At 41.8% G+C, this 57,671-nt stretch carries 47 protein-coding genes, 1 tRNA gene and 1 pseudogene (2 of these 49 cut by a window edge); 24 read left to right on the top strand and 25 right to left on the bottom strand.

What is annotated here, in order from left to right:
• On the top strand, positions 1–861 hold the 3' portion of the coding sequence (locus GTQ34_RS01400; protein WP_166521970.1) for an LETM1-related biofilm-associated protein. The gene continues 330 nt to the left of window position 1, outside the view; 861 of the gene's 1,191 nt are visible here — the last part of the coding sequence; the start codon falls outside the window, past its left edge; its stop codon occupies positions 859–861.
• A gap of 90 nt (positions 862–951) precedes the next feature.
• Here GTQ34_RS01400 and GTQ34_RS01395 read toward each other — a convergent pair whose 3' ends face one another.
• The 7 genes from GTQ34_RS01395 to GTQ34_RS01365 form a co-directional block, all read right to left on the bottom strand.
• Entirely contained in the window at positions 952–1,707 is a 756-nt protein-coding gene (locus tag GTQ34_RS01395; protein WP_166521969.1) for a LytR/AlgR family response regulator transcription factor, read from the bottom strand.
• Between the two features lie 14 nt (positions 1,708–1,721).
• Positions 1,722–2,063, bottom strand: a complete 342-nt coding sequence (locus GTQ34_RS01390) for a 2TM domain-containing protein (RefSeq protein WP_166521968.1) — start codon at positions 2,061–2,063, stop codon at positions 1,722–1,724.
• 2 nt (positions 2,064–2,065) lie between these two features.
• Entirely contained in the window at positions 2,066–2,380 is a 315-nt protein-coding gene (locus GTQ34_RS01385; RefSeq protein ID WP_235914941.1) for a 2TM domain-containing protein, read from the bottom strand.
• Complete coding sequence (locus tag GTQ34_RS01380) at positions 2,371–2,673, bottom strand: 2TM domain-containing protein (RefSeq protein ID WP_166521967.1); 303 nt, start codon at positions 2,671–2,673, stop codon at positions 2,371–2,373. The genes GTQ34_RS01385 and GTQ34_RS01380 overlap by 10 nt, the downstream gene beginning before the upstream one ends.
• 40 nt (positions 2,674–2,713) lie before the next feature.
• Positions 2,714–2,992 (bottom strand): 2TM domain-containing protein, encoded by a 279-nt coding sequence (locus tag GTQ34_RS01375; RefSeq protein WP_166521966.1) that lies wholly within the window; start codon positions 2,990–2,992, stop codon positions 2,714–2,716.
• Positions 2,993–3,162: 170 nt separating this feature from the next.
• The gene (locus GTQ34_RS01370) at positions 3,163–4,509 is read right to left on the bottom strand and encodes a 2TM domain-containing protein (protein ID WP_166521965.1); all 1,347 of its coding nucleotides are present in this window, start codon (positions 4,507–4,509) and stop codon (positions 3,163–3,165) included.
• Positions 4,502–5,125, bottom strand: coding sequence for a tetratricopeptide repeat protein (locus GTQ34_RS01365; protein WP_166521964.1), 624 nt, complete (start codon positions 5,123–5,125; stop codon positions 4,502–4,504). The genes GTQ34_RS01370 and GTQ34_RS01365 overlap by 8 nt, the downstream gene beginning before the upstream one ends.
• A 570-nt stretch (positions 5,126–5,695) precedes the next feature.
• Between GTQ34_RS01365 and GTQ34_RS01360 the strand changes: the two genes are divergently transcribed.
• Positions 5,696–6,211, top strand: coding sequence for a nuclear transport factor 2 family protein (locus GTQ34_RS01360; RefSeq protein ID WP_166521963.1), 516 nt, complete (start codon positions 5,696–5,698; stop codon positions 6,209–6,211).
• Positions 6,212–6,335: 124 nt separating this feature from the next.
• Positions 6,336–6,947 (top strand): FMN-binding negative transcriptional regulator, encoded by a 612-nt coding sequence (locus GTQ34_RS01355; RefSeq protein ID WP_166521962.1) that lies wholly within the window; start codon positions 6,336–6,338, stop codon positions 6,945–6,947.
• Positions 6,948–6,958: 11 nt separating this feature from the next.
• On the opposite strand, the gene GTQ34_RS01350 is transcribed toward GTQ34_RS01355, so the two are convergent.
• A complete protein-coding gene (locus GTQ34_RS01350) occupies positions 6,959–8,734 on the bottom strand; it encodes a PorP/SprF family type IX secretion system membrane protein (protein ID WP_166521961.1) in 1,776 nt (591 codons plus the stop codon).
• A 304-nt stretch (positions 8,735–9,038) separates the two neighbouring features.
• On the opposite strand from GTQ34_RS01350, the gene GTQ34_RS01345 reads away from it, so the two are divergent.
• Entirely contained in the window at positions 9,039–9,518 is a 480-nt protein-coding gene (locus GTQ34_RS01345; protein WP_166521960.1) for a GNAT family N-acetyltransferase, read from the top strand.
• A gap of 186 nt (positions 9,519–9,704) precedes the next feature.
• Entirely contained in the window at positions 9,705–10,127 is a 423-nt protein-coding gene (locus GTQ34_RS01340; protein ID WP_166521959.1) for a DoxX family protein, read from the top strand.
• A gap of 2 nt (positions 10,128–10,129) precedes the next feature.
• Here the strand turns inward: GTQ34_RS01340 and GTQ34_RS01335 are convergent, their stop codons facing one another.
• A complete protein-coding gene (locus GTQ34_RS01335) occupies positions 10,130–12,289 on the bottom strand; it encodes a TonB-dependent receptor (RefSeq protein WP_166521958.1) in 2,160 nt (719 codons plus the stop codon).
• Between the two features lie 210 nt (positions 12,290–12,499).
• Here GTQ34_RS01335 and GTQ34_RS01330 point away from each other — a divergent pair, with 210 nt between their 5' ends.
• Both GTQ34_RS01330 and GTQ34_RS01325 read left to right on the top strand, forming a co-directional pair.
• Positions 12,500–12,919: a DUF2141 domain-containing protein gene (locus GTQ34_RS01330; RefSeq protein WP_166521957.1), complete on the top strand. Its 420-nt coding sequence runs from the start codon at positions 12,500–12,502 to the stop codon at positions 12,917–12,919.
• A 133-nt stretch (positions 12,920–13,052) separates the two neighbouring features.
• Positions 13,053–13,994 carry a hydrogen peroxide-inducible genes activator gene (locus tag GTQ34_RS01325; RefSeq protein ID WP_166521956.1) on the top strand — a complete coding sequence of 314 codons (942 nt, stop codon included), beginning with the start codon at positions 13,053–13,055 and terminating at the stop codon, positions 13,992–13,994.
• A 46-nt stretch (positions 13,995–14,040) separates the two neighbouring features.
• Here the strand turns inward: GTQ34_RS01325 and GTQ34_RS01320 are convergent, their stop codons facing one another.
• On the bottom strand, positions 14,041–14,238 hold the full coding sequence (locus tag GTQ34_RS01320; protein WP_166521955.1) for a hypothetical protein: 198 nt from the start codon (positions 14,236–14,238) through the stop codon (positions 14,041–14,043).
• 117 nt (positions 14,239–14,355) lie between these two features.
• Between GTQ34_RS01320 and GTQ34_RS01315 the strand changes: the two genes are divergently transcribed.
• Positions 14,356–15,636: a D-alanyl-D-alanine carboxypeptidase gene (locus GTQ34_RS01315; protein WP_166521954.1), complete on the top strand. Its 1,281-nt coding sequence runs from the start codon at positions 14,356–14,358 to the stop codon at positions 15,634–15,636.
• Here GTQ34_RS01315 and nudK read toward each other — a convergent pair.
• The 3 genes from nudK to GTQ34_RS01300 form a co-directional block, all read right to left on the bottom strand.
• Complete coding sequence (gene nudK, locus GTQ34_RS01310; RefSeq protein ID WP_166521953.1) at positions 15,630–16,217, bottom strand: GDP-mannose pyrophosphatase NudK; 588 nt, start codon at positions 16,215–16,217, stop codon at positions 15,630–15,632. The genes GTQ34_RS01315 and nudK overlap by 7 nt on opposite strands.
• A 9-nt stretch (positions 16,218–16,226) precedes the next feature.
• Positions 16,227–16,880 carry a DUF2461 domain-containing protein gene (locus tag GTQ34_RS01305; RefSeq protein WP_166521952.1) on the bottom strand — a complete coding sequence of 218 codons (654 nt, stop codon included), beginning with the start codon at positions 16,878–16,880 and terminating at the stop codon, positions 16,227–16,229.
• Positions 16,881–16,948: 68 nt separating this feature from the next.
• Entirely contained in the window at positions 16,949–17,755 is an 807-nt protein-coding gene (locus tag GTQ34_RS01300; RefSeq protein ID WP_166521951.1) for a TIGR00266 family protein, read from the bottom strand.
• Positions 17,756–17,900: 145 nt separating this feature from the next.
• Here GTQ34_RS01300 and GTQ34_RS01295 point away from each other — a divergent pair, with 145 nt between their 5' ends.
• The 3 genes from GTQ34_RS01295 (at position 17,901) to GTQ34_RS01285 (ending at position 21,353) form a co-directional block, all read left to right on the top strand.
• Positions 17,901–18,392: a hypothetical protein gene (locus tag GTQ34_RS01295; RefSeq protein ID WP_208103806.1), complete on the top strand. Its 492-nt coding sequence runs from the start codon at positions 17,901–17,903 to the stop codon at positions 18,390–18,392.
• Positions 18,393–18,637: 245 nt separating this feature from the next.
• Positions 18,638–20,746: a PAS domain-containing protein gene (locus GTQ34_RS01290; RefSeq protein WP_166521950.1), complete on the top strand. Its 2,109-nt coding sequence runs from the start codon at positions 18,638–18,640 to the stop codon at positions 20,744–20,746.
• A gap of 214 nt (positions 20,747–20,960) precedes the next feature.
• Positions 20,961–21,353, top strand: a complete 393-nt coding sequence (locus GTQ34_RS01285; RefSeq protein ID WP_166521949.1) for a response regulator — start codon at positions 20,961–20,963, stop codon at positions 21,351–21,353.
• Positions 21,354–22,019: 666 nt separating this feature from the next.
• Here the strand turns inward: GTQ34_RS01285 and GTQ34_RS01280 are convergent.
• On the bottom strand, positions 22,020–22,349 hold the full coding sequence (locus GTQ34_RS01280; protein ID WP_166521948.1) for a YegP family protein: 330 nt from the start codon (positions 22,347–22,349) through the stop codon (positions 22,020–22,022).
• Positions 22,350–22,422: 73 nt separating this feature from the next.
• On the bottom strand, positions 22,423–22,878 hold the full coding sequence (locus GTQ34_RS01275; protein WP_166521947.1) for a DUF4442 domain-containing protein: 456 nt from the start codon (positions 22,876–22,878) through the stop codon (positions 22,423–22,425).
• A 167-nt stretch (positions 22,879–23,045) separates the two neighbouring features.
• Here GTQ34_RS01275 and GTQ34_RS01270 point away from each other — a divergent pair, with 167 nt between their 5' ends.
• The 5 genes from GTQ34_RS01270 (at position 23,046) to GTQ34_RS01250 (ending at position 27,205) form a co-directional block, all read left to right on the top strand.
• A complete protein-coding gene (locus GTQ34_RS01270) occupies positions 23,046–23,528 on the top strand; it encodes a DUF4870 domain-containing protein (protein ID WP_166521946.1) in 483 nt (160 codons plus the stop codon).
• A gap of 150 nt (positions 23,529–23,678) precedes the next feature.
• A complete protein-coding gene (locus GTQ34_RS01265; RefSeq protein WP_166521945.1) occupies positions 23,679–24,008 on the top strand; it encodes a PadR family transcriptional regulator in 330 nt (109 codons plus the stop codon).
• A 12-nt stretch (positions 24,009–24,020) separates the two neighbouring features.
• A complete protein-coding gene (locus GTQ34_RS01260) occupies positions 24,021–25,760 on the top strand; it encodes a PspC domain-containing protein (protein WP_166521944.1) in 1,740 nt (579 codons plus the stop codon).
• An 86-nt stretch (positions 25,761–25,846) separates the two neighbouring features.
• Entirely contained in the window at positions 25,847–26,569 is a 723-nt protein-coding gene (locus GTQ34_RS01255) for a head GIN domain-containing protein (protein ID WP_166521943.1), read from the top strand.
• A gap of 186 nt (positions 26,570–26,755) precedes the next feature.
• Positions 26,756–27,205: a hypothetical protein gene (locus GTQ34_RS01250; protein WP_166521942.1), complete on the top strand. Its 450-nt coding sequence runs from the start codon at positions 26,756–26,758 to the stop codon at positions 27,203–27,205.
• A 70-nt stretch (positions 27,206–27,275) separates the two neighbouring features.
• Here the strand turns inward: GTQ34_RS01250 and trxB are convergent, their stop codons facing one another.
• Both trxB and GTQ34_RS01240 read right to left on the bottom strand, forming a co-directional pair.
• Positions 27,276–28,247 (bottom strand): thioredoxin-disulfide reductase, encoded by a 972-nt coding sequence (trxB, locus tag GTQ34_RS01245; protein WP_166521941.1) that lies wholly within the window; start codon positions 28,245–28,247, stop codon positions 27,276–27,278.
• Between the two features lie 735 nt (positions 28,248–28,982).
• Positions 28,983–29,273: a hypothetical protein gene (locus GTQ34_RS01240; RefSeq protein ID WP_166521940.1), complete on the bottom strand. Its 291-nt coding sequence runs from the start codon at positions 29,271–29,273 to the stop codon at positions 28,983–28,985.
• Between the two features lie 306 nt (positions 29,274–29,579).
• On the opposite strand from GTQ34_RS01240, the gene GTQ34_RS01235 reads away from it, so the two are divergent.
• Both GTQ34_RS01235 and GTQ34_RS01230 read left to right on the top strand, forming a co-directional pair.
• Positions 29,580–30,716 (top strand): PQQ-dependent sugar dehydrogenase, encoded by a 1,137-nt coding sequence (locus GTQ34_RS01235; protein ID WP_166521939.1) that lies wholly within the window; start codon positions 29,580–29,582, stop codon positions 30,714–30,716.
• 76 nt (positions 30,717–30,792) lie between these two features.
• Positions 30,793–32,076, top strand: coding sequence for an amidohydrolase family protein (locus GTQ34_RS01230; RefSeq protein ID WP_166521938.1), 1,284 nt, complete (start codon positions 30,793–30,795; stop codon positions 32,074–32,076).
• Positions 32,077–32,467: 391 nt separating this feature from the next.
• Here the strand turns inward: GTQ34_RS01230 and GTQ34_RS01225 are convergent, their stop codons facing one another.
• Positions 32,468–33,250, bottom strand: a complete 783-nt coding sequence (locus GTQ34_RS01225; protein WP_235914940.1) for a sterol desaturase family protein — start codon at positions 33,248–33,250, stop codon at positions 32,468–32,470.
• Between the two features lie 121 nt (positions 33,251–33,371).
• Between GTQ34_RS01225 and GTQ34_RS01220 the strand changes: the two genes are divergently transcribed.
• Positions 33,372–33,998, top strand: coding sequence for a TetR/AcrR family transcriptional regulator (locus GTQ34_RS01220; protein ID WP_166521937.1), 627 nt, complete (start codon positions 33,372–33,374; stop codon positions 33,996–33,998).
• Positions 33,999–34,450: 452 nt separating this feature from the next.
• On the opposite strand, the gene GTQ34_RS01215 is transcribed toward GTQ34_RS01220, so the two are convergent.
• Genes GTQ34_RS01215 through GTQ34_RS01200 form a run of 4 tightly spaced genes read right to left on the bottom strand, consistent with a single transcriptional unit; the run spans position 34,451 to position 40,821 of the window.
• Positions 34,451–36,235 carry a hypothetical protein gene (locus tag GTQ34_RS01215; RefSeq protein ID WP_166521936.1) on the bottom strand — a complete coding sequence of 595 codons (1,785 nt, stop codon included), beginning with the start codon at positions 36,233–36,235 and terminating at the stop codon, positions 34,451–34,453.
• 17 nt (positions 36,236–36,252) lie between these two features.
• Entirely contained in the window at positions 36,253–37,416 is a 1,164-nt protein-coding gene (locus GTQ34_RS01210; RefSeq protein WP_166521935.1) for a DUF4249 domain-containing protein, read from the bottom strand.
• A gap of 5 nt (positions 37,417–37,421) precedes the next feature.
• Positions 37,422–40,193, bottom strand: a complete 2,772-nt coding sequence (locus GTQ34_RS01205) for a TonB-dependent receptor (protein WP_166521934.1) — start codon at positions 40,191–40,193, stop codon at positions 37,422–37,424.
• A 4-nt stretch (positions 40,194–40,197) separates the two neighbouring features.
• Positions 40,198–40,821, bottom strand: a complete 624-nt coding sequence (locus GTQ34_RS01200; RefSeq protein WP_166521933.1) for a hypothetical protein — start codon at positions 40,819–40,821, stop codon at positions 40,198–40,200.
• A gap of 438 nt (positions 40,822–41,259) precedes the next feature.
• Between GTQ34_RS01200 and GTQ34_RS01195 the strand changes: the two genes are divergently transcribed.
• The 4 genes and pseudogenes from GTQ34_RS01195 to GTQ34_RS01180 all read left to right on the top strand — a co-directional run bounded on the left by GTQ34_RS01195 (position 41,260) and on the right by GTQ34_RS01180 (position 46,229).
• Positions 41,260–41,463, top strand: a complete 204-nt coding sequence (locus GTQ34_RS01195) for a hypothetical protein (RefSeq protein ID WP_166521932.1) — start codon at positions 41,260–41,262, stop codon at positions 41,461–41,463.
• 243 nt (positions 41,464–41,706) lie between these two features.
• Complete coding sequence (locus GTQ34_RS01190; RefSeq protein WP_166521931.1) at positions 41,707–43,188, top strand: vitamin K epoxide reductase family protein; 1,482 nt, start codon at positions 41,707–41,709, stop codon at positions 43,186–43,188.
• Between the two features lie 66 nt (positions 43,189–43,254).
• Positions 43,255–45,447, top strand: a pseudogene (locus GTQ34_RS01185) (peptidase domain-containing ABC transporter).
• Between the two features lie 11 nt (positions 45,448–45,458).
• On the top strand, positions 45,459–46,229 hold the full coding sequence (locus tag GTQ34_RS01180) for a hypothetical protein (RefSeq protein ID WP_166521930.1): 771 nt from the start codon (positions 45,459–45,461) through the stop codon (positions 46,227–46,229).
• A 578-nt stretch (positions 46,230–46,807) separates the two neighbouring features.
• On the opposite strand, the gene GTQ34_RS01175 is transcribed toward GTQ34_RS01180, so the two are convergent.
• The 3 genes from GTQ34_RS01175 to GTQ34_RS01165 all read right to left on the bottom strand — a co-directional run bounded on the left by GTQ34_RS01175 (position 46,808) and on the right by GTQ34_RS01165 (position 56,928).
• Positions 46,808–48,070: a site-specific integrase gene (locus tag GTQ34_RS01175; protein WP_166521929.1), complete on the bottom strand. Its 1,263-nt coding sequence runs from the start codon at positions 48,068–48,070 to the stop codon at positions 46,808–46,810.
• A gap of 216 nt (positions 48,071–48,286) precedes the next feature.
• Positions 48,287–48,360: transfer RNA gene (locus tag GTQ34_RS01170), tRNA-Pro, on the bottom strand.
• 249 nt (positions 48,361–48,609) lie between these two features.
• A complete protein-coding gene (locus GTQ34_RS01165) occupies positions 48,610–56,928 on the bottom strand; it encodes a T9SS type B sorting domain-containing protein (RefSeq protein WP_166521928.1) in 8,319 nt (2,772 codons plus the stop codon).
• A gap of 144 nt (positions 56,929–57,072) precedes the next feature.
• On the opposite strand from GTQ34_RS01165, the gene GTQ34_RS01160 reads away from it, so the two are divergent.
• Positions 57,073–57,671 carry the 5' portion of a PQQ-dependent sugar dehydrogenase gene (locus GTQ34_RS01160; RefSeq protein WP_166521927.1) on the top strand. Its footprint extends 520 nt past the window's final position, so only the first 599 of its 1,119 coding nucleotides appear in the window; the start codon lies at positions 57,073–57,075; its stop codon lies off the right edge, out of view.

The following is a 57,671-nucleotide window of genomic DNA, read 5'->3' as shown; positions in this document are numbered from 1 at the left end:
GGTACGCATACGGCATCACAGCTGGAGAAATTGATAGATTCAAGAATTTATTTGGGTGGCAATGCCTTTAGCCGAGCTTTTGGAAACAGCCTTACCAACTCGTTATTGTTTGTTGATATCTTGATCTTCCAGCATTATCTGAACAATCCTGGAAAAACCATGCAGCATGCCCAATTACTGGAGTATGCTACCATGAATATTGTCTACAAAGCCCTAAGTTCAAAAAAAACACATGAAACCGATGAGAAACTCATCCAACTTTTAGATGCCTCGCTGACCTATGTGAACTTGAATGAAAACGAATTTAATGGCTCTTACACCGAGTTGCTAAGGAAGAACTTCACCAAGTATGAGAAAGATTACTTTTTGGATATGGCCTGTTTGACGATTTGGGAAGATAAATCATTGGACCGTACCGAAACCGATTACATTTTAGGACTTGGAAAAGACTTGGAAAAATCCAAAAAAGAAGTAAAATCAGCTGTAAGTTTTATTCAAGATTTTTTTGAAAAAAATGCCCCGAGGGTATCCTACTTAAACGATAAAAATTTAGCGCTTCAGTTCTACGAAGGCATGTCCAAAAGTGTAAGTAAATTGATTCTGAGAAACAGCAAAAGACTCAAAAAAGAGCTCGCAGAAAGTCGTGAATTGGTTGCACTTTTATCCAAGTCCACGGTAAAGGATTTGGATCCGGAAGAAAGGAAAAAAGTACAAAAACAATTGATTGATGTTTTTAAGAGCATCCCTTCCTTGGCCATTTTTATGCTACCAGGTGGAGCCGTTTTGCTGCCCATTTTTATCAAACTAATCCCCAAATTACTTCCTTCTGCTTTTGATGAAAACCGCGTAGAGGATTCTTAAAAATTTTAGCCCGAAAAATCAGCTATAAGGAAAATTTATAGTTATTTTTTAAACTAATCAATAAATTGATTTCCAGATTTTTGATTAATTTTATTCCAACCATAACTTAAAGTCTCTTACGCGTTCTCTGCTCACAATTATTTCTTGCTCATCAAACCGATTTAGATTTATTTTTAACCGAGAATTGGTGTAAGCTACTATGTCCTTTATATGGTTCAAGTTCACATAAAACTTTCTACTGACCCTAAAGAACGTTTCTGGGGACAACTCCTCTTCCAATTGCTCAAGGGTGGTATCCAACAAATAATTTCTACCGTCGGAAGTGGCCGCATAGGTTCCTTTGTTTTCACTATAAAAACTTTCCACATCATCGGCATTTAAAATTTTTAGATGCTGACCCACCTTCACCGTAAAACGTTTTTTGTATTCCCGTTCCAAAGGATTCACCAAAAGCTTTTTTATGTCTTCAAAATCGATGGAAATTTGTTGCGATCCCAACTTAAGATTTCGGTATTTTTTGACGGCTCTTTCCAGCTCTTCATCATCAATGGGTTTTAGCAAATAATCGATGCTGTTCAACTTGAAGGCCTGCAATGCATATTCATCAAAAGCAGTGGTGAAAATAACGGCACTTTGCACCTCTACCATATCAAAAATTTCAAAAGAAAGCCCATCTGACAATTGAATGTCCAGAAAAATGAGATCGGGATGTGGATTGTTCTGAAACCATTCAATGGATTCATCGACGGAATGGAGCATTATGGATACTTGTACATTCAGTTGCTCCAGCAACCTGTTCAGTCTTCTTGCTGCTGGTTTTTCGTCTTCTATGATAATTACGTTCATTTTTGTCCCTTTAACTACCTGTAACGCTTTAACTCTTCCTCTTCCTCCTTTGCCATATATTTTTTAATCTGTCTTTCTTCCCACCTTCTTGTCAAAGGCCTACTGTAAACCCAAATTCCGTGACCAATAAGGAAGACTCCCCAAATTAAAGGGGTGGATATGATTTTTCGATCTGTCCAATGTACTTCGTGGAATTCAATACCGTTACCCCAATCCCTTAGGCTTTCAAACAAATGCAATTTAAGGACAACTAGTGCGATATTGACCACAATGTAAATCATAATATGAGAGTAGAATTTCTTTAACTGGCCCACTCTCTTCCTTGCCCGCTCCAGTCTGATGATTTCGTTTTCCATTCTTATTTGAACTTATCCATTTTCTTTTTGTCCTCATCGATATACTTTTGAATCTGCCGCTCTTCCCATTTTTTGCCAAACAAGGGATTAAATCCAAATGTTTTGGAGGCATGGAGCGCCAACCCAATTCCCCAGCCGAACAAGGTGACGAAATGGGGCCATTGCCAAAAACGGTCAGTGTTGAGATAGATATTGACTAAAACAAATGCATTTATGACTATATATATTGAAAGATGCACGTAGAACCCCTTTATTTCATCGACACGTTTTTTGGCCCGCTCCAGTTTGTTTTGCTCCACACCCATAATCATCTCCATTTTTTTGTTTCATCTTCATCGTTCATTAGCTCTTTGATTTTACGTTCTTCCCAGCCTTTGCCAAAAAATGGATTTAAGTTAAAAGTTCCTATGGCATGAAAAAACACGCCAATTCCCCAACCAAATGCGGCCCATAAAAACCACATGTAACTAAATCCATTGGTAAGATAATTGATCAAGGCCAATACGGATATAACCAAAATGTACGACCACAAATTGGCATAGAATTTTTTTAGTTCGTCCACGCGTTCTTTGGCCCTTATGTATTTGCTCTCTTTGTTGTTGTTTTCCATAATGTTGGTTTTATTGATGCTTCTTAAAGATAAGGCTTCATTAGAATTCTTCCTTGTCCATGAATTGTTGGATCTTGCGCTTTTCCCAATTGCTCCCTAAGAAATAATCGGTTCCGTAGACGTGTAGCCAGTGTCCTATCAGTCCCACACCCCATCCTAAGGCTGGAAAAATCACCCAAAAGTAATCTGTGGTCATGTAATTGATAAAAGTTAAAAAAGAAATCACAATAACATAGACCGTTAAGTGGATATGAAAGGATTTAATGCATTCCACTTTCTGCTTTGCTTTTTTGTATTTGTAATCCGTTATGTTTTCCATGTTCGATTTTTTTGATTGATGTGTACTTGATTCGTCGTTCATGAATCAAACTTAAAAATATCGTTCAAGGGGATGAAAAAAGGATTCGCGAACTGTTGCTTTTTGGGGATGAATTGAATGAGAATTTCAGAAATGAGTAATTCATCGATACCATTGAGGACTTGGCGTTTTTAAAAATCGTCCTCGTCCATCAACTCCTGAATCTTCCTTTCCTCCCATCGTTTCCCCCATAGTGGGTTGTAACCAAAAGCTTCCATTCCATGTGCCAATACACCGAACCCCCATCCCAAGGTTGGAAAAAACGCCCATAGGAAATCGGTAGTCCTAAAATTGAGCCACCACAAAAAAGGAATAACAATGCAATACGAGATCAAATTGCTGTAAAAATCTTTTATTCCCTTCACCCTCTCTTTAGCTTTTAGATACCTTTTTTCCTCTATATAGTTTTCTTGCGTTTCGGTTACAGATATTTGTTTGGTCAGCATGGGCAGGGCTACACTAAATTCACTTACGGTCTTGTTGATGACCACTTCCCTATCCGTCAAAATATTGTACCGCTGCCTAATATTCTGAAGCCCCACCCCACTGCTCTTTTTCACCACTTGTTTTTCTTGTAGGTTGTTACGGACCACCAACATTCCTTCCTGCTCGTAAACTTGTATATGCAAAGGTTTGGAAGCGGTGACAATGTTGTGCTTTACGGCATTTTCCAGAAGCAACTGTAAAGAAAGGGGGACAATTTTGGCCTCGGGATTGGAACAATTTTCAGGAATCTCAAAAACAATGCTATCCTCAAATCGCATTTTTAGCAATCGTACATAGGTCCTGGCAAAATTGAGTTCCTCATCTACTGTTACCAAATCCTTATTTTTCTGTTCCAAAACATAGCGATACACCTTGGATAGGGATGTCGTGAATTTTTGGGCCTGTTCGGGTTCTTCTTCTATCAAACTTGTGAGCACATTAAGGCTGTTGAACAGAAAATGGGGGTCCAATTGATTTTTCAAGGCATCGAAACGGGCAGATGCAGAGCCGGCAATGATCTTTTGTTCCTTGACTTTTTTCTCCTGCCAGCTTTTGTAAAAATAAAAAGCATGGAAAAAGACAGTGACCACTATGGTGATTAAAAGTGCTACCACATAAAAGATGGGCCTTTCTCCATTTAAGAACTCTTCCCAACTTTCACCTTCAAATCCAATGTTTGTGGTGATACGTATCCAAAAAATACCCAACATGGTGATGGCTATACCTCCCAATGCTGTTATCCATATGCGATATCTGGCGTATTTTCTCCAAACCACCTTGTGGTTCATGTAATCAAAATACAGGCTGTTCAAAAACGTCAGTACAATGGAGTAAAAGATGTAGTAACCAACTTCACGGAGCAGCTTTTCGTCAAAGGCTATCGGCTCACCTGATATTGCTTCCAAACCATTGAACAAGGTTGCCAGCACCAATCCAATTGCAATGGCAACCAGTAAAAGCCTTCCCAGATAATTTGTCGTTTTTCTATTCACCGCATTGTTTGTAAATCATCTCCGCTCGCTCCTTTCCCCAGGAGGGATAAAAAGGTGTGTCATTGCTAAAATTAGCAAAAAGTTCCAGTGCTCGCTCTACATTCTTGCAATAAGGCGCAGTATCCTTTCCAAAATATCGAGCACTGCCCATGTCCCATTCCGCTTTTGAAAATACCACTCGCGGATTTTCTGGGGCCAAAGCCAATGCCTTCTGGTACAATTGAGCATTTATTGGGGACAATGTCATTCCATAAGTTGCTCCATCAAACGAAATCCATGCTGTGTTGATCATTGCTTCCTGTATCAAAAGTTCTGGGTTGTTGGGTGATATGGCCTTGGCCAAATCCAAAAACTCTTTGGCCTTTTCCAATTGTTTTGTCAATTTTTCCTTATCCTTTTCTCCAAAGGAAATCAAAGTATTTAATTGTGTTACGTAATAGTGGGGTAGCCAATTGTCGGGTTCTGCCATGGCAATACGTTCGAAGAGATTGGATGCCTCAACGACCTTTTGATCTTTCCATAGTGCGAAGGCCTTTTTCATGCCTTGATCATAACGATCTTGTGCAAATGAGATTGAAGCGATGCCCAAAAGGACCAATGTGAGGAGTTTTTTCATGACTGTTCGTTTTTTGTTGAATTACTATGGCACAAAATTGCATTCAACCAATACATCATCAAAGAAGCATTGACCGAACTGTATTTTATTGCGGATGAATTGTGTTTATACACCTCTGACCAATCAACAAATGGTTTGACACGGCCTATTTTTTTGTTCTTTGTCTTGAAATCCAAAGAAACAGCCTTGATGCGTGTAAGAAAAGTAGCGGAATAATGAGTTTTTATGAACAATTTTTACATTATTTCATTTTTAAATATTTCATTTTCAGATTTTTACTATATTCGGTAACCGATAGCTTATTTATTCCCGTCCCACATCATTTTCGGTTTGTTCCCCATATTAAATTAGATCCTTACTTGCCATTGAGGTCGTTCTATGATGTTTGAATTTAAGCAAGTTGCCAACGTTAGTTTTTAAGAACAATTATTCATACCAGTCATTATTTATCCTGAAGTCTTCTGTGACAGATATTGTTGACACAGGCTTTATAATCTAAAGTACGAAGCCAATGCGGAAACAAGCTTGGGCTTCCCTTTATCTCAATTAAACAACTAAAAACCAAAAACAATGAAAAGCATTATTCTTCAATGTGCACTTGTGGCACTTATTTTCGGGGCCTGCCAACAAGGTCCGGTGCGTTACACGCAAAATTCACCAGAAATTGACACTGTCAAGAATTTAATCGCCAACTACAATAGTAAAAACTTTGATACCAGTATGTATGCCGATACTTCCAAAACCTTTTACAATACCCGGGAAAATCCATTGTCCCCCAGTGAAGCTATGGATTACCACAAACAGACCGACAACAATTATGCCTCACGGGGGTTTATGGATGACCAAGAGTATGAAATGGTACTCACAGATGATGGCGAAACATGGGTAAACTGTTGGTTGGACTGGAAAGGCACCTTGGCTGCAAATGGTAAAGAAATGACCATTCCCATACATCTTACCTATCAATTTGTTGACGGTAAAATTGTAAGAGAGTATGGGTATTGGGACCCTACCGAAATTGTAATGGAGCTTCAAAAAATTGAGGCAGCGGCACAAATGGCCGAGGACCAGGAGCAAACTGAATAATCACCAATCATGCAAAAAGACCCTTTTTAGGGTCTTTTTTTCATTTATTTTTAAAAAAATCAAAAACTTGAAGTCTTCATATCTTTACTGACGCATTTGATTGCCGTTAGTTTTTAGTAGAGCCATGTACATCCCCCATTATTACAAAAACGAGAACCTTGAGGAAATAAGGGATTTCATCAAACAAAACAGTTTTGGTATTTTGGTCAATCAACTCGACGGCCAACCATGGGCCTCACACATTCCCTTGGAACTTGAAATGAACGATAAGGGTAAGAATATCCTAGTTGGGCACATTGCCAAGGCCAATCCACAGTGGAAAGCTTTCCAAGAATCAGAAAAGGTGCTTTGTATTTTCAATGGGCCTCACACCTATATTTCTTCTTCCTGGTATAAAGAAGAGGAAGTTCCTACCTGGGACTACATTGCCGTTCATGTATACGGAAGTATTGCAATTATGGATGAAGCGGACACGATGGCTTCGCTACATAGACTTGTGTACAAGTATGAAAAGAATTCAAAAGAACCGGTATCACTAAAGGATATGTCACCAAAAACCTTACGTCAAGTGAAAGGAGTAGTAGGGTTTCAGATTGAAATTGAAGAAATCCAAGCTGCTTACAAGCTCTCCCAAACCCGGCCTGAGGACCATCCCAGAATTGTTTCAGAGCTCAATGAAAAGAATGATGCTGCCAGCAAAGCCATTGCAGACCACATAAATGCTACAAAAAAGTAATTGAATTACTATTACTCGTTGTCCTGATACATGGTGTCGGCCCAATTGGAATACCTAGGGTTATCCACATGCATGATCCAGATATCCTCTTTGTACTTGCCTTTCATTTTGGACCGATATGCAGCATAGGCCTCCTCATTTTTCTGGTATTTAGCGAGATAAACATAATTCAATCCATTGTCAGGGTTTTTAAAGTACTTCGCATCCAGTCCTTGCGCTTTGAGTTTGGCCATGAAGTTCTTTAAATATCGTTCGTTCTTAAATACATTGGCCACTATATAATGCCCCTTGCCCACACCGTCTAGATTGATAAACCTTTCAATAGGTTTGTAGTCCCCTCCGGTAAATGTTCCCTTTTTATGTGCTGCTGTTTCCTTTTTCACAGGTTTTGGGGCGTTAACGGCCAATTGCGGTGTTTCCATCGCATTGTAGATGGAATCAAGGTCCTCATTCTTTGCTAGATAAAGTTTTTGGGCCTTGGATTCTATTTCAGGACTTTCATCATTGGTATGGCGTTTTACCATGCGCATAACCATTTCAAAACGTTTTTCAAGATCTCTTTGTCGATGCGATTCCAAAGAATCCATCTTGAAAATCAACTCGTTGATTACGGCATAGTTATCCTGTTGTTGTGCTTTCAGCTGTTCAATTTGCGCCTCCCAAAAAGCTAAATCTTCCTTGTTAGTAGGTCGAAGTGTGGTTTGTGCATCCAATTTGCCGCTCTTTTCCACTTTTTCCGGTTTGGCATCCGCGACAAAGGTTCCTTCGATTGGTTTTGGATTGGTGCTATTATCCGCTACAATCATTACGTTCTTGGATAAATTGGGGATAAAGGTATACGCTATGGACACCTCATGGGTCACACCTAAATTGGTAAGGTTGCTACTGATATTCTTTTCAAAATTGTATCCAAAAGAAAGTCTCCTGTTTAGATTAAAACCTGTTCCGGCCGAAGCTCCGTAAAATTGATCGTAGCCCCCTTGAATCCAACCCAATTTGGGTAAATCCAAAATAAGGCCCCCACCAAAAACTGGGTCTTGGTCTGGTTCAAATCGAGCTCTTGCCAAGGGTAGTAGACGACCATCTTCCAAAATACCGGCACCGTTCTCAAACTCGTGTGCAAATTGTATATGTCCAGAAAATGTTTTATCACTCAGCTCCGTCAACGACTTACCTGTGTTGAGGTTATAATCCACTAGGTTTTGTGCAAATACGCCAAAATCAAATTTTCCCAATGAAAGATTGAGTCCAGGTTGAAACGAAATGATGGATGTTTGTGTAGCGTCATTCAATAGGGGATCATCCTCCAAGGCTATGGCTCTATCGGGGTCAAAGTTACTGGTGTAGTACGGAATGTTTACCCCAAAACTAAGACTACTCTTTTGCCCCAATTGTATGCCATGTGAATAATTCGCCATGACCCCAAGGTTGGATATTATTCCTTCTTGCTGATTATACAGGCTTAAGCCAAGACCAATCCTTTCATTCAATCTTCCACTATAGCTCAAGAAATAGTTTTGGTTATTATTGTCAAAACTGGCACTTTGGCTTCGATGAAACAGATTTACATAGGATTTATCCTCTCGAACTGTCGAAAAAGTGGGGTTAATCAAAAACCGATTGAACTTCAACAGGTTCTGAAAAGGCACATTATAGCTTACGTACGGATTGTTCTCCTGTGCGTTGGAATTGCCACACAAGAAAATGCTGATTATTATCAACAATAGAATCCAGCGGGCATTATATTCTTTTAAGAATTTTAGGAATAGGGGTAGTTTTATTTCCATAGCCGAGATGGTTTTGTAGGTTAATGGACCTGCAGGGGACAGGCATGTTCATTTTTTTTGGCCTCATTAGTAAGATTTGGGATACTTATAAAGTGGCAACTTGTCTTAAAGTATAATATTACGTTGAATCTCGATAAAAACCCAATTTTCTCGTTGAACCGCACAAAAAATATATGGTCAATCCTTTGCAAAAACTACTAGAACGATGGTTTTTTCACCAAAAACCGGAATGTTTCCCGATATATGTTGATAATGTTCTTCAGCTTTTAAATTAATTTTGACATAGTCAATCCTAAGTATGGTTATGGATAAAAAAGTGAAGATTGTACCCTTTTCGGATGCCTATAAAAATGCCTTTAGAGCATTAAATGAAGAATGGATTGTAAAGTATTTTAGAATGGAGGAAATGGACCATGTTTCATTGAACAATCCAAGGACCTATATCTTGGACAAGGGGGGCTACATTGCTGTTGCTTTGCTAGCTGATGATCCTGTAGGAGTATGCGCCTTAATACCCAGTGACCGTGAAGATTTTGAGTTTGAGCTGGCCAAAATGGGTGTTTCTCCGAAAGCCCAAGGAAAAGGTATCGGCAAACTATTGGGACATCACATCATTGAAAAAGCAAAACTGCTAGGCTGCAAAAAATTGTATTTGGAGAGTAACCGAATTTTAGAGCCTGCCATCAACCTATACCGAAAATTGGGGTTTGTTGAGATAGTAGGAGCCAAATCGCCCTATGAAAGAAGTGATATCCAGATGGAGTTGGTATTGACCGACGATTAATACATAATATAGATCCAGTCCCCGATACTTTCTTCACTCTCAAGACAAATAAACAGTTTAAATGCATTTTACAGCAGTTACGATTCAATCATCTTCTGCTGGTAGCCCCTCAAAATTTGAAAAATAACTATTCCATATATCACTAAAAATGAGTATCTTATAAGGTGAATAAAAATAGCTGGCGCCATGGGAACAGTCAAAAACTTAAACAAATGGGCCAATGCCCATACTTATTATCCATTAGATTTACTTCGTGTCGCATTTGGGGTTTTTCTTTTTATTAAAGGGGTGGAATTCATGTCCAATCATGAACAGATGATGATCATTGCCCAACCGTTTCAGGATATGCCCGGAGGTATGATCATTCTGCACTACATAGCCCCCGCCCATTTTGTAGGTGGGTTTTTAATTGTGGTTGGGCTATTGACCCGATGGGCCTCAGTGGCTCAATTACCTATTTTGTTGGGAGCCATATTGACCAATTTTTTGGGTGAAATGAACGCAACCAACCTAATTATGGCAATAGTGGCTTTTTTAGTGTGTATTTTCTTTATCGTTTATGGTTCTGGCAAGCACTCGGCTGATTATTATCTGAAAATGCAGAAATAAACCTAAAGGTTATCCAACTGGTTGCTTTTGCCGTCGGAGCTAATGGTCCAAAAGAAGCCTACAAAGAAAAAACTATCCGCTGCGGGTCTGATGGCCCTGCGGTCAAAAGTTCCATTGCCATTGGGTGTGTTAGCATATTGATAATTATTGATGTTATTGAAGCCCAATACATTGTTCACAGAGAAATATAGAATTTTTTGCTGGTCGATTAGGTAGGCCCAATTGAAACTCAAGCTGTTAAAAGACTTGGTCCTTTCAGCCATAAACTCCGCAGTGTTCGCATTGTCATACGGCCTACCCGATGCAAAAGCATAAGAAAACCCTACCTGTGACCGTAAATCGTCCACCCAATATTTCGTGACCAAGGATAGATTGTGTTTCGGGGCAAAGTTGGGTCTGACCGCTTCTCTGAAATCCCTAAAATCCCTTTCGGTATCCAAAAAAGAATAGGAAAGCCAATAGTCGAGGTTTTTAACACTCTTATTATCTCTCCAAAAAATATCAAGTCCTGCGGCATGTCCGAAACCGTTATTGCTAAAAACCGAATTAAACTGTGGCTGTTGGGTATCATGCTTTATAAGATTCCGGTAATCCTTGTAGTAAGCTTCAGCCCTGAGTGTCTTTCCGTCTTCCAAGTACTGGTAATTCAGTATGTAGTGCGAAGTTCTTTCTGAAAGCAGAGTATCATCAAATTTGATGACTTCGTTCCTAGGGTTTTGGTAAAAATCGCCATAGGCCAATGAAAACTGACCTTTTTCTCCCGGCTTGTATGCCAAAGAAACCCGAGGTGACAGCGTAAAATCTGTCAACAGTGAACTGTGCTCTGCTCTGGCACCCACTTTCATGGCCAATTGATTGCTGAAAAAAATGTTGGTCTCCACAAAACCAGCCCACAACTGATTATTGTACCCGCTCCCCAAAAGCACACCTTCTTGCTCGGTGAGGGTATCTTCATAATCCACGATAAAAAGTTCCGTCCCCAAATCTATATTCAGTTTGCTGCTAAAGCTTTTGTGGGCTTTCAATTTGGTATGCATAGCCCTCTCTTTGGTTTCAATATTGTCTTCGAGCAAAACAATATCGTTGGTATCCCAAGCAACGGAAGCCCCGGTGGTTATACTCCAATCATTTTCAAAGAAATATTTATAGGAGCTATTGAAATATAGGTTGTCATTGGTCAACTGAAAGCTAACAAAATCCTCAAAATTGATGTCTTCTTGCTCGATATCCAAATTAGCGTGATTAAATCCAGTGTACAGTTTAAACATGCTTCTCTCTCCTTTACTTCTAAAGACTGCTTCTCCCGATATGGATTCATAAGGACTGTTCCACCTCACCCCTTGTGTGGAAGGTATCAAGCCCTCGTAGGGTGCCAAATTGATATAGGAAGTGTTTAAGCTTACGGATTGATCTCCCCATATTTCGGTATGTCCCAGACCTGCCCCAACAGACATTATGGAAACGTCCGTTTTTTCTTGTGTCGGAACATCAGTGGTGTTCAACAACAGTACGCTAGAGAGTGCCTGTCCGTATTCAGCAGAATATCCTCCTGTGCTGAAAGTGATTCCTTTGAAAAGGAAAGCTGAAAACCTTCCTCGTGTAGGAATATTGTTGGCCGTGGCATTAAAGGGCTGAAAAACTCGAAGTCCATCAATAAAAACCTGGGTCTCCCCGGCATCTCCGCCGCGAACAAACAATCGGCCATCCTCGTTCACCGTGGCCGTGCCCGGTAAGGTTTGCAATGCTCCAACAAAATCGCCAACGGCACCGGCTGTGGTAACAATGTCCAAAGGTTTTAACACGGACACTTTGGAGTTATCCCCTGCTTCAAAAGTACCAGCAGTCAAGGTAACCCCGGTTAAGGAATTAATGGATTCAATCAAGCTAATTGTTAATTCGTTAAAATATTTTACATCCCCAACCTCGTAGTGCGGCTCATAAGAAAGTATGGAGACAACCAAAGTCTGGGTGCCCGTTTCCACGGTTTCAAAATTAAAATTTCCATTCTCGTCCGTAGAGGCACCATCATAGGTCCCCTCCAGATATACATTGGCCCCTGCAATTGGATTTTTTTTTGTGTCCGTGACCCTTCCTGATATAACCGTTTGGGCCTGTACGCTGCTGAAAAAGAGTAAGCTAATGAAAAGGACAAGGTTTTTCATGACCATTCGTTTTTTGATGGCCCAAAAATGCCTCTTGACTTTTTAAAGAACTAAAAGGAAATACCCAATTGTCCATTTTAATGGATGAATTGAAAACCGAATTCCCGTCGTACAATTCGGAATCAAAAATCTACATTTCAGTCAAGTGAATTTTATTGGAGGAGACCTTTGGTTCAATTTTGGGCCATTAATCAAATAAAAAAGTACCTTATGAAAATTGTAGCACTATCATTGACACTATTATTTGTAAGCCTAATGGGATTGGCGCAAGAAAACCAAGGAATCCAGATTAAAGTTACCATTGACAATGTAACAAGCGACGAAGGACAAGTTTTGGCCGGCTTACACACAGCTGACACCTTTATGAAAGGTGCGGGCTTTCAAAACACTGTAAGAGCAATCGAAAATGGAAAGGTAACCTTCACCTTTGATAATGTCATCCCAGGCACCTATGCCATAATGGCGCTCCACGATGCAAATGAAAATAACAGAATGGACTACCAAGAAAACGGCATGCCCAAAGAGAGTTATGGAATGTCAGGCAACGACATGTCCTATGGACCTCCTACTTTTGAAATGGCCAAATTTGAGGTCAAAGAAGAAGATTTGGAGTTGAGTATCCGCTTTTGAGGCTTTTGAAGCTTTTGAAAACCTAAAAACATAGCCTGCATATTGCAGGCTTTTTTATTTTCTAAAAAGCTGGTTAAGCTCCATAAGATTTATTGATGGTTTTTTATATTTTTATATTTCAAATTTATACTATATGACCATTACCCAGCTACAATATGTATTGGCAGTTGCAGAACATAGAAACTTTACGCTGGCCGCTGAAAAGAGTTTTGTGACCCAACCAACATTGAGCATGCAGGTGCAGAAATTGGAGGACGAGCTCGATGTTCTCATCTTTGACCGCAGCAAAAAACCCATATCTATCACCGAAGTTGGCAAAAAAATAGTGGCGCAGGCTAAAAATATTGTTGCTGAAGCAGAACGAATCAAAGATATTGTTGATCAGGACAAAGGCTTTATAGGGGGTGACTATACTTTGGGAATCATTCCTACGGTAATGCCCACTTTATTGCCCATGTTTTTAAACACCTTCATCAAAAAATATCCAAAAGTCAACCTGATCATCAAAGAACAACCTACGGATGTGATGATACGTAATATTTTGGACGGACACTTGGATGCTGGCATAGCGGCAACGCCCTTGGAAATTGAATTTATAAAGGAACGCCCTTTATACTATGAACCCTTTGTGGGCTACGTTCCCAAAAACCATCGCCTTTCTGCTGAAGAAATGCTGACCACTGAACACTTGAATCTGAATGATATTCTTCTTTTGCAGGACGGACATTGTTTTAGAGATGGGGTCATTAACCTCTGCCAGTCACCCAAAAACCTCAATGGAGAGCAGTTTAAAATTGAAAGCGGAAGTTTTGAGACCTTGGTGAGTCTGGCCGATGAAGGCATGGGAATGACGTTGTTGCCGTATTTGAACACCTTGCAACTGGAATCCAGCAAAAAGCAGTTTTTAAAACCTTTTAAAAATCCATCGCCCGCTCGGGAAATAAGTCTCATCTACCATAAGAGTGAGTTGAAGATTCAAATAACTGAAGCACTTAAGGAAGTCATATCAAGCATTGTTCGGGGAGCCATTGCCTTTCAAGATGTTAAAATCATCAGTCCTTTGACGAAGAACTGAAAACTTTATGCAAAAAAAAGAGCCGCTGTGAAGCGGCTCCAAATATTCATGCTCTTAATAATAACAACGTGGGTTGTAACTCTGGCTTATCCAAAATAAAATACTGAAGCCAGATTTTAAGTTCCTCTATTTCACTTGGCAACAAACGTGAAACTGCTTTCTTCAATTCTTTAGCGAAGAGTTTGGCATCAAAACTGACCTTTTGAAGGACTGTTTTGGTGTAATCTAACATAGCTCTGGGCATAGGAATTTGATTGTTTAAATTATTGGTTGTACTCGAAATTAATGAAAAACAGCTTTAATTGTATCGGTCCACAGTTAAAAATTGGATAAATTCGTGTTAAATTCGATAAAAGGCCGTATGATAAAAACTGGTTTCAAATCTTTCAACTATTTGACTACCATACTTTTAATTTTTTATTTTCTTTTTTCCGGGTGCGCCTCGCTCAAAAAATCCCTGAATAATGACCTCAACACACAGATATTCCAAAACTCACTGCACGGCCTGGTCATTTCGGATGGAAAAACCAAAAAATTGGTATACAATCACCATGGTGACACCTACTTCACGCCTGCAAGCAATGTCAAGATTTTCACTTTCTACACTGGGTTATGTTTGCTGCCAAAACATATTCCAAGTCTGAGGTATACCGTTACAAAAGACACTGTTTATGTTGAAGGTACAGGAAACCCCACTTGGTTGCATCCTTTTTTCAAGGACAGTACTGCCATTAGGTGGCTTAAACAGCAATCCAACATTGCATTATATCCTAACAATTTTGAGGGGAGACGCTACGGTCCAGGATGGGCTTGGGAAGATTATGACACCTCCTTCTCCCCAGAAATTAGCCCCATACCGCTTTATGGCAACGTGGTTTCCATATACAAGATGGATAGTTTGAAAATATCCCCAGTGTATTTTGAGGACAAGGTTACCTTAAGGGACACCACCATATCGAGAAATGAGTTTTCCAACGATTTTTATGTCAAACCAGAGCTGGACAGTGTACAGATACCGTTTAGAACAAGTACGCAGTTGACCCAAAATTTATTGGAGGGTCTTTTGGGGAAAAAAATTGTTCTTACCTCTCAATTTCCTGCAAAAGAGAAAAAAACGCTATATGGAATGGAGACCGATTCCATTTATAAACGAATGTTATTTGAAAGTGATAATTTTTTGGCCGAGCAACTCTTGATTACGGCCTCCTCAACGCTTTCAGATACATTGAGCATTGAAAGGGCCATTGCACACATGTTTGAAAACGACTTGAGTGACTTGGAAAACAAACCTCGATGGGTGGATGGTTCTGGACTTTCGCGCTACAATCTTTTTACACCTAAATCTATGGTCCATGTGTTACAAAAACTATATGATGAAGTTCCTGAGGAACGCTTGTTTAAACTGTTTCCCATGTGGGATGTATCGGGTACAGTTGAAACCGGGAAAAATCCAGATACGGACCCTTTTATTTTTGCAAAATCCGGTTCACTGGGGAACAATTACAACTTAAGTGGCTATCTCAAGACCAAGTCTGGAAAGTTGCTCATTTTCAGTTTTATGAACAACCACTTTAAAACCCCTGCTTCGGAGGTTCGCCAACAAATATTCCTTACCTTGAAAAAACTGTATGATCGTTACTGATGAAAAATGTCCTGAATTTGGGCGTACTGCAGTAACATGATGGTCTTTGCATCTTTAATTGCACCGGTTTGTATCATTTGCAATGCTTCTGAAAAGAAAAGTTCCAACACTTCAATGTTCTCCGTTTCATCTTCCGCACCCCCACACTCGCCTACTTTCATGGCGTCTTCATACTCAGCAATAAAAAAATGAAGAATCTCTGTCACGGAACCTGGTGACATATAGGACTCAAATACTTTTTGAACCTTCTCCACCTTATATCCGGTCTCCTCTTCTACTTCCTTTTTAATGGTCGCTTCGGCATTGTTCTTTTCCAATAGTCCGGCACAGACTTCTATCATCATGCCATGGGAGTTGCCATTTATGTATGTTGGCATCCTGAACTGGCGTGTGAGCAACACCGTATTCTTTGTGGAATTATATAATAATATGGCGGCCCCATTGCCCCGGTCGTAAGCTTCCCGTACCTGGGTTTCCCATGCACCGTCTTCTTTTTGATATTCAAAAGTGATCTTGTGCAAGGTGTACCAATTATCGGACAGCAGTTCTTTTTTAATGTTTTTTACGTTTCCGTATTTCATAACATAATTTTATACTGACGCTGCATGATTCAAATAGCGCCGAAAAGGGAGCATTTCCAGGTACACTTTAATGATTTTTTCCTTGAAATCATCCTGAAACACCTCATCTCGATCCAACAAATGCTCCACTCCAAAAGTCTTGTTCCTTAATAATTCAATATGTGGATGATCATTGGAAAAACCTTTGGGTGCCTGGGTCAATTTTTCATCCTCGTACAGACCACCAAATGTTGTTTTAAAGGAAGATTTGTCCAATATGGCTTGTAATTCCTCACCATTATAATCGATGCCCTCCCGGATACTTCGTAGCGTTTTGGCTTCGGGCCGCCAGAACCCCCCGGCCAGAAGACATTGTTTCAATCCAATTTCAACATAGAAGTCGGCCGAATTTGGCGCCTTGTCCAAACCAGCCCCAAAATGGTCCTTGTATACCGGTTTGTGGGGATGGAACATTAAGTTATTGTTGATTCGATTGATGCCCCGTTTCCCTGGAGTGGGGTAATAGTCGTCATGCAATTGCGCCAGCGTCGCATCCAGGTCATCCAACCATAGAATGAATTCAGCTCGAAGTGATCTATACCACTTTCGATGGGTGTCCATCCACTCTTTATTGTTGTTTTGTTGAAGCTGTTCTAGAAAGTCAAAAAGGTTACGAAAATCCATGTTGCGAACATAGCAAAAAACCGGTCTCGACTGCACTCGACCCTACAAATTTTGGTTCAGGGTCTATTTTAAAATCGATTATCCCCGTCCAGCAAATCCCCAAGGCCTCCCAAAATGCTTCCTTCTCCCTTATCCTTCCCGCCACCTCGAGGTGCTGCGGCCCAGACACGTCCAGCCAAACGGCTAAAGGGCAACGATTGAATATAGACGGTTCCTGGTCCACGTAGCGTGGCAAAAAAGAGTCCCTCGCCGCCGAACACTGTATTGCGAATACCACCGATGAACTCAATATCGTAGTCCACAGTCTGTGAAAAGCCCACAATGCATCCCGTATCCACTTTCAAGACTTCACCAGGGGCCAGTTCTTTTTTTGCCAAGGTTCCCCCAGCATGTACAAAGGCCATTCCGTCCCCTTCCAACTTTTGCATAATGAAACCTTCACCTCCAAAAAGTCCACGCCCCAAACGCTTCGAGAATTCAATGCCCACAGATACCCCTTTTGCGGCACATAAAAAGGCATCTTTTTGGCAGATAAACTTGCCGCCTTTTTCAGAAAGGTCTATAGGTAGGATTTTCCCTGGATAAGGAGATGCAAAGCTTACCAGTTTTTTGCCCTGTCCTACATTGAGAAAAGCGGTCATAAACAGACTTTCCCCTGTAAGAACTCGCTTGCCAGCAGAGAAAATCTTTCCCAGAACGCCTCTATCTTGGTTGGAACCGTCACCAAAAATGGTGTCCATTTTAATATCAGTATCCATCATCATAAAACTGCCGGCTTCGGCCACAACGGCCTCCTGCGGGTCCAGTTCTATCTCCACATATTGCATTTCTTCTCCGTAAATTTCATAGTCTATTTCGTGGTTTGTGCTACTCATGATGTACTTGTTCAAATGATTTAACTTTTATCTATTGGTACTCTTTTATTATAGTTTGTTACGGCAATGACCGCCTTTAGAAATACCAAAGTAGGGTTTTAGTTTTTTTAACTGTTATTATGTCCATAACCTTAAATCTTTTATTATGAATTTATTGAACGCTAGTTTTATACAAAACGGAAGAATCATAAAGCTATTTTCAATCTTATTTGCATTTTTTGTATTTTCTAGTTGTAGCAAAGACGATGATACCTACGCAAGAGTAACAGTTAACGGAACATTATTACAGACAAACCCTTCGGATTTTACTGTGGGTGACCGTTCCGATTTCAATGGAGATGTTGATGCCAGTTTTACAGGAAATGGTGGTACGACCAGTAGAATGTTTAGTTGGAACAATAATCTCACAACCGCAGATTACAATGCGGACATTACAGCAACGTCCCAAGGTACTTTCAATATGGTCGTTTTGGATGCCGATGGCAATACCGTTTTGGATAGGTCTTTAAACGGAGTGGTAGAGCCAGATTCCTTTTCCGGGGTAACCGATGCGGGGACCTCTGGGGTATGGTCAGTGACAATCACCGTTAGCTCCTTCAACGGGGACGGCAGCTTCTCTTTGAGCGGAGGGAACTGAATTCCAAGAGTATCAGAAATTAAACGAAGGCCCCCAAAAGGGGCTTTTTTGTTCCCTATGGTAAGTCTTTTGACAAGATATGGGATACGAACAATCAAAAAGGCCTCACCAAACTTCTTTTCCAAACACAAAAAGTGGGCGTCCTAGAGAACTTTTTTACTTTTTCGTGATTTTACCACAAACGCAATGGTTTAAGAAATTTCTTTATATTTAATCAATCCTTTCCGATGAAAGGGCATCCAACCATGATCAGCAGCTTCCTCTCCCCCACCAAACAGGTCTCCTTCGAGAACATCCGGAAATCCATCATCCTGAGCTTCGTCCTTGCCGTTGTGGTGGCCGTCGCCCTGGTGATCACCATCGACCTGTTCATCGAGAAACGCGACAACTCCGCCATGATCATCAACCTGGCAGGGCGCCAGCGCACCCTGGGCCAGAAACTAGCCAAGGGAATCCACGCCCTGCCCCGGGACGCTTCCCTTGACGAGGTGATCAAAAGTGATGTGGAGCTATGGGACAGTATCCACAGGGCCCTGCGCCATGGAAACGATGTGCTGGGCATCCCCAGGCCCCAAAACCCGGAGATCGACAGTCTGCTCAAAATAATATCACCCTTACAGGAAAACATGGTCCGACTCGCCCTGCGGGAAGACCTCGGGAAACTGGAGGCGGGGGAATATGCCGATCTGGCCCGATGGGAGGCCGGTTTCCTCGAGGGCATGGACCAAGTGGTGGATGTGCTCCAGACCGATACCGAAAAGGGGCTGACCTCCCTGCAGTACATCGTGGCCGTTCTGATCGCCATGTTCGTACTGTTCCTGTTCGGCCTCTACAAGATCCTGGTCAAGCCCATCATCAAGGTGGTGCATTCCCTGTCGGAGGAAGGGGAGCGACAGGTCCGGCAGAGCCGTTCCATATTGGAGAATACCCGCGACCTTATCTGGTCGGTGGACACGGAATACAGGTTGCTCACCTATAACCGGGCATTCTCGGAGGCCATGATGGAGGAAACGGGGGAGTGCCCCAAGTTGGGCGATCAGATCTTGGACCAACGATATTCCTTTATGAATGTAGAGGAAAGAAAAAGGTTGTACGACAGGGTCTTTTCGGGAGAGGAGTTCCAGACGGAGTCCAAATCCCAAAACGGCGATGGGACACCACGGTACCATGAACTCTCCTTCCACCCCATTGTGGACACGGAAGGAAAGGTCAGGGGTTGCAGTGTCTACAGGCGTGACATCACTGGTAGGGTACAGACCTACCAAGAACTGCAACAGAGCGAAAGGTACCTCAAAGAGGCACAGGAAATCGCCAATCTGGGCCACTGGAACTGGGACATGGTCAAGGACAAAATCACCTGGTCCGATCAGCTCTACAAGGTCTTCGGCCAAGATCCGGAGACATTCGAGGCCAATTATGAGGGACTCATGGGCATCATCCACCCGGAGGACCGGGAGGCCTTCAACGCCGATGTAGAGAACTGTATCAAAAACAAGGTATTGCACGACATCGTGCACCGCATCGTGCTGATAGACGGGAGCATCCGGTTTGTACACCAAAAGGGTAAGGCATTCTACAATGCCAAGGGCGAGCCCTACCGTATGGCCGGCACTACCCAGGACGTGACCTTCATCGAGAGGGCCAAGCGCCGCATACAGCGGCAGTACGACGAACTGCAGCACTTTGTCTATGTCATCTCCCACAACATCCGTTCCCCCATCGCCACCCTTCAGGGACTCGTGGCGCTCTTTGACCTGGACAAGGGCATGAGGGAAAGGGCCATAGCCGATATCGGCACCATGGTGGAGACCTTGGACACCACCGTTAGGGACCTGAACCATGCCCTTACCTTACGGGACATCTCCAAGGAGACCTTTGTGCCCGTGGACCTGGAAGAGATCATGGCCGATGTCGAAAAGCTCTTGGCGGGGGACATTGCCGAGGCCGGGGCCACGGTAGAAAGGGACCTGTCCGGTGCACCGCGTCTGTACGGCATCAAAAGCTACTTTTCCAACATCCTCTACAACCTGGTGCTCAACGCCATCAAGTACCGGTCCACTGAAAGGCGTCCGCACGTCAGGGTGGTCTCCAGAAGTACCGTGGAGGGTGGGTTCGAGATCCGGGTACTTGACAACGGATTGGGCATGGACCTGTCCAAAAGGGAGAAAAAGGAAAAAATCTTCGATATGTACGGCAGGTTCAGCCGTGATACGGAAGGTAAGGGCCTGGGGCTCTATCTGGTCAAGACCCAGGTCGAGGCCATGAAGGGGACCATCGATGTGGAAAGCGAACCAGGCCTTGGCAGTGTCTTCACCATCACCATGCCCCCCATCTCCCACCCAGTGCCCTCCTGATTTTGGTCCCCCGACCATCGGGTTCCGCATGGCCCCCTGTTCCGCATTGGGGTCCTTATAAGAAAGTATAGTAGGAAAAATTCACATAAAAACAAGGGTCATGCCTCAGTATTTGGCGCTTTTACATCTGTAAATGAATACTTTGCAACAATTTGTTTTAAAGATGCCCCGCCTACAATAACTTGAGGGGGACAAACTTTTAAACCCCTAAAAAATGTATTCAGAAATTTATTTGGTGGACGATATGGAGATGGTCAATACCCTGCACCAGGTCCTTCTTAGAAAATTGGGCGTTGAAGACAGGGTGAAGAGTTTTACCAACCCCGAAGAGGCCTTGGACAATCTGCGGTTCAAACTGGGAAGGATTGAGCCCATATTGGTGCTGTTGGACATCAGCATGCCCGAAATGACCGGCTTCGAATTTCTTGAGTTCATGGTACTCGAGGATTTCCCGACCCATATCGACGTGGTCGTTGTGACCTCCTCGGTATCCGAAAAGGACCGCGAGATGGCCCGGCAATATGGACCTTACGTAAAGGGTTTTATAACAAAGCCCCTACAATTGGAGCAGGTGACCCAGATTCTTGAAAGAACGTTGGTGGCCTAACCTTGATCGCCCATATTCTTCCGATGGGAAGGACAATGGGATACGGACATCATACCAATAAGTGTAAAGAACAGGGGATTCCCCTGTTTTTTTATGGGCATCCAGACAGGTGATAGTTATGTGACAGGACGGTCCTGACCTCATCCAACCTTGATGTCTTAGGAGCTGTAACATACTGTTCCCTTTTTTTGTGCAGCTCAACCAAAAACTTTTCGGTTTCTCTAACAGGGTGGACTTGGGAATGACGCACACCAAGCTTTGACGTTTCCCTGCATAGGCCATCTTATTCTCTACTAGGTAATGATGCGGTTACATAAGACCAACTTTTTACGGAACCATAGAACCTTTTTATGAAAACATTTCGGCTCAATTCTTTCTAAAAATTTGGTTTTTAATAGAGTATATAAATAGTTGCATTTTTTAATAAAAAGTTCAATGTTAATTGCAGAAATGGGAGATGGAGGAAGTTCCATATTCGTTTTTCTATTAATGAGAAGTGTCCAAATTAATAGATAATTCTATTCTTTATTATTTTGGAAGTTCTAAGTTTTTGATTTTAACATGACTATTGGTAGTTTCATTTTTCCGTTTGTTACGATTAGTGAATAAAAAAGCAGCCCTAAAGCTGCCTTCTTTATGTTTATTTAAGAAAATTAGATGACTCGGCTAGGAGTTGTCTTCCACATCGGCATCAGGTGCATTTTTCTTTACCGAAGCAATCCCATTTTCCATGGCATCAGTGGAAGAATACATCTCACTTTTACCTATTACTTGTCCATTGGTGGCATTCAAAGTAAAGAATGGACTTCCATCCTTGGCTGTTTTGCGCTCAAAACGTGCATCGTCCTGTGCGTTTTTCTTTACGGACTCGATACCGTTTTTACAACCATCCATACTGGCGTAGGATTGACTGGTTAGGATTACCTGTCCATTACCTGCTTTAAGGTTGAACATGGTCTTTCCTGATTCTGTGGTCTTAATTTCAAATTTTCCCATGTGTACTAAATTTCAATTTATTAGTGATGAAAAATGAAATTACTAAAAATTAACATATATAGAAAGAAGAAGCTCAGCTTTTCAGTTTAATGGTCCATTCAAAATGAAAAGTGGAGACTTCCACACCATCAGAATTCACGCCGACAGACTCCATCCAAAGGGTCTGCCCCTCCCCTGTTCTGAGTGTGTTTTGAATAGCGTCTGCAATTAAATGACCATCCTTACAAGTAAAGGTGATCCTTCCCGTAGCCTTTTTGGTAAAGGTAGCTTTGTTGTTGGCCACCAGCATCGATATTCGTTTACCACTTTTCTGGATTTCGTTCATCACCATGGCCCCGGTGCTTAGCTCCGCTGCCATACCCTGCACGGCCCAAAACATCGATTTAAAAGGGTTCTGATTCACCCATTTATGCCTCACGGTCGTTACTGCCTTTTTCTCGTCGATGTATTTTAACCGAACACCGCACCACCATGCAGCAGGGAGTTTAAAAAATGTAAATGTGTTGAATTTACTGGGTTTAATGGCCATAATTAAAACTTTAGCGTCGTAAATGTATTGAAAATATCATTAACAACATTTGTTAATTTTATGTTAAATTATAGTACTTTGTTTTGCATAGTACCATCTTTTGGATATATATTTGCATTGTAAGCTAATAGGTAAACAAAATTGTTATATAAAATAATCAATCAAAAATGGCTGCCACAATAACCAAACACGAAAGAAATTTGTCCGCAATAATACATGCGTCCACCTTCTCAAAATATTTTATTCCCTTCGGGAACTTTATTTTTCCTTTGATTCTGTGGACAGCGAACAAAAAAGAGCACAAGTTTGTGGACTATAATGGAAAACAGGCCCTCAATTTTCAAATGAGTATGTTGCTCTATTCAATTGTTGCTGGACTGATTACCATTCCATTTTTTATCGGTTTTCTGCCCGACTTGTTCGATTGGGACCATTTTGGATTTCATCGATTGAGCGACTTGAACAACTTGAACATCCACATAAGCAGTGACGACTTTCGGTTTGGTCGGTTGTTCTGGCCTGCAGGCATCACAGGAATCTTTCAGCTAGCTTTGGCCATTATCAATATAGTATATACCATATTGGCGACCATAAGGACCAACGAAGGAGAAACCTTTAAATATCCGTTTACCATAAAATTCATCAAATAAAAACAGGAGTTTAATCATCAATCAAAAAATCAATCAATCAAAAAACGTTTCCACTCCCCTGCTCATCACAGGGGACTGGAAGTGGAAACAAAAAAACGAACAGTTAATCAAATCCCGGACCCAGTTCGGTAAAATTAGAACCATGAAGTTATGAACATAGAAAACACAAAAGCACAAATGCGCAAAGGGGTTCTGGAGTATTGCATACTCTCCATCATCAAAGATGAGGACAAGTATGCCTCCGAAATTCTAGAAGCCCTAAAAGACGCTAAGATGCTGGTGGTGGAAGGAACCATTTATCCCTTGTTGACAAGGCTAAAAAATGCTGGACTGCTCAATTATCGTTGGGAAGAATCCACCTCCGGACCGCCCCGCAAATATTACGCACTTACGGAAACAGGCCAATTGTTCCTAAAAGAACTCAATGGCACCTGGGACGAACTTAGAAATGCAGTTAATCTGGTAACCAACACTAAATAAGAATCTAAAGCAATGAACAAGACAGTAAATATAAATCTCGCCAATACGCTCTTTCACATAGACGACAGTGCGTACGACAAATTAAGGCGATACTTGGAATCGATAAAACGCTCCTTTGCCGGCACAACCGGAAGTGATGAAATCATCTCCGATATTGAGGCCCGGATTGCCGAGCTTTTCTTGGAAAAAATGGAAAACGAACGTCAGGTCATCACTCAAAAAGAAGTGGATGCCGTCATCAACATTATGGGGCAACCTGAGGACTATATGGTCGATGAGGACATTTTTGAGGATGAACCCAAAAGGAGTTTCGAGCAACCTAGAAGCAGGGCCAAAAAACTGTACCGTGATGTGGACCAAAAATACATTGGTGGTGTCTGCGCTGGTCTGGAGCACTACCTCGGTTTTGATGCACTTTGGATCAGACTGATTTTTATTTTGTTGGCCGTATTCACCGGATTTGGACTGATTGCCTATCTATTGTTGTGGATATTGGTGCCCGAAGCCGCAACCACCTCGCAAAAATTGGACATGCGGGGAGAGCCTATCAACATCAGCAATATAGAACGCAAAGTTAAAGAGGGGTTTGATGATGTTGCAGATAAAGTAAAAAATGTTGACTACGAAAAAGTGGGCAACAAGGTCAAGAGCGGCTCCAAGACCTTTTTTGATACCCTAGGGGACATTATTATGTTCCTCTTCAAAGTATTTGGCAAGTTCATTGGCATCTTATTGATCATTATTGGTGCAGCAACCCTAATTGGCTTGTTTATCGCTTTGTTCACCGTGGGCATGGTCAATGCTGTGCATTTACCAGGTGTGGATTTTTATGAAATCGTGCTCACCACAGGTGCACCAGTTTGGGTTGTGTCCCTATTGTTGTTCTTTGCACTGGGCATACCGTTTTTCTTTTTACTCTATCTCGGACTGAAAATCTTGGTCAACAACCTTAAATCCATTGGCAACATTGCAAAGTTTTCGCTCTTGGGACTATGGTTGATCTCCATGGGGGTACTTTTTGCACTGGCCATACGCCAAACAGCGGAGTTTGCCAATGTTGGCAGTACCAACATCAAAGAGCAAATCACTATGGAGAATGCAACCGACACCTTATTTATTAAGATGAGAGACTCCGAGTTGGATTATGGGATGGACAATCTGCATTTTGGAAGAATGGCCTTCACCTATGATGAAAACGACAAGAAAATTTTGATTTCAGATGAGGTGGACATCAAAATGAGAAAGTCCGAGGATTCCATTGTAAAGATTAATATACGAAAAGATGCCCATGGAAACACCACCTTGGCCGCCAGGGAAAGAGCCAAGGAAATCAACTACAGGTATGAGCTACGTGACAACCAAATCATCTTGGATGAGTATCTAACCACAGATCCATCGAACAAAGCCCGAAACCAAGAGGTGACCTCTACCATATATGTTCCCGAGGGCAGGATTGTTCGTTTTGACGAATCGACCCGAGGACATGTGGGAAGAGGAATTTCCAATGACCGGGATTATTACAGAAGCGGAATTGTTGGATATACCTGGGCCATGGGAGAAGATGGAGAGTTAAAATGCCTGGACTGCCCTGAAGAGGAGGCCGAAAAGATTGATGAACAGGAAGAAGGAGGGCAAATCATCATTAATGAAGATGGTGTAAATATCGATTTAAAAAATCGTGATGATTCCTTTAAAATGAAAATCGATGAAGAAGGCGTTGAAATTAAGACCGGAGAAAAGAAAGACAACTGAACCGTCAATTTTGACAGTTGGGTAACCTTTTCTTAAATAAATATATAGATAATACGAATTTTGAATCAATCATTAAAACAACAATCATGACAACACTAGCTAAAATTGCAATCGCCATTTTCTTTTCCATCTTTGCCTCCTCCTGCATGTTGGATGTCAACTTTGGAAACGGGAAACGAGGGAACGGAAATGTGGTGGAAGAAACCAGAAACGTAAAAGAAGACTTTAGTGTGGTCTCTGCTTCGGAGGGACTGGATGTATTTGTAACACAGGACAGCGAGTTTAAAATTTTGGTAGAAGCCGACGAAAACATCATTGATCTGATTGGGACTGACATCAGGGATGGAAGACTTAAAATACATGCTATTGAAAATATTGGCAGGGCCACCAAAAAGATTTATGTAACACTTCCCAAGGTTGAGGCACTAAAAAGCTCCAGCGGTGCAGACCTTATTGTACAAAACGTCGTAACCTCTAAAAGAGTGGAATTGGAAGCCAGCAGTGGTGCTGACCTACAAGTGGAGTTAACCGCCCAAGAGGTTTCTGCTGAAGCTAGCAGCGGGGCAGAAATAAAGGTTAGTGGACAAACAGATTATCTGTATGCCGATGCCAGTAGCGGAGCGGACATAAGAGCCCGAAGCCTAATGACCAAAAATTGTAATGCGGATGCTAGCAGCGGAGCTGATATCTCCGTGAACGTTTCAGAATCATTGGTTGCCGATGCCAGTAGCGGAGCGGATATATCATATACTGGAGAGGCAAACGTGGAAACGAAAAAGTCCGTTTCTGGAAGTGTTCGGAAATACTAGCATTATAGCAAAAAGTCAAACTAGCCCTCTAGAACAACTTAAACTGCTAAATCGACCTGACCAAATTGAAGACCTGGTGAAAACCAGGTCTTTCTCTTGATATATTCTTATTTTTTTAATATAACATTTGACTATTTATTAAAAAATATCGTATCTTTTTAGAGCAATCTCAACAAACACACAACCATGAAAAAAATAATAGGTTTGGCCATATTGATGTTGCTTTTCATATCGGCCACGACACTCACTTCACCAAAACCGGTGAGCATGCACTCCATTGAAGGTACATGGGAGTTACAAAGCTTTTATAGTTATGATGATGGTGTGAATGTTTCGGATACGGTGCCAAAGTCAGATGGTTATCGACAAGTCAAAATGTACTATAATGGAAAAGTAATGTGGTCCCGGTATGTTCCCAATGACAACAATGGCAGGTTTGGCTATGGATCTTATTACATCACCGATGATGAACTGCATGAAACAATTATATATGGGGACGCGGAGATGATGAAAGCTTTGGATACTTTAACGGAGTTCGTATTTGAGCTTGATCTCAAGGATGACGCCTACAGTCAAATAACCTTAGATGAGGATGGAAATCGAACCTTCTCTGAAAATTATAAACGAATCGATTAAAATGAATGAGTTAGCACTCCATCAAAAAAGGCACCCAAGGGTGCCTTTTTTACTTTTATAACGTGCTTTCCTACTCCGCTCCAACGGTTTCTTTGTTATCAACAAGGGCCAAATAGCGTTCTGCGTCCAAGGCTGCCATACAGCCGGTTCCTGCTGCAGTTACCGCTTGTCTGTACTCTTTATCTTGTACATCACCGCTTGCAAAGACTCCGGGCTTGTTGGTCTTGGTAGACTTACCCTTAGTGATGATATATCCTGTTTCATCCATTTCCAGCTGCCCTTTAAAGATATCGGTATTGGGCTTGTGACCAATAGCAATAAACAGTCCGGTTATGGCAATCTCTTCTTTCTCCCCAGTCTGATTGTTCACTATCCTAAGGCCTTCAACAACTTGATCACCCAAAACTTCATCGACCTCGCTATTGTAACGTATCACAATGTTATCCAAACTATTTACTCGATGCTGCATGGCCTTGGAAGCACGCATGTGGTCTTTCCTGATCAACATGGTCACTTTTTTACAAATATTGGCCAAATAGGAGGCTTCCTCGGCCGCCGTATCACCACCACCTACAATGGCAACTTCTTGACCCTTATAGAAAAAGCCATCGCAAACAGCGCAGGCAGAGACTCCACCACCACGTAAACGTTGCTCACTTGGTATATTTAAATACTTTGCGGAGGCCCCGGTCGAAATGATAATGGTCTCTGCTTCAATCTGTTTGGAATCGTCCACAGTCGCTTTGTGAATTCCTCCTACTTCATCACTTAATTCCACTGCAGTGATCATACCTACCCGAACATCAGTTCCAAAACGTTCGGCTTGTTGTTGCAATTGCACCATCATGGTCGGACCGTCCACACCTTCGGGATATCCCGGAAAATTATCCACTTCGGTAGTAGTGGTAAGTTGCCCACCAGGCTCCATGCCTGTGTATACAACAGGTTTCAAATCCGCTCTAGCAGCATATATAGCAGCGGTATATCCAGCAGGGCCGGAACCTATAATCAATGTTTTTATTCTTTCAACTGGTTCTGACATAACAAATAACTTCCTAAATTAGGTTAGATTACAAAAGTAGTTTTTTTGCGGAAAAACTTACAGATCCCCCGTCTGGTTTAAGATCAATTTTACCAAAAGATGTGAACAATTCAAGTTGGACCCGTTTCTCTCCGATGGGAAAACCAAAAACAGGAAGGAGCCGTAAAAGGCTCCTTTCTGCAAAGCAGGTTAAATGTTCGGGTGTTTATCTTAGAAAACCGTTACAACCAAGGGGCTCAACCTCAAAAACCCCCTGGCGCAACGGGAACCTCATTTAAACAAGATGTTTTATAGGTAAAGAACACTAAAAGTACCCTACAAATTACCCCATCCTATTTGGAGGTTATTCAGTTTAATAACTAAGAACTTTTGCTTACTGAAACAAACATACTGTGTAACCGCACTATATTGATGTCAGAATTAATCAATGGGGCATATCCATTAACGAATGGGCCTTTTGAGTTTATACTTTTTTAAAGGCTTTGATTTTTTGATGAAAAAAAGTGAAAAGTGGACCAAAGAACCGATGCATCGAAAAGACAGAAATCCAATCATTGGTATGGCAATCTAGAAAAAGGTATAAGGAAGAGCGCTTAAACTGAGAATACTTCTACGTCTGATATTAGTGTCGCACATCCAGCGTTCAACCACAGATATCTTCTTTAGTAAATTTGTAGTTCTAGAAAAGGATTCATTGACAGAAATCCCATAAATGAGCTTGTTCAAAGGAGATTCTTACATGGGCAACTCCAAGTCCAAAATAATATAGGTGTCACCCTCTTCTTCGGATTCGATGGTGTAGACAACCTTGAACATCTTTCCTACATGGTCATCGGAGTCCATGTTGTACTTCTTGGATGCAGAACCCCTAATGGTTGCAAACTCATGGGTCTCACCCTCATCATCCTCAAAAAGATACATCTGGGAATCATGACCTTGGTACGTAGCATAAAGTATTGAGTCTTGCTCCACTTCCCCATGAGGAATCGCCATTAAAGAAAGTATTAGAATAAAGAATGTTTTCATAATGCACTATTAGAGTTTCAAATGTCGCCCAAGAACTTTGGTCTGTCCATTTTGTGGAATACATTGTTTGGTTCAACATAGTATAAACGAGATAACCTTCCGAATATTTTATATTCAGGGCTTTAGCTAATGGAATTACAGAAGCATTTGTGGCAATACGCTCTTACAACTGTTCTGGTGCAAAAACCCTCATTTGACTAACGGATTTATAAATCCGTATGAGTTTTAGGCAAATCCAAAGGTAGGCTAAAGACCCAGGGGCCACATTTGCCAAAATCCTTTTGTTTCATCATAATCGCAAGGCCTATGAAAAATAACAATTTTCGACCGTTCTCTTTACTCTTTTTTGGGATGGTATTCCTTTTTGCTGCCTGTACTAACCAAAAATCAGATTTGATATTTGAAAGTGAGCAAGGAAAAATTCAACTGGAGATGATAACAGATAGTATTCGTGTTCCTTTTGGCATGTGTTTTTTACCCAACAACAAGATGATGGTCACCAATCGATTTTCCGGGGAACTAATTCAGGTGGATTTGAAATCAGGGAGAAAAACTGTGATAAAAGGCGTTCCTAAATCGTATTGCCGCTTGGATGGGGGCGCTTTGGACATTTTGCCGCATCCCAAATACCAAGAAAATGATTGGCTCTATTTTGCACATTCCGTGGGAGATTCCACAGCAAGTACCATGGCCATTGACCGCGGAAAACTTAATGGGGATTCGTTGACCCAAACCGAACGAATTTTTACAGCGTTTCCCTATTACCCTTCTCCAAGCCATTACGGAACCCGAATGGTCATCAAAAACGATTACCTATTCTTTACCATGGGCGACCGTTATGACCTAATGGATTCAGCCCAAACCTTAAATAATCATCTGGGCAAGGTTATGCGCATTTTTGATGATGGCCGTATTCCCAAGGACAATCCGTTTGTAAATACCGATAATGCCAAACCTGAAATTTGGAGTTTAGGGCATCGAAATCCACAAGGGCTGACGCTACATCCCAAAACCCAAGAACTTTGGCTGCACGAACATGGACCGAAAGGTGGCGATGAACTCAACCTGATCAAACCCGCACTCAACTATGGATGGCCCATAATTTGCCACGGCATAGATTATGACGATACTCCCATCGGTGATGGAATTACCCATAAAGAGGGTATGGAACAACCTGTACATTACTACACTCCCTCCATCGCGCCCAGCAGTATGGTTTTCTATACAGGGGATAAACTTGAACAATGGAAGGGTAACTTATTTGTTGGTGCCATGGCATTGACCCATTTAAACAGATTGGTACTAAAAGAGGACAAGGTGGTTCATGAAGAACGGATTTTGAAAGATTTTGGCAGAAGAGTTAGAGTGGTAAGGCAAGGACCTGACGGTTATCTTTATATTGGTGTTGATGGCGGAGCGATCTATCGTTTAAAGCCAATCTGATAGAAATCGAGAGTGTCCCTAAAAAGATTTTTATAAATTTCTTACTTTGAGAATCTTTTTTAAACGACAATCGACCATGAGATACCTGTACTGTTTTTTTGCGTTGCTTCTAATCAGCATTCATCCATCCTGTAAGCAAAAGAAAGAAATACAAACATGGGGAACAGCATACACCAATGGCCAATGGTATAATGGAAAGGACTTTATTTCCAAAGTATTTTATGAGGTTGACGGTATTTTTTCGGATGAATCTCCCGATTCCATAGTGAAAACTACAGATTTGAAAGGCGGTTATGTTATTCCACCCTTTGCCTCGGCCCATAATCACAATCTTGATAGAGAATGGCAGTTGGGTTTTCTTCCCAAAGCCTATTTAGATGAGGGTACTTTCTACTATCAAGCTTTGACCTCCATGCAAAAACAGGCCAACGCATTGCGAAGCTTTTTTGAAAACGATTCCACCATCGATGTCAAATTTGCCCAGCAAGGACTTACATCCACACTGGGACATCCATTTATGGCCTACGAACCATTTTCCATGGGACTTACATTTGACAATTGGGAAAGCAATATGGATAAAATCTTGCAAAGCCGCATAGAAGAGAACAACTCTTACATTTTTATTGATAGCATTTCTCAAATAGATGAAAAACTGAATATATTTTATAATTCAAACCCAGATGTGGCCAAAATTTATCTACTTGATGTGGAAAACTATAAGGTCAACAGCAATACAGGAACTGCAGGTTTGCATGGCCTTTCCAAACCAGTGGCCCGGCTAGTGGCTGAAAAACTAAAGAAAAAAGGGTTCACTGTGTACGCCCATATCGAAACGGCTTCGGATTTTGAATTTGCCGCTGAAATAGGTGTGGATTGTGTAGCGCACATGCCCGGCTACGGTTTTGAAGGCCTGCCGGAAAATGAATTGAAATATTATGTGGATGACCAATCCATGCAAAAGGCGGCTTCCAAAGGAATGCGGGTAATACCTACCACCGCAATCAGTATATCCAGAAGAACTATAAAAGATAGCTTGGCCAAAACAGCATTTACCAAAAGTTTTCTTACCCGCTTTAAAAATGCAGGCGGAAACATTATTGTAGGTTCGGACATGTTCAATATGACCTTGACACCCGAAATTGATGCACTCCATGCGCTGGACATTTTTAGTAATGAAGAATTATTGAAGATTCTTACCATGGACACACCGCAATATGTTTTTCCAGAACGTAAAATCGGAAAGCTGGAAGCTGGGTATGAAGCTAGTTTTTTAGTATTGGAAAATAATCCCCTGAGGGATTTCAGTGCCATAAAGGATATTGTATTTGCCGCAAAGCAGGGTATTGTATTGCCTAATTAGGGCTTTGGGCTTGCCTAATGTGATAACCGTTTCTCGGCGTCTATCTCCCATATACCAAGGGGTGTGAAAAAAATGCCCACAATCAAAAAGGAATGATTAATGGGCATCGACAACAAATTAAACACTAGCCTTTACTTGATTCAAACTAATCAATATATTAACTTCTATGAGGTCAAAGAGGACCATTTTAGGTTCGGGACATGATATTTGGACAAACCCAAATGAGGTATGTCAAATAATACTGAACTGTTCGTTAACTTTTTCATGATGATGATGAACTTATTTTAATTTCAATTTCGTCATACTTTTCCCGTATAATTCTCTGTTTAGGACTGGGTAAGCTATGGAACAACTGTACCAACCTAGCCAGATTCGGATCCTAATCCTAAAATTATTTGTCATTATCTTTTTTGGTAATGTCCTTGAACAATAGCATATCTTTTATTTTACCCGATGCACCGTGGTAAAAACCCGTTTCATGTTCATAGTCCTTCGGATTTTTGAAAGTTCCAAAAATGATATCATAAATGGTAATACCGGCATAGTTATAGGCATGTATACCCTTTGCATGGTGCACTGTATGCGCCTCTGGCCTTTGAATTAAATAACCGATCCATGTTGGTGTTTTTATGTTACTGTGTTGAAAAATGGTTAAGAATGTGGTCGCCAGTATGATCAAGGTCGATGCTTCAGCGGTAAATCCAGTTACAAGTACCAGACAAATGCTACTTACTGCAACCCAACCAATCATGTCCAAAGGGCTAAAATAAAATGCTCCATAACTGTCTAGACGTTCAGCACTATGGTGCATTTGATGCATTCCTTTCCACAATAGATCGCTGTTGTGCATGGTTCGGTGCCACATATACTCGCCAAGTTCGTACACCATTACCCCTACGAAGGCTCCCCAATATGTTCCAAGACCGGTTAGGTCAAAAATTTGATAATTAGACAAGGTTTCATCCCAAATGATGGGCAGGTAAGAAGAAAGGAGAAAGAAGAGTACAAAAGCAAGCATGCCCCTTAATTTCCAAAACTTAACCGTGGGAAGTCTTCTTGCAGGTAATAGACCTTCCCATAACATTAGGCCTCCATAAATAGCAAAGACTATGTAAGAGATGGGATCATTGATCAATTCCAATGGTGTTGGCAACTGAGAAATAAATTGTTCCATAACTGATAATTTTAATGGATTAAACATTAACATCTGTTTATTTATACAGACTAGATGGTGTAAATATAAAATTAATTTTAACTATACCAACTAGTTTGTTTAAAAGTTTTATATTTACAGTATGGGAAGAGATGGAAAACCTACAAGGAATAAAATATTGGCCGAATCCAAGGAATTGATATTCGAGAACGGATTTTCAGGTACCAGTATTGATCAGATCTTAGAACGAACAGGTATCACCAAAGGAGCTTTTTTTTATCATTTTAAAACAAAGAACCTACTGGCTAAAGCTTTGATTGAAGAATTTGCACGGGAGGACATTCATCATATGAATGAAGTTTTGAAAGCTACCGAACACTTGAAAGAAGACCCTTTGGCTCGTCTTTTACAATTTATACAAGAATTCATTGACACAATGTCGGGTTTAACAGAGCCCCATACTTGTCTCTATGCCTCTTATACTTATGAGCAAAATCAATTCGATGAGCAAACTTTGAATCATATCGCAGAAACTCTGCTAACTTGGAGAGCTACCATGACACAATTGATCAAAGCAGTTCTAAGGGAATATGATCCAAAGGTCAAAATTGATTTACAGTCTTTGGCCGACCATACCCTTGTGATTTTTGAAGGCGCCTTTATGGTATCAAAAGCATTACAAGGAGGGGATCTCACGGCCGACCATTTGAAACACCTTAAGACCTATTTTGAACTGCTTTTTCAGCCAAAAAGCCCAAGCCAATTATAATGATTTATATTTAGCAAAAGCTATAGGAAAGAATTAATATTCGTTACGGATAATTGAAACCTGGAAAAACAGTTAGGTCAAGGTGAAACAAAGCAATGCTTTTCACAACACACCTTGGGCACGCCTTTCAGTTAGGCCAAACATAAAATTGGAAGCAATAGGTCACTTTTTTCATAAAAAAAGCCAACCAAATGATTTCAACAAAAATTTAATCCATTGAAATCCATTAAGTTAGCTGTTCTTTGATATCGGATGATATCATTTTGGTCGGGATGACTGTATTACGAAAAATATCACAATACATTGTATATCAATAATTTACACTATGCTTCTGAGCTGATTCACCGAACTCTAAACTAGTTTCAAATCAGTGCATTCAAAGACAAATTTTATGGATGTTTTACAATCATAAATTTAACAAAAAATAGTAGAATTTAATTTAAAAAAATTAATTATTCCACCTCAAATTTTTGATATCCTGAAATAGGCTTCCCCTCTTCCGTAAAGCCCTCGACCCTTATCTCATATTCACCTGTCACATCTGAGGTCCAAATATTCAACCCAAAAGTATCTCCACTGACTTTGATTTTAGGGTTCCAATAGAGTTGTCTTCTGAAATCTGGCAAATCCGAACTCATATTTGATAAATAGTCATACTGAAACTCTGGATATGTCCTTAAAAGGGACGAACGTTCAATTTCAAGTATTGTAGTATTCTTCATAGGAAACCTTTCCCAATACTTCCCGTCCTTTGATTCAAAATGGAGGATTCCCTGATACAGTTTGGAACCCATGAATATTTTTTTCCTTGAAACCGCTATACTCTCCATTTCCCTTGCAGGAATACCTATGATAAGGTCATGGTCCAATACCACTTGACCATCCAAAATCACCAAAGGCTCTTCAACAATGTCCTGTGGGTATTGTGGGAGTGGACGGATCTTAAATTGCGGATCATCGGATTCAACATTTTCTATCCAGGCCTGTTCCACCACTTCGACAAACGTTTCTTCCATGGAACCGAAACGGGTATACTCATCCAAGATGTATTGTGTATCAAAAGACCTGTAATAAGGTTGGCTATCTGTAGTTGTAACTTCCATGGTTCCAGGGATGGGTGCTAGATAGGCATTTTGCAATTGGTTTTGGATACTTCGCTGAAGAATAATATCCTCCAACGTTTTGTCAATCTTAAAATCATTGAAGACAAGGTTATCGGGCAGCAGTGGCCCTTCTTTGTCAAGTACAATAAAAGTTTCATCACTTGCATCCCCTATAATCTGCATGAATCCATTCCTTGTCTGGGGGTATTGCCCTTCCAACCAAAAACCGAATCTACCACTGGCATCGGTACGGGCTATGTCCACAATGTATTCACTTCCCGGTATGGACATAACTACTTGGGTGTCGGGAACTGGAAAACTGTCCGATACTTGCAGCAGTCTCCCAGTTAGGTGGTCACCACGAAGTTCGGGCAACCATTTGATTTCACTGACATCAATGAACCTGTTTTTGGTTCCCTTTATCATCTTGGAGTGATAATCAACAGCTGAAATTGAAACTGGCCCATTAATGGCTTCTTTTTTCCGTATCGAGAGGGAAAGGACCGCTCCATTAAGTGAAACTCCAGAGTTGATTTCCAACCTTCCCGTTTCCCGTTTCCCATAAATTTCTTTGTCCAATTCAATATCGACCAAAGAACTCAAGATGTTATTTTGGATTTCGTCTCTACTACTGCCCATATCCACAATTTGATTGTCGAGGGTTTTGGCCAATGAGTCCGTGGTCTGGGAAACAACATTCCTTTCACGGAGCTGTATGTATGGGTTGATGATAAAAATGTCAGTTTCAAAGTATTTATGGGCGTCAGAGTTCCTGGCCAACTGTGTATAGGCCATTAGCTTATAGGTTCCTGTCTCTATATCGGCCCCCACTCTAAAATCCCCATGTCCAAACCCATTTTTAAGTTCAACCTTTTTTAAAAAAATCGGTTTCACTTCTTCTCCCAACAATTGAACATATGCCATTTTGCTCAGATCGCTTGCTTTTTCAGTGGAAAGATCGCGGACATGGACACCGAACAATAGCCGTTCCCCAGAGAAGAGGACTTCTGAATTCTTGTGGACAAAAATGGATTCCATGGGTATGTCAATAGGTGATTTTTGCTTCTGATTTTGCGAATGGACAAAAAAGAAAGAGAAAACACATAAAATATAAACAATTGTATTTTTATTCATAACAGTTGGGATTAGTATCATTCAATCCAAAAATCGGGTTGGTCAGGGCTTCCCAGAGCCGTACAGTCCCCACATACTCTTGGAACAACAATGAATGCTCCAGACGTAAACTGTCCACTATTTACTTCAAGAAACTTAACTAAGTTTGATTCCACTAAGTCACGTAGACCACTCCTTATTGTTTTTCCTATACAAGGAACCACGTAAGGTGGAACATTCTCCCCCGGATAAAAATCAATATAGTTGAAGAATATCCTTTGCTCGTCCACCGAGGCAACGTCAAAAATTCCTAATACCTTTTCCCCATCTCCGGTGGTGGATGCGATATTGCTAGAAAGAAAGCCTGGTTGGGTATTGGAAAAGACACTTTCTGAACTTGCAAACTCGTTTTGGGATTCATAGAACTGATAGGTCTCTCGGGAATGCACAAATTGCTTCACTAAAATACTATACCGATAGCTCAAAATGAAATTATCGCTACTGATGAACCGAACCAGAAATCCGTCTACTTGGTCCTCTACTTGATCCCGGGTATCATTAAGAATGGTACTTGTGGAAAAATTGGTCGGAAAACATTCAAATTCGTTGGGATTTCTGGGTCCCAATTGAAGTGACCCATCTTCACTAATTATCAAATCCGTGTTCCTGTATTCCGGAGCAAATATCCTGTAGGTCTCCTCGTACTCATATCGATAATAAGTTGAGTTATTATTCGGGTCACTTGTGTCCACCAAGATGGCCATACCGTTTTCTCCCAGATCATTGTCTATCCTATTGGCATAAAGACTGTCAATATTGCTCTTTGGAGGGAGCTGCTTTTCAGCAGAAAGATAGGAACCTCCATCGGATGTCTCTATCCGGAGTCGGTATGAATTCCCCGGCTCTGCGGCAAATTCAATTGGTGAAAGGTATGTGCCCGGTTCGGATTCCTCAAAAACGGTCTCGTTCCCATTGCCATCTGACAAGACTACATTTGCGCCTGTCTCAGGGGAATTCATCTCACCTTCCAGCGGAAAGGTTCTGCTGAGCAGCACCCTTTGCCGTTTCGTTTCATCGGTTATCGTGGCATCGACCACCAGGATATCCTCAAACTCAACGATGCTCTGTGGCTCGATTTCCTCGACACAGGAATACTGTGCCAAAAAGGTCAGAAAAAATATGTATTTGACTAGTTTTCCCATATTTTTTAAAACTTCATGTTAAAGGTCAATGTGGGTACCGGTATGGCAAAAATCGAACTCTGTAGTGCCTTGATCTCACCTTCCTCGGTAATAAAAAAGACGGAGTACGGATTGTTCCGCCCCAATACATTGTAAATCTGAAAACTCCAGAAGGTGTGTATCGCCTTCTCTTTTTTATGGTTGCCCTCCAAGTTGAACCCCAGATCCAAACGATAAAAATCGGGAATCCGGAAACGGTTCCGGTCACTGTAAAACACGAAGTCCTCGTTGTTCAGCGTATAGCTCCCAACGGGATAGGTCACGGGCCTTCCCGTTTGATACACAAAGTTCATCGAGGCACTGATCCGTTTGGTGAACCTGTAGTTGGCCACCAAACTGAAATCATGGGGCTTGTCAAAGTTGGAGGGGAAGAATTCCCCGTTGTTCACCACCTCTTCCTCAAATTGACTGTCCAGTTTTACAAAGGAACGGGAATAGGTATACCCAAGCCAACCATTAAGGGCCCCATCATTCTTCTTTAGCAGGAACTCCACACCATAGGCCTTACCGTCCCCTTGGAGCACATCGGTCTCAATCTGTTCGTTCAACAATAGTTGTGAGCCGATTTTGTAGTCCAACAGATTCTCTGACTGTTTATAGAAGCCCTCCACGCTCAGTTCAATTTCCTTTTCGTTGAAGTTTTTAAATAAGCCAAGGGAATATTGTTGTGCCTGCTGTGGCTCTATATTGATGTCCGATAGCTTCCACGTATCCGTCGGAGATACCGTGGTATTGTTAGAAAGGGTATGTATGTACTGGAATGTACTGTTGTAACTCGCCTTTATCGAAAAATCAGGGGTGAACAGATACCGTCCCCCTACCCTTACCTCGGGACCCCCATAGGTCTCAATGGTCTCTTGGTCCCCAAACTCCCGAACCTCGATAAGATTGTCCTCGGTCCTGGGCTGTCCTTCTTGGTAGATGCGCTGCTCCGCCGGGCCCAGAGCAAGATAATAGGAATACCTCAGGCCGGCATCCAAAAGGAACCTGTCGGTTATCTCCCATTGATCGGCGATGAAGATCCCAGTCTCCAGGCCCTGCTCCCTGGGCAGACTTATCGATGCTATGTCCGATTCGGGGTTCAAGGGGTCCTTGTCGCCGGGGTCAACAATATAGTATTTCCCGGAAACGCCATAATCCAAGGTATGGTTATCCCCAATTAAGCTACGCATCTTAAGGCGCACCTCGGACTCGTAATTTTGATACCCTAAATCAAAATCGTCATTGGAGTCGCCATCAAACTCAATCCCGAAGCGGTACTCCGAGTTGGTCACCAGGATACTACCGGTATTGTTTTTACTGAACTTATGGTCCCATCTGAGGGAAAAGGCCCGGTTGCTGTACCGGAATATCGAATCCGATGTAATGCTGAAATTGTCCTTGCTGTAATAGGCCGTTGCACGGATTTCGTTGTTCTCATTGATACTGTGGTTGTACTTGGCGACCACATCATAAAAATTTGCCGAACTGTTGCTCAGGGATTCCTCGTCCAATATGCCCAATATCCAATCCGAATAGGTAAGCCTGCCACCCAGTACAAGGGAGGATTTTTCCTTGACCACAGGTATCTCCAACATCACACTGTTGGTCACCGGGCCTATGGAGGCCTCCCCAGAAAATTCCTCGGAGTTGCCGTCCTTGGTCTGTATGTCGAACACTGATGAGAGCCGTCCGCCGTATTCCACGGGAATGTTCCCCTTATAGATGTCAACATTCCCCGTGGTATAGGGATTCAGGGCAGAGAATATACCAAAGAAATGGACCGGGTTATAGATCACCGCATTGTCCAAAAGGATTAGGTTCTGGTCGGTCCGTCCACCCCGTACATTGTATCCAGCTGCACCTTCACCGGCCTTGGCTATACCCGGAAGGGTCACGGCGGCATTAAGCAGGTCCCGTTCTCCCATGACCAAGGGGAGTGTCTTTATCTTTTGGACATCAAGCTGGGTGAGTCCCGTAACGGCCTGTTCAACATTACGGTTTTGATTGGCGGCCACCACAACTTCCTCAAGGGCCTCGACGCTTTCCTGCAGTTCTAGATCCATATTGCCGTCTCCGAACAGGAGCACGCGTTTTGTGGTCGGCGCGATACCAAGGGCCCTTGTGGTGATCAGGTGCTCTCCCTTGGGCAATCGCAGTTCATAGTATCCCGTCGAATCCGTGGACACTCCCAGTTCCATTCCTTCCACCAAAACGGCCATGTCCCTTGCAGGTTGCCCAGTGGATGCCAGTACTGCCTTGCCCGAGAGCACAGCCGTGTTCCCGGTTCCCTCTCTTTGCCTGCCCACACGTACTGTCTCAATATTTTCAGTGTTATTTCCCACTGATTGGGAACCAATGAATATTGGCTTGGATGTCGTTGTCAAGGTCTCCGCCCTCGCTATATCCCCTTTTGGTCCATCATTGAAAAAATCCTCCGGTAGCCCGTCAACGATAAGGTTGTTCCGGGTGATATAGACGGAACCCTCCCAGATAAAATGGTTCAGGTTGGTGCCTTTTAAGATATCACCGAGGACATCGGTCAAAAGTTCGTTGTAATAATTTCCCGTGACCTTGGTATTTGGGTTCCAGTCTTTATCAAAATATATATTTTGGTCTGTCGCATCCTCGATTCTTTCTAGGGCCTCGGTGATAGAGACCCCTTCCAAGGAAAGTGAGACACGGGATGTATTTTCTTGTGCCCGCATGGGGCCAAAAAACAATAGTGCCAATAGTATTTGGAGGTAAATGTTTCTCATTCCATCAAGGGTTTGTGTTCTCCAACTGTTTGATCAATGCCAAAAGGAACGATTCCCTATCGCTCGAGTGCAACCGTTTGTTGGTCCTGTAAAAGGATTCGATCTCCTGTTCCCTTTCGGGCAAAAAATCAACAAGGTCTTTCATGTTGCCGATTTCCATGACCGCGCCCCCATTGACCAGTACATATTCATTTTTGGCATCTACAAACTCGTAATAGATGCGGTTGCGGTCCCTGCGCTGCAACCTTTTCTTGGAGGGTTTTGCCAAAAGAACATATTCATCCGAATGATGGACCTTCCTGAAAAAACCATTCTGTTTGGAATTTTTTACCAGCTTTTCAAAATTTATGAAATGGGCTTGGCCGAACCTGAATTCAGCAATATCGTTTTTAAAAAGTCGGATGGCAAGTCCCCCAATATCATTGGGCACCCTTGCCACTAATTGATCATTGAAGACGTCATACTTCAATTGGACATCGTAAAACCATTGTCCCCCGTATTGAACTCTTGCAGGTATGAAATAGGGCTCTGGAAAGTACTGGGTATTCTCGTTTATGGTCCTATACTCCTCCACATGGACCTCGCCATCAAAAAGTCCCGTGTTTTCGATTCCGGTTTTTGTGTCCAACCATTTGAGCAAATTTGAGTGGTTGGAAGATTCTTGGCCTTTTACGCTACAAAAAAGTCCAAAAATGACCATGAAGCCCAAATACAACGACCTTACATTTTTAAGTGATTTATACAATGATTTTTCTTTAAGAAGGAGGATTAGCTATCGAACCTTGATTAGAGTAATATAATTAGTTTAAATATAAATTAAATAATTTAGGTAAGAAAAATACTATACCTAAATCTCAACCAACAGTGACTAATTTTATTCTATATCTCTGATTATCAATATATCTTCAAGACATTGTTTTTCTTTAAAAATCAATGAAATTTTGAATGTTTTTTTAATAAAGATTATTTAACAATTATTATAGGTATTATCTTTGATATTTTTAGTATTTTTCTTACGATAAAATCTTGATGCCATCAATTTCAAGAGTAATTAAATCTATTTATTATGAGTTTAGTTTTAAGTTTATCCGGTGTGAAAGTTCTTTCCAGAAAAGAACAAAGAAATGTTTTAGGAGGCAATGCCTCAACATGCAATCCTTGCTTAGGAAAAGATTTGAATGACCCTTGCTTCTTAAATTGTGACCCATTTAATCCGGGTCAATGCCAAGACCCGGACAATGATAAAATTTTAACTTGTCAGGTTTTTTAAGCATAAGGCCCTTTACGGGCCTTTTCATTTTCGTCTACGACATATTTCTGAAATCGAATTTGACTCCCTAGTGTTGCCATAGTTTGAAAAAAAGTTTGGCATATTTTCTAATCCTCGAGCTCACAAATGTTACATATCATAAAATATCTTCAATCAAGGCAAGTATCAGTTTACAAATCTGAATTTCTATTTCAAATTCAGAGTCACCCTGATCATCCAAGCTTGGTATCGATTACTGATGGTTTGAATCACTTTAAAATTAAACATCATGCGGTTGAAATTGAGCCTTCTGATGAAAACTTAAAAGCACTTCCGACAAGGTTTCTTACTATATTAAAGAATAGTAATGAGCTGTTGGATGTAACAAGAGTTAAGGATGGTAATCTTAAAGTTTTTGATTCAAATGGGAAAAGAGAATTGGATTGCAAAACATTTCTGGAGCTTTGGTCGGGAATAGTGGTATTAATCGAAACCACGGATTCAAATAAATCCGGATACCCGAGAAAATCAAAGAAATTCAAACTAATTATCTCAATAGCCTTGTTGATTGCCCCAATCATTTATTTCCTTGGTCAGAATTTAAACTTCCAAAATTTTATCCAATTCGCATTTGCCCTAATAGGGTTGATAGTTGCATTGCTCATTAAAAAATCCGAATCTGGTTCAGGTCCTGCCGTTTTGGAAAAATTTTGTGCCGCAATAAAAAGTTTTGACTGCCATGCCGTTACCCAATCCAGTGGGAGCAAACTTTTCGGAAAAATAGACATGGCCACTTTGAGCTTCATTTATTTTTCGAGCATAATCCTGTTCTTGTTTATTGACGGAATCAATCAATTGAACAACCACGTCTTAGCTTTGCTTTACATTTTAGCAATACCCATTACAATATATTCCATATTCTACCAAAACCTAGTTGTCAAAAAGTGGTGCCCACTCTGTTTAGCTACCGTCCTTATCATTTGGCTTCAGGTCTTCTTTTCATTGGATATGATAACCAATGAGCTTATTTCCAAGATTGAATTAGACAGCCTGATTGTTTTATTAGGGTCCATATTGTTTGCATCTTCTCTCTGGTATCTAAGTAAACCTATTTATGATGAATTAGTGGAGAACAAAGCAACAATAAAGGAACTATTGCGATTCAAAAAAAACTTTCCATTATTCGCTTCCGCAGTACAAAATGTCAACCCCATTGAAACATCTATTTCTCATTCTGAAAAGGAGATAGTCCTTGGTGCACCTGACGCCCTAATCGAAATACTATTGATAACAAATCCCCTTTGTAAATTCTGCTCCTCCGCTCATACCGAAATTGACGAATTGCTGGAACGCTTTAGGGAAAAGATTAAGGTGCGGATTCGTTTCAATGTGCAAACCACAACCAATGCGATTGCCTACCAGATTTCAAACAGTCTTATCCAAATTTACCATGAATGCAATAAAGAATATTTTTCCAATGCGTTGGACGACGCTTTTTCTTCTGGTACCGTTAAAACGGATGAATGGATTCGTATCTATAGTAAGGATTCCAGTCCCGAGACCGATAAAGTACTCGATGACCAGCTATCTTGGTGCAGAAAAAACGGAATAAACTTCACCCCTGCTTTTTTTATTAATTCAAAAAAGATTCCTGAGCCTTATGAAATAAAGGATATTAAATACTTTATTGATGACCTCTACGAAGTCCTGCAAGAACAAGAAGTTTTGGAACCTCTTAACCACTAAGCAATTTGGTCAAAATAATCTGGTTCTCATAACCTTAAGTCCACTTGAAAATTAACTATCTAAGCTATGATTAAACGTCCCTTTCCCTACTTCAAACAATTGGAAGCCAAGGATTGTGGACCAACCTCTCTTAAAATAATTGCAAAATATTATGGTAAAAACATCGATGTTGATTATTTGAGGAGACAGTCCTTGACCACAAGGGAAGGGAGTTCGCTCCAATCGATTTGTGATGCATCTGAAGCCATTGGGTTTACACCCATTCCCATTCAATTGGAAACGAAACAACTGGAACAAGTTCCTCTACCCTGTATCTTACATTGGAATGGAAATCATTTTTTGGTGCTCTATAAAATCAAAAATGGGATATATTACATCTCGGACCCTGCATTTGGGCGTGCAAAATACGATGAACAAGAATTCCTGCGTCATTGGGGGCTTATAAGGGACAAGAATGATGAAATCAAGGGCACTGCCCTGCTTTTAGAAAAGACCGAAAAATTTGACAATAAAAAAATTAGTAATGGAGCTGATAGGATTCAGTATGGATTCCTTACGAAATATTTAGTCCGATAACGAAGATTTATTGTCCAGTTGGCCATCGGTCTGTTGACCTCCAGTATACTCCAACTGATCGTTCCTTTTTTGACTCAGAGTATCGTTGACATTGGCATAAAGAACAAAGACTTGAATTTTGTTTATCTGATTCTTCTGGGGCAACTTTTTGTCTTTCTGGGAAAAATGGTAATAGAGGTACTTCGTAACTGGTTGATACTTCATCTCAGTACGAGGATAAACATTAATCTGATCTCCGACTTTTTCATCAAACTGATGGCCCTCCCAATTTCCTATTTCGATTCAAGGTTGACCGGCGACATAATGCAAAGGATAAATGATCATGGCCGTATCGAGAGATTATTGACGACATCGACACTGAGCACCTTGTTCTCCGCTATGACTTTCATTGTACTCGCCATCATACTATTTTATTATAATACAAGTATATTTTTTATTTTTTTAACTGGCAGTTCGCTTTATCTCATTTGGATTTCCTACTTCCTAAAAAAAAGGAAGCAACTGGATTACCATAAATTCCATGAACTTAGTAGCGAACAGAGCAAAGTCATAGAGATGGTCAACGGGATGCAGGAAATCAAACTTTTCAACGCCGAGAGAAAGAAAAGATGGGATTGGGAGAATTCACAGGTCAAGCTTTTCGTCTTGGGCAAGAGAACCCTGAGGTTGGAACAGAACCAATCCTTGGGTTCGTCCCTAATCAATGAACTCACTTTGATATTAATAACCGTATACTCAGCAAAATTGGTCATTGAGGAATCGATAACTCTAGGAATGATGCTGGCCATCACCTACATTGTGGGACAACTAAATGGGCCCATCCAGCAGTTAATAACATTCTTTAGGGATGTACAGGATGCCAAAATAGCCCTGGAGCGAATGGGGGAAATTCACAACAAGAAGAGTGAGGAAAGCCATGACAGGGCTCTTAACAAAGAATTGGAAATCCCTAAAGACATCATTCTTTCGAGAGTGACATTCTCCTACCCAAATTCCGATAAACCGGTACTCAAAAATCTTAGTGCATCAATACCGGCCAACAAGGTGACCGCCATAGTTGGGGTAAGTGGCAGTGGAAAAACTACATTATTGAAATTGTTATTGGGGTTTTACCAGCCCCAATTGGGGGAAATTACCTATGGAAATCGGAACATTGCAGCGTATGATGTCAAAAAATGGCGAGAAGCCTGCGGGGTAGTGATGCAGGAAGGCTATATTTTCAATGACTCCATTAAGAATAATATCGCCCTTGGTGCTGAAACCGTAAATCATGACAGACTGGTTTGGTCAGCCAAAAATGCAAACATCCATGAATTTATTAACGATTTGCCGTTGGGCTTCGAAACCCTTATAGGCAATGAGGGTATTAACGTAAGTACTGGCCAAAAACAAAGGATATTAATTGCCCGGGTCTTGTATAAGGATCCGGGGATTCTACTCTTTGATGAGGCAACTTCGGCACTTGATGCAAATAATGAAAGATTCATCATGGAAAACCTTTCATTGATATTCAGAAATAAAACAGCAATTGTAATTGCACATAGGTTGAGTACAGTGAAGAATGCAGATCAAATATTGGTACTCAAGGATGGCCAAATCATTGAACAAGGCAACCATAGGTCATTAATCAAATCAAAAGGCGCGTACTATGGCCTAGTAAAAAACCAATTGGAATTGGCCTAAAATTAAAAACCATGGAAGAAAACAGCCAGAAGGTCAAAAAATTATTGGATGAATCACCGCACTGGACCATTGGATGGGGCAACACCCTAATTCTCGCAATCATCGGTCTATTGGTCATAGTATCTTTTTTCATTCATATCCGAAGTTCCATCACTTTTAATCTGGAATACAACAGCAGAAGCTATGATACGGACAAAAACGGAATAGTCGAAAATATCCTTAATGGCTTGTTAAGAGCTCATGACGAGCAACTGAAGTTTACCAATAAATCTCATTTTGAAAAAAAAGAATTAGGGGGACTTCGAAACGAAATCGGGAAAAAGGTCTCTGATTGGATTGGAAGATCTCATGATATATTTTCAAAATTAAGAAGTACGGACCCTTTTTACTTCGAAAACGACAATAAAAGGAATCTGTCAAAAAGTGCAGTTAAGTTGAAGGAATTATCTGATGGAAGCAATGCAAAAATGATAATCTCAGTGCCAAAGTCATTGGAACCCATACCAGAGATAGGTGGCAAGGTGAAAATTGGGAGCTTCGTAGAAAACAAGAACAACTTTTTTTGTAGTGGTACGATAATCGGAATAACCAAGCAACAGGACCAAAATGATTTTAACATTTTGATTGACATCGATTCAACAAATCAAATAAAAGACTTTTTAAATGCGCAAGAATATCAAACATTGAAGATTCAGTTCAAGTATGAACATAGGCTTTTTGATTCTCTTATCGGTCTCATCACCAATAAGTCAAAGAATTTATCTATGTATGAAGAAGAATGAATTATATCCACATTGCTTCTTTAAAATCATAAAGTAAATTAATCCAGCGAGCGAAACCTTGTTTCGCGCTGCAAGCGTCCCAAAACTTACCAAACTAATACTGCTGAGCGAGGCAATGACCTTGTTTACAGTAGAATTTTTCAATGTTTACAACCTTTTCCAGCTGATTTACAGTAAAACATTGTGGAATGCGCAACCCGCATTGGTGATTTTATTTCCCCAATGATAGCTTTGAACAGTTGGGTGCAACTTTTGCCCAAGATCGGGTTTTGTGCCAAAAAAGTTCAGTCATTCTGCACCTTCACAGGGTTTTTGTGCCAAAAAAAGTGGACAGTACATTTCTATGTGGACCCGACAAAGGCTTGATATTGCTGGTAAAAGACCATCAAAACGGATCAATGTAACCCGCTTTAGCGTGTTACCCTCTTGCTATTCAAAACTGGTCCACTCCGTATCCCGAGTTTTGAATACTTGAAGCCCGTATCGCTTCAAAGCTGTAGGTTGCACCCTATGGAATTTTTCCTTCACGCTTATCTTCCCGAACACTGGAAAAATCCCACAGGAACCATGTGCAAAAGTCAAGGGTAAGATTTGGGGGCTGCGCTCACATTGTCGGCCCTTGCCTCCAGATGGGCCACAAGGTTCCTCATGTCCTCCCCCACCTTTCCCTCGAGGACCCTTGCATAGATTTGGGTGGTGGTCAGTTTGGTATGCCCCAGCATTTTGGAGACGGTCTCGATGGGCACCCCGTTGGACAGGGTCACCGTGGTGGCAAAGGTGTGGCGTGCGGTATGGAAGGTTATGTGCTTATGGATACCACAGGCCTTCGCTATTACCTTTAGATATGAATTGGTCTTTTGATTGCTATAAACGGGAAGCAGTCTTCCCATGACATCGGATCCCGCATCCTTCCCGTACTTCGCTATAATCTCCTTTGCCCTGGGCAATAATGGAATCTTTACAGTTTCATTGGTCTTTTCCCTTTTTGTGTGTATCCAAAGGTTTCCATCGATCCCAAGGACCAACTGTTGTGGCCTCAGTTCCTTGACATCGATATAGGAAAGCCCGGTATAGCATGAAAAGAGAAATACGTCCTTTACCTTTTCATGGCCCGCCCCGCTGAAAGTCGTTTCCTCAATGAGGTGAAGTTCCCGTTCGGTAAGGTAGCTACGCTCTGTTTTGTGAAAGTTGAGCCTATAGTTCCGAAACGGGTCCTTTTCGAGCCATTCCAGCCTTACAGCCAAATTTACCATCTTCATGAGCCTTTCCAGGTGTTTCATGGCCCCATTGTTGGAACAGGTCTTTCTCGGTCTTTCCGGTCGGTAGGTCCTTATATATTGTTCAAACTCCACGATGAACCTATAGTCCAACTGTTTGAGATAGATGTCGGGGAGTCTCAATCTGTCCTTCAAAAAATTGTAAAGGTACCTTTCGGTCGAATAATAGTTCTTCATGGTACCCGGTCGGAGCACCAATACCTGAGTTCTGTTGTGGTATTCTACAAGTTCCTTTAAAGTTTTGTTTTGGTCGTCCTGACCAAGGAAACGGGCCTTGATGGCCTGTGCGGTGATGACCTTGCCCTCGCCCAGCAACTGTTTATGGGAGTCCATGATCTGCACATAGACCTCGTCCAGATAACTGTTCAACAGTCTTGCTTTCTGTGAGAAGCCGATGACCCTGCCCCGTGCTTCGTCCCAATCGTTCACCGAAACGTAACGTTTCAAACTGATTTCCGCCCGTCTTCCGTCGACGGTTATCCGTGCATAAATGGTAAGCCTTTCTTGATTCTTGGTGTGGTCCCTGGTAAAGATCAGGACCTTCAATGTACTGTTGTTTCGCATGGTGCATGTCTTTTGGTGAAACATCTCCTCTTCGCAAAGAGGGCCATAAATGACCCTGTATGCCATCAAAATTATGCACAAGGAACGTACCGATCAATTCACCGAACTCTACACCTTTTATATGGTTTCAGATGATATCGGATGAATTCAATAAAAATGAAAAGCACTGTCAATCAGTCAGTTGACAGTGCTTGATATCCACTGAAAAGTGGTTCGTCGGGATGACTGGATTCGAACCAGCGACCACGCGCACCCCATGCGCGTACGCTACCAGACTGCGCCACATCCCGTTAAAAATTTGCTGACAACCGGAACAAAATCCAGAGAAGTCATCAGTGGTTTTTGGAAAGTCAGAAAACCACTGTGGTGCAGTTTATCCTGAGCTAGCCGAAGGGCCACATCCCGAAAACGGAATGCAAAAATATAAATTTTAATGAAACGGTATTCCAATTTGTAAACAATTTTAGAAGCTCAAGCCATTTTCATTTTTGCAATGACCTAAGTGAGCTTCCAAAACTGAAAAAAGGCTATTTTGGCACTTAACGATACAAGGTGAAGTGACCTACATATTGTTGCTTTTCGCTATCGTTGGCATTGACCACATACCAATAATCCCCGGTAGGCAAAGGGTTGCCTTCATAGGTGCCATCCCATTTTTTCACCTGATCCAGTCGAGCCACTACTCTTCCATAGCGATCATAGATAATGACATCGATGTTGGGGAAGAATTCCCTATTCTCAGGATACCAATAGTCATTGAGGTTATCGCCATCAGGAGTAAAAAACGGAGGCATCTCTGGCATTCCTTCAAAATTAAAGGGCATTACCAAACTGGCAACACATCCGTTCCTATCCCTAACCATTATAGTGATATTCTCATCTGAAGTGGTGTTAAAGGTATTTACATCACCATAGGATTCTCCTTGGAAAAAGAACTCATACCCTCCAAAGCCGCCCGTAGCCACAGCTGTAATCTCATCAGGTCCTGTCTTCATAGCTTCCAGAGTCAATGGCTCATATGCATCAATTTCAAACTCGACGAAAGTCACACATCCATTTTGGTGGTAAATGTATACGGTATGTTCCCCAGGTGGAAGATCCCCAAAGGTGCGCTGTTCATTGGCAAGGTTAATATCATCCACATCTAAGGAGAACAAGAGGTTGGGAAGCAAGGATTCATCTAAAATGGAAATTGTTGCCGTGCTATTCGGGAAAATACCATCACAGCCATATTCCACTATGGGTTCTGCAATCAATTCTATACCCACACCGATTTCTGCAACCACACTGGTTTGACATCCATTGGCATCACGAACAAAAATCACGTACGTTTCCCCACCCATTAAATTGTCGAAGAATAGAGAATTGTTTTGAACAAAGTCTGCATCGTCGGCAGAATTCACACTGGTGAAATAAGGTGCAGTTCCACCACTTACCTGCAGGGTCAACGTACCATCCCCATCGCCCAAACAGGTTTCCGGAGTAGTCGCTACAATACCTGCCACCAGTTCCATGGGCTGTGTAATTTCCACGGTACGGGTTATGGTACAACCCAAGTCATCTTGAATAATGATGTCATACGTTCTCGGAGATAGGTCAGTAAATGTTTTTCGATTTGGATTCATAGGATCGTCTCCTTCAAAGAACTCACTCAAGGTATCAGAAATGGAATAACGGATAGCTCCTGTTCCCCCACTGGCTTCTATTATAATCTGACCATTGGTATCACCGGCGCATTGTACTGGTACAGCTTCCAAATATTCCAAGACCAATGGAGGTTTGGGTTCAATCACAATGGGGTCGGAAATAGCTTCACATCCACCACTCTGTGCATAAACATAATAAGTTCCAGGATTCAACTCCCTAAATATTCCTGAGCTTTGTGCTGGTCTCACCGTATTGGCAGCCGTAGGGCTTGGTGGTGTATTTGAATTCAACAAGGTGTAGACGTAACTTCCTATCCCTCCGAATGCTTCAGAACGGATAATACCTGTGGCCTCTCCGGCACAATTAATCGTGGCGTTGGTCAAATCCAGTGCAATCACTAAGGGTGCTGCTGGATCCAAAGAAATCTGGTTGGAGCGCTCAAAAGGGCATCCGTTGGAATTTTGCACATCATATTGGAAAGGTCCGGGATCCAGGGTAATATCTTCAATGATCTCAACGCTGGTCATGCCCGCGCCGAAAGGGATAAACGGATCAGATGTCCCAGACCTACGGTAGAAGTAATCTACCCCAAGCTCTGGATTGGTAACCGTTAATTCCATCCTACCTAAATCTCCACATCCCGGAGGTTGCAATTCCACCAATTCCGCTACTACAATTTCCGGATCTTGAACGGTTATCGGCACTGTGGTGAAGCTACAGTTCCACCCATCAAAAATTGTAATGGTATAATCTCCTGCGGATAGATTGGCAAAAGTGGGCGTGGTTTGCAGTCCACTATTGGTACCGTCCGTAATTCTGTTCAATTGATACAGGTAATTTCCTGGACCTTGCCCGCCCAGTACATTAAAGGTTTCGATAATTCCATTATTATCGTTGTTACAGGCCAGTCCCTGAACCACTTGTATATCTGCTGTAATCGGCGTTGGCAAAGGCAAATCAACAGTTGTACTGGTCTCACAACCTCGTGCATCCCTAATGTTTACCGTATAAAGACCGGTAGAAAGATTTTGAAAAACGGGATTTGTGTTTGGATAATCCACCAATATGGTGATTCCATCAGGATCTATCAATTGGTATTCATAGGACCCCCATCCACCATCTCCCGAAGCGGTGATTTCACCTATTCCGGGAACATTACAGGTAACTGGTGAGGTTTGGTTTGCAACCACAGTCAAAGGCCTATCGGGAGATCTCACGGTCGTCACATTACTAACTACATCACAAAAAGGTGAATCAAGAGCTTCAACATGAACCACTAAATTTCCTGCGGGCAAACCTGTAATAATTTCCGGGGAGCTGATAGGAGCATTGGTATCAAAAGTTCCGGTAACTCCCGTGGTAGTTTCAACCCCTGAATTATCCCTTGAAAATACTTCATAATTATACGTCCCACTGTAATTGTTGATCTCCAAACTGATTTGTCCATCATTGCCATTGAAACAGGTAACCGGTTGCACTTCAGCAATTAGGGCTTCAATGGTATTGTATTCCGGCATGTTGACCGTTGCAGTCAAATAGGTACATCCTCCACTTCCAATATCAGTAACTGTAAAAATATAGTCCCCAGGAGTCGCAATATCCCAAGTAACCCGGTCTGTTCCTCCGGAATTTAGTGCAGGCTCTGAACCTAAGGGTAAAATCTCAACTTCATAGTTTCCAGGGCCTTCATTGATGATAATATCAATACTTCCTGGGTCTACACCGGTTCCGGAAGCATCACAGGTAATTTGGCCAACATTATAACTGAATGTAATATCCGTTGGCGTGTTGATGGTAACGGTGGCCATCTCCTCACATCCATTTTGATCTCTGGCCGTCAATATTATAGTTTGATTTGTCCCATTATCGATTATCTCAAAAGTATTGCTGGTTTGGAAGTTGGTCCCGTCAAATTGCGGTGTCCCATCATTCATGCTATAGGTGTAGGGTCCTGTTCCTGTAGCCGTGCCACTTCCATCACCGTTGGTGTCGGTAAATATGGTAATTGTTGCTGTACTGAACTGGTTGCTCGATGGATTACAACTGAAGTCCGTGTTCACCGCATTCACTTGCAATATTGTTGGTTCACCTATGATAATATCTCCAGAGCGATCTGTACAACCTCTATCGGAAACCACTTCGACTTGATACGTATCTGGAGCTAAATTATCGAATACCGGAGATGGTTGTGGGCCGGCAAGTATTGTTGTACTTGAACCATCATATAAAATATAACTCAGCGGTGTGTCGGTATCGCTACCAGGTTGCAGTTCCACAGAAATGGTACCATCGTCCGCCCCGTTACAGGTGACATCACTGTTTGGAGTAGCCGTTATAATTGGAGTATTTACGGTGGACACATTTACAATAGCCTCGTCTGTGCATAATACTGGAGTATTAGAGTCCAGATCGGTTACCAAGATGTTGTAATCTCCAGGGAGTACATTATTGAATTCGTTGGAACTTTGGGCAGGACCAATATCTGTCAAGGTTACGGCATCACGAAGCTGGAATTCAAAATTACCGCTACCTCCCGTAGTATTCACAGTGATTACCCCGTCACCTGCATTACAAGTAGGGAACGAAGTAGCATCGGCTGTGATGGCAAAGAAATCGAATACCTCAGCAGTGACCGTGTTGATACATCCGTTACCATCCCTAACGGTGATGAGATAACTACCAGGATTAGGCACAATAAAGGTGGTGCCCGTTTGAAAACCACTTCCAATATCGTATTGGAAGGTATCTTCAGGCAGTCCTGAACCAGTTGTTAACGGAGATACCATATTGATTTGATACCCACTGGTGGCAGTACATTGGTTTACAACGTCAATTACCGGAGTAGGTACACCCGCCTCTTGAGTAACTGTCAACGTGGTGAGTGCTGTACATCCGTTGGCGTCCTGTACATAAAAATCGTAATCACCGGGATAAGGACCGGCAATCTCAAAAGTTGTTTCTGGATTGAAGATTGTGGGGGCTGGAGCTCCATTGGGAACATAAGCATAATTAAAAGGTGCTGTTCCACCAAAACCTCGCACCGTAACCAGAGCGCCGGCATTACAAGTAGCTTCCACAAAATTATCAATAGTAATGGATGGAGAACTGAATCCGATAAATACGAGTTCACTGGCACTACATCCTGTATCATCATCGGTAACTATAATCTGATAATTTCCAGGAGCCAGGCCTGTAAAAGTATCATTAAAAGGTAAAGCTACATTGGTAAAAGGGGTGGGTCCTGATACTGTTACCCCAGTGTCTGTGTTTTGTAAAGTGACCGTAAAATTACCAGGATTAGCTGGCAAGCCTGATACTTCATAGTCAATCGCTCCACTACCGGCAACATTACATGAAGCTGTGGTCGCTGTGGCGGTAACATTAACAGGGCTTGGAGGCACTATGGGGTCTATTTCCTCAATATAGGTACAGCCTAAATCATCAATTACCTCGACAAAATAGGTGACACCAAAAGTAACAACAGCTGAAAAGTCGTGTATGTCCACCCCATTTACGTTGGCGGGAACAAAAACGGGATCACCTACCAATCTGAATTGATAGGGTGCAGTACCCCCAACGGCTTGAACTCGGTACGAAAGAAAAGGGTCCGTACAAAGTGCAGGTGGTGTATCCAACGGAATCAAATCCAAGGTGTTTTGATCCAAAACGACATCGTCCCTATCCTCACATCCCTGGGCATCGGTTGTCACTATGGTATAATTCCCAACGGGTAGATTGGGGAAATTAACAGTTGTACTGGCAGTAGCCATGGAGGAAGCCACCAAATTTCCGGCGGCATCCAACAACATATAATCAAAAGGTGCAGTTCCATTGTTAATCGTAGTAGATATGGAACCGTTGACGGAACCTGCTGAACATACCGCATCAATCGGGGTTACAGTAGCATCCAATGGGTCACTGGATCCAATAGTCACAGAATAAGGCGGACTTACACAACCCCTGCTGTCGCGAATTACAAACCCTCCGTGCGTACCTGGTCCATATCCTGAGAAAATATTTTGGGGACTGAAAGTAGCTCCATTGTCATTACTGAACTCATAAGGTGGCACTCCTTGGGTAGTGTCTGGAATCACTTCCACAATACCACTGGTGTTATCCCCACATTGCGTATCTGTACCCACTACAGAACCTGCAATGGTCTCAGGAGGTGAAATGGTGACCACATTTGTTTCCGTCGTACATCCCCTACTATCCGTAATTAAGAATTGATAGGTGGTATCCGAAATTATGGAACCATCATTGGGAATGCTGTACACAAAGGAATTACCCGTTATATTGTTATTGTTGGAAGTATATGGGCCTCCATTGATGCTTACTTCGTAAATATCATAGTTTCCACTAGAAGTATATCCGTTGCTAATATTGACCTGAATCTGAGCAGGGGGTCCAGCACAATCCAATTCTTGAATTGTTGTGGCATTGGCAATTACCTGTGGCTCTATGGTGGCTGTCACCGTATCACGACAATCATTGGCATCTACCACTTCAATCGTGTAAGTTCCTGGTGTCAGTCCTGAAAAGCTGTTGCTAGCCCCTAGAGTTCCACCATTAATTCGATATTGATAAGGTGCCAAGCCTCCAGCTGCATTTACCACAAGGGTAGCTGCATTGAAATTATCATAACAAAAATCTGAAGCACCGTTGTCCAAGGTCAGCGTTGGGGCATCCAAACGGGTCAGGGTAAAACTGTCGGTCACAGTACAGCCATTGGCATCGGTAACGCTTACTTGATACAGTCCATCTTGGGAAAGATTGGAGAATGTGCTTCCATTTTTAGGACCCCTAGTAGAGCCATCAGGCTGGGTGAGTGTGTAGCGATTACCTCCCCATCCACCAACGGTGTTGATTCGTACGGCCCCAATATTTCCATTCTGGCAACTCATATCGGTTACATCCAAACTGGAAATTGCGAATGCTGTTGACGGTTCTTCAATTACCAAAGTCGCTGTATCCGTGCAGTTTGTGTCTTCATCAGTAACAGAGATAGTGTAACTTCCAGCGGTCAATCCCGTCAATGGAATGATGCTGCTATTTTGTCCGGTTGACACCGGGCCTCCATCAATACTATAACTGTATGTAGTGTTAAAACCATCCACCAGATAACGCCCTTCACCATCAGAATCACCAACACAAGTAACTACTCGGGTCTGTTGCGCCTGCACTCCAATGGAACTTATATCAGTAATGGCATAATTTTCATCATAGGAGCATCCCTCATTATCCGTAACCCTAAAAGTATAGGTTCCCAAACCTAAACCAGTAAAGGTATTGTTGGTTCCATTGTTGATCACACTGGCGGCTGGGGCTATTATTTCATAAGTATAAGGGCTTGTTCCTCCGGTAACCGTCAATCCAACAGAAGCGGTAGTTGTTATACAATCCAAACTGGAAATGGTAAAATCCAAATCAGTGGGCTTGTCCAAAGCGTTGAAGACAATGTCTGGAAGGGCTTGTACACATCCATTGGCATCCCTTATCAATGGGGTATAACTACCTACTCCGAGGTTGGTAAAAACAGGATTGGTCCCAAAACCTGCACCTACACTATATTCATAAGGAGCTGTACCTCCGGAAACTCCAGAAATGGTAATTTGTCCCCCATTTTCATTAAGACAGGTAGGAACGGTATCAGTAGTTGCCGTAGCGGTAATAGTGGTAGGTGTCCCAATTGTTGCTGATTGAGGCGTTGTGGTACAAGTAAAAGAATCCTGCTCATAACGCAATACTATATTGTAGCTCCCAGGAGCTAAATTTGAGAATACATTACTTATTTGATAATTTGAGCCATTATCAATGCTATATTCTATTTCATAACCAAAACCACTGGTTACATTTACGGTAATTCTACCATCGTTGGCACCACCACAATTGGCATCTTCTTCGGTAATATTAAAAATGGGTGGTGGAATATCTTGTACTTCTACCGCAGCGCTTCGCTGGCATCCGTTGGCATCCTCGACCAAAATCGAATAGGTGCCTGAAGTAGCTACTGAAAAAGTGCTGCTGCCTGTGTAAGTGGGTCCAAAAGGACCTCCATCTACACTAAAACGGTAGGGTGCGGTGCCTCCTGAAGTGGTCACATCTATATCAATAGAGGTAGCACCACAACCAAAACTATCAGAAGCGGTGGCCGATACATCAAGCGGACTGATACCGTTACCTATTTCAATGGTGTCTCCGTTGCTGTCCAAAGTGACCGTCTCGGAACAATTATTGGTGTCCACACGAATACTATAGACCCCAGGGCTTACGTTGGCAAACGTATAGGTGTCGGAAGCATCGGGTCCAAAAGTATCCACCGTAACACCATTCTTCACCAAGCGGTAGGTATAAAAACCAGGGACTCCTGATACCTGTACATCAATACTGCCCAATTCGCTACTACATAAAATATCATTTGCGGTTACGTCCACATTGATATCCAAATCGTCAATGGTAACGACATTTGAAGGGAATATACAGGCACTGGCCGAAACATTTTTCAATCGAACATAAACTCTATAGCTTCCAGGAGAAGTAATATCAAAGAAAGGATCATCTTGATAAGGTCCCGCGGCACTGTTTAGACTATACTCGTATCCTGCAGGAACGTTTGTCACCTCTGCTCTACCAGGGTTACCACAGATAATGTCCTCTTTGATCAATTGGGGATCTAAGGGATTCAATGTGGACTTAAAGTAGAAGTACTGACCAGAATTCACACGAACCCTAAATTCACCAGCTACTGAGAGGTCAAAGGTCGGTCCAGTTCCCACCGTATTCCAAGTACAGGCTGCATTGATTGTAGGACAGTCATCCACCACGGTTGGCGCACAGGTGTTGGGATCCAATTGCTGCCATTGGTAACTACTTCCGGATTGACTCAGTGTGAGGGTACGGATATCACTGGTACCGCATAGAAAGAATTTAGCCAAGGTGCTTCCGTCGTTAGGGCAGACCACCTCTTCATCGGCACCTTGCAAAATGGTCATGAACATGGCACTATTGGTCAAAAAACCCTTATCATGTTCATCAATGCGGTAATCCACTTTGGACTTAGCGGATTTATCTTCAACAATGGATTCAGATATAGAAAATAGTTTGGAAATCTTTTCTGAAATTTCCGTTTTTGCTAATACCGTGGAACAAAATATTGATATGAACACCAACAACACGGCATATAGCAAATGCCTTGTTTTTTGTGGTAGCATAGGTTAAGTTTCGTTTTGGTAGAATACTCAGACTTGGGACCCTAAGATTCTAAATAGTAATTGTCTAAACTTATAATTTCTCGTTATCTTTCAATCAAAATGATTGCAGTTCGTCTATAAAAACTATTATTTCAACGGAAAATTATGAAAAAAAGTGCTTTAGTCCCCTATTTTTTCGTTGTACTGCTTAGTACATCTTGTGCGCAAAACTCAAATTCTGGCGCAAAAACCCCAAAAAGTGTTGATTTTACTGCTCAAATTGTTGTTGATGGAATCCAGAACCCTTGGGGTATGGCATTTATGCCAAACGGAGGGTTGTTAATCACTGAAAAAGCAGGGCAACTATTGTTTCACAAGGATGGAAATACCAGAAAAATACAAGGGTTACCAGAGGTTTATGTACGTGGTCAAGGAGGATTGATGGACGTAGAGTTACATCCTAATTATTCCGAAAATGGATGGATATACATATCCTACGCATCTCCTGATGGCTCAAGGAAAGGCGGAAACACCGCTATCTCACGGGCTAAACTTGAAGGAAACCGACTTGTGGACCATCAACTGCTTTATAAGGCTGAACCCAATACTACCCGTGGGCAACATTTTGGATCCCGAATAGAGTTTGACGAAGCAGGTTATCTCTACTTTTCCATTGGTGATAGGGGTAACAGAGATGTTAACCCACAGAATATCACCGTAGATGGTGGAAAAATATACCGCCTTCATGATGATGGGCAAATTCC

This window comes from Flagellimonas ochracea (assembly GCF_009903685.1).
Taxonomy (GTDB): Bacteria; Bacteroidota; Bacteroidia; order Flavobacteriales; family Flavobacteriaceae; genus Flagellimonas; species Flagellimonas ochracea.
The sequence above is the reverse complement of the archived record's forward strand: the minus strand, read 5'-3'. Positions and strand labels throughout refer to the sequence as shown.

Bases quoted from the DNA above. Each gene is read 5' to 3' on its own strand.
- GTQ34_RS01395 (WP_166521969.1), bottom strand. From the start codon at position 1,707: ATGAACGTAATTATCATAGAAGACGAAAAACCAGCAGCAAGAAGACTG.
- GTQ34_RS01390 (WP_166521968.1), bottom strand. From the start codon at position 2,063: ATGGAAAACGAAATCATCAGACTGGAGCGGGCAAGGAAGAGAGTGGGC.
- GTQ34_RS01385 (WP_235914941.1), bottom strand. From the start codon at position 2,380: ATGGAGATGATTATGGGTGTGGAGCAAAACAAACTGGAGCGGGCCAAA.
- GTQ34_RS01380 (WP_166521967.1), bottom strand. From the start codon at position 2,673: ATGGAAAACAACAACAAAGAGAGCAAATACATAAGGGCCAAAGAACGC.
- GTQ34_RS01375 (WP_166521966.1), bottom strand. From the start codon at position 2,992: ATGGAAAACATAACGGATTACAAATACAAAAAAGCAAAGCAGAAAGTG.
- GTQ34_RS01365 (WP_166521964.1), bottom strand. From the start codon at position 5,125: ATGAAAAAACTCCTCACATTGGTCCTTTTGGGCATCGCTTCAATCTCA.
- GTQ34_RS01360 (WP_166521963.1), top strand. From the start codon at position 5,696: ATGAAAAGCATTATTCTTCAATGTGCACTTGTGGCACTTATTTTCGGG.
- GTQ34_RS01355 (WP_166521962.1), top strand. From the start codon at position 6,336: ATGTACATCCCCCATTATTACAAAAACGAGAACCTTGAGGAAATAAGG.
- GTQ34_RS01350 (WP_166521961.1), bottom strand. From the start codon at position 8,734: ATGGAAATAAAACTACCCCTATTCCTAAAATTCTTAAAAGAATATAAT.
- GTQ34_RS01345 (WP_166521960.1), top strand. From the start codon at position 9,039: ATGGATAAAAAAGTGAAGATTGTACCCTTTTCGGATGCCTATAAAAAT.
- GTQ34_RS01340 (WP_166521959.1), top strand. From the start codon at position 9,705: ATGGGAACAGTCAAAAACTTAAACAAATGGGCCAATGCCCATACTTAT.
- GTQ34_RS01335 (WP_166521958.1), bottom strand. From the start codon at position 12,289: ATGAAAAACCTTGTCCTTTTCATTAGCTTACTCTTTTTCAGCAGCGTA.
- GTQ34_RS01330 (WP_166521957.1), top strand. From the start codon at position 12,500: ATGAAAATTGTAGCACTATCATTGACACTATTATTTGTAAGCCTAATG.
- GTQ34_RS01325 (WP_166521956.1), top strand. From the start codon at position 13,053: ATGACCATTACCCAGCTACAATATGTATTGGCAGTTGCAGAACATAGA.
- GTQ34_RS01320 (WP_166521955.1), bottom strand. From the start codon at position 14,238: ATGCCCAGAGCTATGTTAGATTACACCAAAACAGTCCTTCAAAAGGTC.
- GTQ34_RS01315 (WP_166521954.1), top strand. From the start codon at position 14,356: ATGATAAAAACTGGTTTCAAATCTTTCAACTATTTGACTACCATACTT.
- nudK (WP_166521953.1), bottom strand. From the start codon at position 16,217: ATGAAATACGGAAACGTAAAAAACATTAAAAAAGAACTGCTGTCCGAT.
- GTQ34_RS01305 (WP_166521952.1), bottom strand. From the start codon at position 16,880: ATGGATTTTCGTAACCTTTTTGACTTTCTAGAACAGCTTCAACAAAAC.
- GTQ34_RS01300 (WP_166521951.1), bottom strand. From the start codon at position 17,755: ATGAGTAGCACAAACCACGAAATAGACTATGAAATTTACGGAGAAGAA.
- GTQ34_RS01295 (WP_208103806.1), top strand. From the start codon at position 17,901: ATGAATTTATTGAACGCTAGTTTTATACAAAACGGAAGAATCATAAAG.
- GTQ34_RS01290 (WP_166521950.1), top strand. From the start codon at position 18,638: ATGATCAGCAGCTTCCTCTCCCCCACCAAACAGGTCTCCTTCGAGAAC.
- GTQ34_RS01285 (WP_166521949.1), top strand. From the start codon at position 20,961: ATGTATTCAGAAATTTATTTGGTGGACGATATGGAGATGGTCAATACC.
- GTQ34_RS01280 (WP_166521948.1), bottom strand. From the start codon at position 22,349: ATGGGAAAATTTGAAATTAAGACCACAGAATCAGGAAAGACCATGTTC.
- GTQ34_RS01275 (WP_166521947.1), bottom strand. From the start codon at position 22,878: ATGGCCATTAAACCCAGTAAATTCAACACATTTACATTTTTTAAACTC.
- GTQ34_RS01270 (WP_166521946.1), top strand. From the start codon at position 23,046: ATGGCTGCCACAATAACCAAACACGAAAGAAATTTGTCCGCAATAATA.
- GTQ34_RS01265 (WP_166521945.1), top strand. From the start codon at position 23,679: ATGAACATAGAAAACACAAAAGCACAAATGCGCAAAGGGGTTCTGGAG.
- GTQ34_RS01260 (WP_166521944.1), top strand. From the start codon at position 24,021: ATGAACAAGACAGTAAATATAAATCTCGCCAATACGCTCTTTCACATA.
- GTQ34_RS01255 (WP_166521943.1), top strand. From the start codon at position 25,847: ATGACAACACTAGCTAAAATTGCAATCGCCATTTTCTTTTCCATCTTT.
- GTQ34_RS01250 (WP_166521942.1), top strand. From the start codon at position 26,756: ATGAAAAAAATAATAGGTTTGGCCATATTGATGTTGCTTTTCATATCG.
- trxB (WP_166521941.1), bottom strand. From the start codon at position 28,247: ATGTCAGAACCAGTTGAAAGAATAAAAACATTGATTATAGGTTCCGGC.
- GTQ34_RS01240 (WP_166521940.1), bottom strand. From the start codon at position 29,273: ATGAAAACATTCTTTATTCTAATACTTTCTTTAATGGCGATTCCTCAT.
- GTQ34_RS01235 (WP_166521939.1), top strand. From the start codon at position 29,580: ATGAAAAATAACAATTTTCGACCGTTCTCTTTACTCTTTTTTGGGATG.
- GTQ34_RS01230 (WP_166521938.1), top strand. From the start codon at position 30,793: ATGAGATACCTGTACTGTTTTTTTGCGTTGCTTCTAATCAGCATTCAT.
- GTQ34_RS01225 (WP_235914940.1), bottom strand. From the start codon at position 33,250: ATGGAACAATTTATTTCTCAGTTGCCAACACCATTGGAATTGATCAAT.
- GTQ34_RS01220 (WP_166521937.1), top strand. From the start codon at position 33,372: ATGGGAAGAGATGGAAAACCTACAAGGAATAAAATATTGGCCGAATCC.
- GTQ34_RS01215 (WP_166521936.1), bottom strand. From the start codon at position 36,235: ATGAATAAAAATACAATTGTTTATATTTTATGTGTTTTCTCTTTCTTT.
- GTQ34_RS01210 (WP_166521935.1), bottom strand. From the start codon at position 37,416: ATGGGAAAACTAGTCAAATACATATTTTTTCTGACCTTTTTGGCACAG.
- GTQ34_RS01205 (WP_166521934.1), bottom strand. From the start codon at position 40,193: ATGAGAAACATTTACCTCCAAATACTATTGGCACTATTGTTTTTTGGC.
- GTQ34_RS01195 (WP_166521932.1), top strand. From the start codon at position 41,260: ATGAGTTTAGTTTTAAGTTTATCCGGTGTGAAAGTTCTTTCCAGAAAA.
- GTQ34_RS01180 (WP_166521930.1), top strand. From the start codon at position 45,459: ATGGAAGAAAACAGCCAGAAGGTCAAAAAATTATTGGATGAATCACCG.
- GTQ34_RS01175 (WP_166521929.1), bottom strand. From the start codon at position 48,070: ATGCGAAACAACAGTACATTGAAGGTCCTGATCTTTACCAGGGACCAC.
- GTQ34_RS01165 (WP_166521928.1), bottom strand. From the start codon at position 56,928: ATGCTACCACAAAAAACAAGGCATTTGCTATATGCCGTGTTGTTGGTG.